Source organism: Asticcacaulis excentricus (assembly GCF_003966695.1).
Taxonomy (GTDB): Bacteria; Pseudomonadota; Alphaproteobacteria; order Caulobacterales; family Caulobacteraceae; genus Asticcacaulis; species Asticcacaulis excentricus_A.
The window spans coordinates 966458-1023604 of sequence record NZ_AP018828.1 but is presented as its reverse complement, the minus strand read 5'-3'; the positions used below and the strand labels follow the sequence as shown (position 1 = coordinate 1023604).

Below are 57147 nucleotides of genomic sequence, written 5' to 3'. Positions count from 1 at the left end.
ACCGCTGGGTGCGCCGCAGGCGACTTTGATCTCGACTCTGGCCAAGGGGGCCATTGGCGGCAGCCTGCCGTGGGGTTTGCTGGGGGCCGGTGCGGCCATCGGTGCCGGGCTTGTGGCCTTTGACCTGCTGCTGCGCAAGGTGACGAACGACAGGTACAGCCTGCCGCCGCTCGGCGTGGGGCTGGCCATCTATCTGCCGTCGGCGGTGACCGCGCCGGTGGTGGTCGGGGCCTTTGGCGGCTGGCTGTTTGAGCGGCTGGTACAGGGTAAGCCGTGGGCCGAACCCGCCTCGCGTCTGGGTGTGCTGATCGCCTCAGGCTTTATCGTCGGCGAAAGCCTGTTCAAGGTTGTGCTGGCCGGGGTGATTACCTTCACCGGCTCCAAGGCCCCGCTGGCCCTCCTGCCTATCCCCTATGGCGAAGAGACGGCGATGGTCATTGCGCTGGTGCTGGCCGTCTCCGGCGTGGTCGGGCTCTATCGCTGGTGCGCCGGGGCGGCGAAAAAAGTACAGGGCTAATCATGCCTCGGTTGTCACCCTGTCCATCAGGCGTTACGTAGGAGCATGACGCCGAGCCCGGACCTTCTCAATCGCGTACAGACCACCTTCCTCAGCCGGGGCTTCCAGAAACTGACCATGGAAGCCCTGGCCGAGGGCTGTGGGTTTACGCGCCGCACGCTCTATAACTATTTCGAGAACAAGGACGATGCCTTTCGCGCCATGTTCCGCCAGCATAATCTGGAGCTGATAGACCGGTGCTTTGCCGCGGCCCACAGCGTGCGCGAGACGGGCGGCGATGTGCTGGACATCTTTACCACGATGATCGATATTCGTTACGGGGATACCTGGCGTCTGATCCAGCCGTCGCCGCACGCGCTGGAGATCAAGGCGACGGTGTTTCGCATCTGCACCGACATTATGATCGAGCTGGCCACGGCGTTTCAGGCCGATCTGGCGGCCTTTATTGACACGCTGGCGGCGGAAGGCGCGTTGCACCTCAAAGGCGATTACAGCGCCGCCGAACTGGCGCAGATGCTGGCGGATGCGGCGCGGGGCGTCAATGCGGTCTATCCGCTGCTGCCGCTGGAGCACCTGACGTTACAGTACCGGCGCATTACCCGCGCCATCCTGTATGGCTATCTTGAAGCCTGAACGCGATTATCCGAAAAATTTCACAAAGAGGTTGAAATTGTGAAATTTTTACTTGTGCCCTGAACGTGATCACGCTATCAAACCCCTCGATACGGGGCGGGGATACCTCTGCATCAGTATCTGTATTTTGATCATTTCCATTACGCTTTTTATTCCCCATCAGCGCCCTGTCAGGTCCCGACAGGGCGTTTTTTTTTGTTGCTCGATCGGGCATCAAAAAAAGGTGCAGGGCTTGTCAGGGCGAGCGCAGATCATCAAAATCGCTGCATACAGTCCCGGCGGGCCTCTGCCGGGCATCACCGGAGTCCAAGCCATGAGTTTGCCTGAAATCCCCGTGAAGCCGGTCCATGCGGATGGCGTCACCTACTACATGCACCCGCACCCCCGTTCGCCCTTTTCCGAAGCGGTTCAGGTGGGCGGCGTCCTTTACCTGTCGGCCATGATCGGCCTCGATGCGCAGGGGCGGCTGGTGGATGGCTTTGAGCCACAGGTGCGTCAGATCATGTCGAATTCGCAGGCCATCCTGCGCCGCTACGGGCTGGGGCTGGAGCACGTGTTCAAGACGACCGTGATGATGAAGGACATGGCCAACTGGAGCGCCTTCAACCGCCTGTACAAGCCCTATTTCCACCCGACGCGCCTGCCGGTGCGGACCGCCTTTGGCGTCAGTGATCTGGCCTATGGCGCGGAGGTCGAACTGGAGTTTCAGGCCTACGTGCCGCACGGGGGTTAATCAGACGCGCAAACCATAAAAAAGGCCGGTGCGAACACCGGCCTTTTCTCTTTTATGTAGAATGTCTTAGAGTGAAATGACTTTGAGTGGAATCGTCATTTCGATCTAAATTTTTGCTTTGTCGCGATGTTTTTGCGGAAAACCGCTCACACTTTTCCGCACATCGCTCTAAAACGCCTTCTTCAGCGAGAGGCCATAGGTGCGCGGTTCCGACACCATGACCGTCAGGTTGTTGAAGTCGATCCCGCTTTCGGCCACGATATTGTCTTCGAGGTTGCGCACATAGGCGGCGATTTCCAGACCGCCCTTGGTGACGTAACCGCCACGCAGGCCCGTCTGGGTGAACGACTTGCCGGTGAACTCGGTCGCTTCGTAGAGGAAGAAGTTGATTTCCGAGCGGTAGGCCACGTCGCCATAGACGAAGAAGCGGCTGCCGTCGCCCATCGGCCAGACGTACTGAGCCGTCAGGTTGGCCACCCATTCCGGCGCCTGGGGCAGGGGGTTGCCGTCGATATAGGCATAGCGCGTGCCACCCGACACATAGGTGCGGTCCAGCGGCGTACACAGGCCCGAGCCACAGGTGGCCACGGCGGTCACCGGGTCCTGAATTTCGGTGCCGTTATAGCTGGCGCTGGCCGTCAGCAGCAGGTTGTCCGTCGGCTTAAACGACAGGTCGGCTTCGATGCCGCGACCGATGGCTTCCTTGGCATTGATCAGCTTGGCCGAGTTGACCGCGCCGCCGACGGCCGTGATCTGAAGGTCCTTGGTCTTGAAATAATAGGCCGAGACGTCGTAGCGCAGCATCTTGTCAAAGGCATAGCCCTTGAAGCCGGTTTCGTAAGACGTCGTGGTCTGCTCACCGGCCGTGGTCGGTACGCCGCCAAAGTTGACGCGGTCCTGAATCGCCGGGGCCAGATAGCCGGTGGCAAACCGGGCGTACCAGTTGAGCGTCGGCGTGATCACATAGGTGGCGCTGAGGTCGCCGGAGACATTGTCGCCATCGACCTTGGTCGTGATGGGCAGGGCCTTACCCGGGAAAACGGCGCGGCCCCAGACGATGTCCTTCTTCTCGTCCGAGGTGTAGCGCAGGCCGGCGCGCAGGGTCAGGGCCTCGGTGGCCTTGTATTCCGCCGAACCGAAGACGGCGAAGCTGGTGCCGTGGTTCTTGTGGCGCACGTCGCCATTGTTGAGGTAGTCCAGCTCGTTATACTTCAGGACCTGATCGAAGTAGTAGAGGCCGAACTGACCGCGCCACTTGCCGAACTGCTCGGTTTCAAAGCGCAGTTCCTGCGAAAACTCTTCCGGCTCGGTCGTGCCGCCGGTGGCGACGGGGAAGAAGGTACCGTAGAGGGTGGGGGCGACGATGGTCGAGACGCCGCCGTCGATATCGCCGGAGCTTTCGGTCTTGGCGCGCTCGTAGGCGGTGATCGAGTGCAGCGTGCCCATGCCGTCGAAGGTGTAGCTCAGTTGCAGGTTGGTGCCGAACGAATCGAGCGACTGGCTGATGAAGGGGCTGTCGAGGCGGACCTTTTCGACATCGAAGCCGGTGTTGAAATCGTTGGTTCCCGGCTTGATGGCGCTGGCGCGGAACAGACGCGGCGTGCCGTCCAGCGTGCGGCCATGCACGTTGAGCAGGGCCTCGAAGTTACCGCTGACGTAGCGCAGTTGGCCGCGCAGTGCGATGTCTTCGTAGCCTTCCAGCTTCTTGCCGTTGGCGAGGTTGGTCACCCAGTCGTCGCGGCGCTGAATGATGCCCGACAGGCGGCCGGAGAAGCCGTTACCCAGCCCACCGGTGACGGCGCCTTCGGCATTGACGGTGCCGAGGTTACCGGCGGCGACGCTGTAATAGCCACCAAACACCTCCGACGGCCTGGCCGAGCTGAGCTTGACGACGCCCGACGGCGTGTTGCGCCCGAACAGCGTGCCTTGCGGGCCGCGCAGCACTTCGACGGCGGCAAGGTCGAAGATCGGGAAGGATTTCAGCATCGGGTTTTCCAGCGCCACATCGTCATAGACGACGGAAACCGGCTGCGAGGCATTGGGATCGAAGTCGGTATTGCCCAGACCGCGGATGTAGAAGCGCGGGAAGGTGCGGCCAAACGACGACTCGACGTTCAGCGACGGCGTGCGCGACGCCAGCACGCGGATGTCGAGGCCCGACGAATTGATGACATCAAGCTTGGTGCCCGCCAGCGACGACACGGCGACCGGCACGTCTCTGGCCTTTTCCAGACGGCGCGACGCGGTGACGACGACTTCGGTCGTGGCGCTATCCTCGGCCTTGGGCGGGGTGTCTTCGGCGTGGGCCGCGCCGACCAGCGCGGTCAGGGCAAGCAAAGAGACGCCGCCCAGACGGGCGGAAAAACGGCGCGCGGTGCGCGATTGGATGGGGTGCATGACGGTCCTCGGAGCAATAACTTGCCCCTTCCGCAGCGTTTATGTCCCTGTAGCCCCGTGTTCCCCCGGAGTCTTGGTTAACGCTAGCATAGCATGTCGCTTTTGCAACGAAGCTATGTCGACTTTGTAACATTGATTTCCAACTATGGCTTTTTGGCCATGCCCTAGTATCGTGAATTTGAAGTTCGCTTCATTTTGATATCGAGAGCAAGGCGAACTTCAAATTCGAAAACGATACTCGTTACAATAAGTTGCGAGTGTCCTGTTGAATCTGAAATTCGCCAGAGGGCGATATCAAGCGCATGCGAATTTCAGGTTCAGGACACTAGGGTCAAGTTGGCCTTATCGGCTTTCTTATGGGGCGATGGCGAGCGCGCATCGAAACCTTAGAGCCGGCGCGCCACTCTCACCGCGGAAAGTGAGGTGCATCATGAACGGATCGCTTAAATATACCTTTGGCGCGCTGCTGGCAGCGGCCACCCTCGGTCTGGCCTTGCCTGCCGCCGCGCAAAGCTATGACGGCTGGTGCTATCAGAAGGGCAGTTCGGCCCGCACCAAGGGCACTGTGATCGGGGCCGCCGCCGGTGGCGTGCTCGGCAACGTCGTCGCCGGTAAGGGCAACAAGACGGAAGGCACGATTCTGGGGGCCGTGGTCGGTGGTGTCATCGGCAATCAGGTCGCCAGGAAAAACAAGGAAAAGGAAACGGCTTCGGCCAACTGCCTCAATAGCCGCTATTACGTCTATGACCGCGGCTATTATGAGCCGCCTTCGCCGCCCGACGGCTATCGCATCGCCTATTTCACCCAGCGTCCCTATTACAACTCGTACTGGGTGAAGCGCGACGGTGAGGATTATCGTTATCGTCGCTGACAATACCTCAGTTTTTGATCGAGAAACCCGGCCGCAGCGCCGGGTTTTTTGTGTGTCGTCGCCCTTTGACGTAATTGCGTCACAGCTCTGTTCAATATTCCGGGAAGTTTTTTGAACGCACCTGAACACCGCTGTTCAGTCCCGGTTCAGCCGGGCGGTGACAATGTGCAGATCACAACGCATCATCCAAAGGAGTATTTTCCATGTCCCATATGTCCGCAAAACTGATCGCCGGTGGCTTTGCCGCCGCCCTGGCTCTCGGCGCTGTGGCCGCCACCCCGGCCGCCGCGCAAAACTATGACGGTTTCTGCTATCACAAGCAGCAAAATACCAAGACCAAGGGCACCATCATTGGGGCTGTGGCCGGGGCTGCCGTCGGCAATGTCGTGGCCGGCAAGGGCAACAAGACCGAAGGCACCGTTCTTGGGGCCGTGGTTGGCGGCGCGATCGGCAATCAGGTCGGCGAAGAAGTGAAGGAAAACAAGGTTCAGCAGTGCCTGAACAACCAGTACTTCGTGTTTGACCGCCGTGAATACGCGCCGCCGCCCGCGCCGAAGGGCTATGCGGTTGCCTACTATACGCAACGTCCGTACTACAGCACCTACTACACGCACCGTAACGGTCGCGTTGTGGAATGGACGCCGCGTCGTCGTTAAGACAAACGCAAAACGCCCGGCTTTGGCCGGGCGTTTTTTTAAGCAGAACCGCGAGTATAACTTAATAAAAAAGGAGCCGGTGGGGTCACCGGCCCACTGAAGAATAGGGGCAAATTGAAACGAGAATAACTCAAACGCCATCCAAATAGATTGCGCGGTGACCCATCTTCCGGAAGAGCCACGATAAATAGAGAAACACGGACAATTCCGCCTGGCTATACCGTCGATATGGGAGGGGCTCCCATAAACCGGTGACCCCGATTGTGAGGAGGGGGGGCGCATGTTACACCTGATATCAAGGTCATTTAAAAACCCGCAGGTACAGTTCGTTTACATGCCCGAGTCCCGTCTGGTCCTTATCGAGGACGATCCCTTTGTTCGCCGCCACATCGCCACGCTGATCGAGGCGGCGCCGGACATGCGACTGACCGGAGAAGCGGGGAGCGTGGCGGAGGGGCTGAGCCTGCTCGATACCGCCCCCGATCTGATCGTTCTCGATCTGGGGCTCAGCGACGGCAGCGGCCTTGAGATCATCAAGGCGGCGCGTCAGCGGGGCTTGCCCACCCGCATCCTTATCCTGACGGTGTTCGGGGATGAAACCTCGGTCATTTCGGCCCTGACGGCCGGGGCCGACGGCTATGTGCTGAAGGACAGTGCCGAGAGCGAACTGATCGGCAGCATTCGCCACACCCTGAACGGCGGCTCGCCCATTTCGGCCCCGGTGGCGGCCTATCTGCTGCGCCATATCCGCAAGGACGCCTCGCTGGCCGTCGTCGCCGAACCGGAACTGGCCGAAGATGCACCGGGCATCACACCGCGCGAGATCGAGCTTCTGTCGCTGTTGGCCAAGGGGCTGAGCTATAAGGAAGCGGCCAGTGTGCTTGATATTTCGCACCACACGGTCGGCACGCACGTCAAGGCCATCTATCGCAAACTGGCGGTCAATTCGCGCTCGGAAGCCGTGTTTGAAGCGGTGCGCAGCGGCCTGATCCGCATGTAGTTTCGCCCGGCGGCTTGTGATCCCTGCAAACCTGCGGTTATGGTGAGGCATGTTTCGCCTTCCGACCGCTGCGCCCTGGACCCATCTGTGCCGCGCCCTGTGCTGGGCGCTGGTGGCGCAGATCGTGTTCTGGAGCCTGTTGTTCACCTTTGCCCGCAAGCCGTTGCCATCGGAGACCACCGAAGCCTATCGCGTGCGCGAAGTCTATATGCGGGCCGTGGACGGCCTGACGCCGCAGGCCTTTCCGCTGAGCCAGATGACGCTTCTGCCGGACGGCATGACCCCGATGCCGGAGGACTTCGCCAATGTCTGTGTGCGTGGGGCGACCTTTCCGGCCTATCAGATTTCCTTTCTGCTGAATCCGCAGTCGGACCGCGGCTTTGAGGCCCTGTTCCTGCCGGTGATCCGGGATAATTACGTCGTCTATCTCAATGGCCACCTGCTGGCGCCGCCGCGCGGGCAGTTCGGCTTTCCGTCCAGTCATGACGGTTTGCGGCCGCAACTCCTGAGCCTGACGCCGGACAGGCTGCGCTCAGGTGAAAACCGGGTCGATATCGTTGCGGTGGCCAATGGCTGTCACCCGCATATGAAGGGCGTTTTGTTTGGCCCGGAGACGGATTTGCGTCAGCTTCAGGATCATCGCCTGATGACCACCCTCGGTATGCCGCTGATCACGGTGATCGCGGCCACCCTGCTGAGCATGATCGCCGCCGCCCTGTTGCCGATCAGCGGTTATAACCGTCTGTTCCTCAGCGTGACCCTGTTCATGGCGGCGCTGGCGGTTAGGGGGGCCAGCTTCATGTGGCACGGCAGCGCCCTGCCGGATGCCCTGCATGACACGCTGTTGTCGATCATTTCCGGGCTGACCATGGGGGCGACGGCCTATTTTCTCAAAAACTGGACCTCGGCCCCGGATGGTCATACGCCCATCATTGTGGGCGTCACGCTGGCGGATGTGGCGCTGCTGCTGATTGGGTGGGCCGCGAAGCAGAGCTGGTTGCCGACGGTGACCGAGACCCTGCTTATCCTTGTCTGTTCCGCCTATTTCCTGCATCGCATGTGGGCGCTGGCGCAGTCTCAGCCGCAACTGCTGTTGCGTTCCTTCCCCTTTCTGTCGATCGGGCTGGTGACGACCCTTTATGATCTCTACCACGGTCTGTTCGGTCTGGCGCGGCCGCTGACGGCGGGGCTCTACTTCCCCTTCGTCATCATTGCCGGGATCGCCATTGACCTGGTGACGCGGGGGTTTGAGCTGTACCGCACGGCCGAAGAACAGCGCGATGATCTGGCGCGGCAGGTGCGCGACCGTGAAGCCGAAATCCGCGCCTCCTATGCCCGGCTTCAGGAGCAGGAGCAGCTCAACGCCGTCAATGCCGAGCGTCAGCGCCTGATCCGCGACATGCACGACGGGGTGGGCGGTCATCTGGTCAGCCTGCTGATGCAGCTCAAGCTGGGGGCTGTGCCGGCAGAGACGATGCGCGTCAATATTCAGGCCGCCGTGGATGACCTGCGCCTGATCATCGACTCGATGGATTCAATGGGTGATTCGCTGGAGGTAGGGCTCGCCATCTTCCGCGAACGGATGCGCCCGCGCCTTCAGGTGGTGGGGGTGGAACTGAACTGGCGCAACGCGCTGGAAGTGGAGCCGCGCGGCTATCGGCCCAACGAAATTCTCAATATTTACCGTATTTTGCAGGAAGGGGTTACCAATGCGCTCAAACACGCGCAGCCGAAAACCATCGACCTCAGCCTGCGCGCCGACCCGGACCAGCCGGGCTGGCTGATCCTGACGCTCAGTGATGACGGGGTGGGCTTTGCCACTGATGAGCGCGCCTCGGCCGGGCGAGGCTTGAGCCACCTGCGCCGCCGCGCCCAGATGATCGGGGGCCGCATCGACATCGTGTCGGCGCCGGGCAGCGGGACGACGATCCGTCTCTACGTGCCGCCGCCGTCACCCGCGTCTTGATATTAAGGTCGCAATAAACTAAACTAACCAGACTTAGTTTAATGAGGCGGCCATGACCACGGTCAATATACACGAGGCCAAAACCCACCTGTCGCGGCTGGTGGAACAGGCGGCCAAAGGCGAAAGCTTCATCATCGCCAAGGCGGGTAAGCCGGTGGCGCGGGTAAGCGCCATTGACGCGCCTGATCGGGCACAGGTGCGCCGTCTGGGGTTCCTGAGTGGTCATATCCGCACCCCGGACGATTTTGACCGTCTGGGCGAAGAGGAGGTCGCGCGCCTGTTCGGTGGCGCATGAAGCTGCTGCTCGATACGCATATTCTGCTGTGGGCGGCGGGTGAGCCGGAAAAACTGCCGCCAGAGATAAGGCGTCAACTCGAAGACCCGGAAAACACGCTGCTGTTCAGCGCCGCCAGCCTGTGGGAGGTCGCTATCAAGCGTGGGCTGGGGCGTGAGGATTTTCAGGCCGATCCGCGTCTGTTGCGCCGCGGACTTCTGGATAATGGCTATGTCGAACTGCCGATCCTGAGCGCCCATACGGTGATGGTCGATACCCTGCCACCTATCCACAAAGACCCGTTCGATCGCCTGCTGGTGGCGCAGGTGCTGTATGAAGGTGTGAAGCTGATCAGCGTCGATCCGCAGGTATTGCGCTATTTCGAGGCGTCTGCCTCTTCCCTGTGAAAGCCGGCCCCGCTATAGGGTAAATATGACCGACTCTGCCTCCAGATATATCCAGGGCCGCACCGGCCCGTGGGAACTCGTTATCGGCCTTGAGATTCACGCTCAGGTCGCCTCGACCTCCAAACTGTTTTCGGGTGCCGCCGTAGGCTTCGGCGCGGGCCCCAATGAACAGGTGAGCCTTGTGGATGCGGGCTTCCCCGGCATGTTGCCGGTGCTGAACCGCTTTTGCGTCGAGCAGGCGGTGAAGACGGGTCTGGGCCTGAAGGCGCAGATCAACCCGCATTCGCGCTTTGACCGCAAGAACTACTTCTATCCCGACCTGCCGCAGGGCTATCAGATTTCGCAGCTCTTTTACCCCATCGTGGGTGAGGGTGAGGTGCTGATCGACCTGTCGGACGGCACGCAGAAGACGGTGCGGATCGAACGTCTGCATCTGGAACAGGATGCGGGTAAGTCGATCCACGACCTCGATCCCAATAACACCTATGTCGATCTGAACCGGGCGGGTACGGCGCTGATGGAGATCGTCTCCAAGCCGGATATCCGCTCGGCCGAAGAGGCTGTGGCCTATTTCAAGAAGATCCGCACCATCCTCGTCTATCTCGGCACGTCCGATGGCGACATGGAAAAGGGCAATATGCGCGCCGACGTCAACGTGTCGGTGCGTAAGCCCGGCGCGGAGTTTGGCACGCGCTGCGAAATCAAGAACGTCAACTCGTTCCGCTTCATGCAGCAGGCGATTGAATACGAAGCGCGGCGTCAGATCGAGATTATCGAAGACGGCGGCACCATCACGCAGGAAACCCGCCTGTTTGACTCGGTGAAGGTCGAGACGCGCTCCTTACGTTCCAAGGAAGAGGCGCACGATTATCGCTACTTCCCTGACCCGGACCTGCTGCCGCTGGAGCTGGAGCTGGCCTGGATCGAAGACATCAAGAAGTCCCTGCCGGAACTGCCCGACGACAAGCGTCAGCGTCTGATGACGCAATATGGCCTCAGCCAGTACGATGCCACCGTGCTGGTCACCGAGCAGGCGCGCGCCGACTATTACGAGGCCGCCGCGAAGGGCCGTGACGCCAAGCTGGTCGCCAACTGGGTGACGAACGAGCTTCTGGCGCGTCTGACAAAGGACGGGCTGGAGATCGAACAGAGCCCGCTGCCGCCGGCGCACATTGCCGGTCTGGTCGAGCTGATCGAAACCAATGTGATCTCCTCGAAGATCGCCAAGACGGTGTTCGAGCACATGTGGGAAGGCAAGGGCACCCTCACCCCGGCCGAGATCGTCGAAACACACGGTCTCAAGCAGGTGACGGATACCGGCGCGATTGAAAAGGCCATTGACGAGATCATCGCGGCCAACCCCGACAAGGCCGAGGCGGCGAAGGAAAAGCCGCAGGCCATCGGCTGGTTCGTCGGTCAGGTCATGAAGGCCACCGGCGGCAAGGCCAATCCGGCGGCGGTCAATGACCTGCTGAAAAGCAAGCTGGGTCTGTGATCTTTTAAAGGGTGGGGCCTGCGCGACCTTGCGTGGGGCGTCTGCGCGTGAGACTGTGGTCTTCAAGTGAAAAGGGGGACCGCATGGCGTCCGACTATGCCCTCAGTCTTGAGGGGGTGAGTAAATTTTACGGCGACTTCGCCGCGGTGCAGGATCTGAGCTTCCGCGTGCCGCGCGGCTCGATCTGCGGCTTTCTGGGGCCGAATGGCGCGGGCAAGACGTCGAGCGTGCGCATGATGCTGGGCCTGTCGCAGCCGAGCGCCGGCACCATCAGCGTGCTGGGCGGTGAGGGGGCCAAGGTGCTCGACCGCATCGGCTTCCTGCCCGAAGAACGCGGCCTGTATCGCAAGATGTCGCCGGTGGACATGATCGTCTTTCTGGGCGGGCTGAAGGGCATGAAGGCCTCGGCAGCGCGCAAGCGGGCCATTGAGCTTCTGACGGCGCAGGGCCTCGGCGAATTTATGTACAAGCCGATCAAGTCCCTGTCGAAGGGCATGTCGCAAAAGGTGCAACTGATCGGTTGTCTGGTCCATGAACCGGAGCTGGTCATTCTCGATGAACCCTTTTCGGGGCTCGATCCGGTCAATCAGCAGGGGCTGGAGGACATGATACGCGACCTGGCCAAGCGGGGCGCGACCGTGCTGTTTTCCACCCACGTCATGGCCCATGCCGAGCGCCTGTGCGAAAACGTCGTCATGCTGACCAAGGGGCGCAAGGTGTTCGAAGGCACCCTGCGTCAGGCGCGCGAACGCGCACCGCGCTATCTGGAGCTGGAAGGCGTGCTGAACCGTGAGCAGGTCACGGGTCTGCCCGGCGTGTCCGAAGTGATCGACGGCGGGGCGGGCGAAGAGGGCACGCATCGCTGGCGTCTGCGCTTCCTGCCCGGCGTGACGCCCAATGAGGCGCTGAAGACGGTGCTGGTCGGGGGGCTGGACGTGCGCCGCTTCGAAGCGCATGAGCCGACCCTGCACGACGCCTTTATCGTTCTGACCAATGGCGGAGAACCGGCATGAAGACGCTTTTGATCGCGCGCCGCGAATATCTCGCCTTCGTCAAGACGGTCGGCTTCTGGCTGTCTCTGCTGGTCCTGCCGGTACTGATGGCCGGATCGGTGTTTATCCCCATACTGATGAGCCGCAGCGGTGGCGAAGAGGCCAGCCGCGTCGCCATCCTCGACCTCAGCGGCGAAAACCTGACCCCGTCCTTGCGGGCCCTGCTTGACAAGCCGGACCCCGCCGTCGCCGCCCTGCACGAGGCGGCCCCCAGCGTTTCGGCGCGTCAGGCCCTGCGCCAGATGGCCAGTCGCCGTGACTATCAGGCCGTCCCGTTGCCGGAGGGGCTGACGCCGGACATGACGCTGGCGGCGGCCGAGGCGCGCCTGTCGCAACTGATGCAGGCGGAAAAACGCAGCGTCGATCAGGTGATTGTCGCCTATGTCGAAAAGACGCCCGAACCGCATCTGGCCTTCCACCTGTGGTCGTCGCAGACCAAGGGCAAGTCGCTGGAAGACTATCTGCGCTGGGACCTGCACGCCCTGCAATCGGCCTATCTGGCCAAGCAGAAGGGCGTGGACCCGCAGGTCGCCACCGCCTTGCGTGAGGCGCGGGCCGAGATAAGCAGCCTAACCCCGGCCATTGCCGCCGCGGGCGCCGATGACAAGGCGTCCTTCACCGAGTCGCTGAAAGAAAACGGCCCGCACTTTGTCGGGATCGTCCTCAGCTACCTCACCTGGATGTCGATCTTCTCGTCTTCGGTCATCCTGCTGTCGGGGGTGATCGAAGAAAAATCGTCGCGTGTGCTGGAGGTGCTTCTGACCTCGGCCCCGGCCAGTAGCCTGCTGGTCGGTAAGGTGCTGGGCGTGTTCATGGTCCTGCTGACGGTGGCCGGGCTGTGGAGCGCGGTGGCCGGCGGTATTATGGGCTACGGACTGGCCTTTATGCCGCCGGATATGATGAACAATGTGCACGTGCTGGCCGGAGCCATCCTCAAGGTCGAGACGATCGTGCCCATGCTGCTGTTCTTTGTCGGTGGCTATCTGATGTACGGCATCACCTTTATCGCCATAGGTTCCTTCTGTGAGACGCAGAAGGAGGCGCAGGCGATCATGGGGCCGATCGTGGTGGTGCTGATGATCCCGATGATGAGCCTTCAGGCGGCGCTGATGTCGCCCGACCTGCCGCTGATCCGCTACCTGTCGTGGGTGCCGCTGTTTACGCCCTTCCTGATGCCGCTGCGGGTTCTGGGTGGTGCGCCGTGGTGGGAGATTCTGGCGACACTGGCCGGCATGGGGGCCATGGCTTGGCTGATGATCCGGCTGGGGGCCCGCGCCTTCAAGCAAGGCGCGCTGGGCGGCGGCAAGTTTAGCTGGAAGGCGCTGATGGGGCTGTCGCGCGGATAGGACTAAAGTTTACGACCAGAGGTACGGACGCTTTTTACAAACCGACCCCATCGGATCAAAAGATGATCTGAACCTCTATGCTTACACAGGCGGTGATCCGGTTAACCTTACAGACCCAACAGGGCTTTGTCCTTGGTGCCGTGTCGGTCAGGCTATAGCTCAAAGGTTAGCACCAGTTGCTGCTAGAGTTGGGAATGCGGCAAACAGATTTGGAAATTCGGTCGCGCGTGCAATTCCCGGTACTACACAACGTGCCGAGATGGTAGCACAAAGGGCTCAGCTTGCGACACAACAAGCAAACTTAGCAACGCACCCGCAGGCATGGACTACTCTAAACACCTTCCATCAGGCGAAGCATACAGTAGGCTCTGCAACGCAACGCGGTAGTATTTTGCTTGAAGATGCGAAAGCTCTTTATGTCCAATATGGAGGACTGGGAGCACAGGTCAATCCAAAGGTCGCACGTGGTATGGCAGGGTTTAGAGAACGAATTCAAGCGGATGGCATCATAGGTTTGTGGCACAATCAGTCTACCAATGCTATGGTATACACGGATCGCGCTATCATTTATTATTCAAACAAGGGATATCATCTAGTTCCCGCTCAGCCTTCTGCGAATGTACTTACTTATCTTCCCCCTCCTTCCGCAATTCCTTAAAATGTGGTGCGATACATGATGAACAATGAAGCAAGAATCGCAATTATTCTCACATTCGTAGAAACATGTTATGAATTTCAATGCATAAGTGGCAGTTTAATAAGGTACACGGTGGAAATTTCAAATGATTTGGTGCGGGCTCAAATCGTTGTGAAATCTGATATATCCGATGATGAGCAAGACAACCTTCGCCTTGTAATGACTTACATAGCCGCGCAGTTTGGTGAAATTACAATTGATGAGGATTTCATCAAAATATCACATATTAGCGAATTGCAAAAAATAGATCCTCTACCAGTTGGGCTATATCGAGCGAGCGATCATGCAAGATAAAAGCAATGCCTCCAGGTGAGGGCTAAGTGTTTGTCTGCACATCGTTTTTTGTGCCTCCGGGGTGTGAAAAAAGGCCGGAATCTGGAGGCTCCCGCCCTTTTTTATGGTGCCATGTGGGCGTCAAAGCCTTTGTTTATAAGGCTTTGCGATGGAGCCATTGGAGCCTCCAACAACTTAGATCCTGCCTTCGATCCTTCGATGGCGACGGGGACGTTTTCGGTGTTTGGATACCGTTCATACGCAGGCAGGATAAAAGGCGGAGAGGCTCTGGGGCCTGGTTCTGCGTGATAGTCTATATTTTACAGATATTTATGCGAAGCCGACGAGAGGTGCGCGCTGCATGTGGTGAGGCGCGAAGCCGGTATCCCGTTGTACTTTATGGCTATTTTGTGAGGTTTGCGGGATTTAAGCGCTCTGTGGCGACGGCGGCGACGGTGTCCTGCAAGAGCTTTACGCGCTCGGTGAGCCCGTCGCGTTCTTCATCGGTGACGGTGTAGTCGGCAGAGTATGGCCTCGACATTTGCGTTGCCGCGACCCTGAAAGCAAAAAGCCGCTCCTGCCGACGAATGTGTCGGAGGGGCGGCCACCCTATCAGAACACGTCGTAAAAGACGTCGATGATACGGCCGGTGCGCAGATCGACCAGAACAATGTCGCTGCCGACGAAATAGTATTCGCAGCCATAGGGCTTGCGCGGCAGGAAGTAGAAGTCCGGGTCATAGACGCGATAGCTGTAGAAGTAGCGCGGCAGGTAGTCGCCATAGTCGTAGCGATAGCCGTAATACTCGCTCGGCACGCGGTAATAGCCGTAACGCGGGGCGAAATAGAAGCCTATGCGCACCCCCGTGTAGGACCGGAAATCGCGATGCGTGCGCCAGTTATAGGCGTGGCGCGACGACCAGCCGTTGCGGTCAGAGTCATGACCGTCCCAGCCGCCATTATACCGGCTGTCATTATTGCGGCCCCGGTTGTCCCAGCCGCCACGGTCACGGTCATTGCGGTCATTACGGCCCCAATCGCGCTCATTACGATCATTTCGACCTGTGTTTCCGCCGCGATTGTCCCAACCGCCCCGGTTGTCGTTACCGCGATTGCCGGTCCAGCCGCCGGGCGTGGTGTCGCGCCCGCCGTTCCAGCGCCCATCATTGCCGGGCCGGGTTTCCGGACGTGTTTCAGGGCGTGTCTCAGGTCGCGTCTCCGGACGGTTGTCATTGCGATCCGGGCGACCTTGCCAGCCGCCGGTGTTGCCACCGGTATTGGCTCCGGGGGTACGATCCGGGCGTCCGGCCGTATTGTCCTGACCCGGCTGACGGTTCCAGCCGCTGCCCGGATTGGTGTTGCGCGGGGTATCGCCGCGGTTCCAGCCACCGCCGGTGTCGCCGCGTGGCTCTGCGCCGCGCGGGCCGCGTTCGCCACCCCGGTCACCGCCCCGATCACCGCCCCGATCACCGCCTTCCGCACGCGGCTCACTCACTTGCGGGCGCGGCTGCGGTGCCGGCGGGGCCTCGCTACGCTGATCCAGATTGCGTTGCGCCGGTTGATAGGTGCCGGCAAAGGCCGGGGCCGACGACAGGGGAAGAGACAGGGCGATGACCGCGCTCAGGGCTGTGGCGCTCAGTCTCAGGGATTTGGAAGACCGGTGGGTCATGGTTTCCTCGATGGCGGCGATTTTTTTTGCCGCCCTACGCATGGACGGAGACGCTTTTCTCCGATTGATTTCACTATGCACCGCTCTGGCTGAACTGAAACTGAACGAAACCGCGCAGGTATCGGTCAGGTGGTCCCACTGACGGCACCAAGCTGAGCCAAGGGCTTCATTGATTCTAAATTCAGGTGTTAACGTACGAAGCGGAATGGAAATTTGTAATTATCGGGAAATTTATCAAATTTTATCAAATTAAACTCAAATATTTTGAAATAAGTAATAATAATTAATTTAATAGTTAACGCAATAATTAATATTAATTCAATTTTTACATAAAAAATTCACAGTAAATATCGTCGTTAACTTTAATTTCACTTGGCGGTGGAAAACTCAGCTCATCGACCACTTGATTTCGGGGGCCGCGCAAAAGGCGCGGAGACGAAGATGACGAACGAGACCCTGCCTCTGCCGACACCGGATATGAACGGTGATGACCTGTTCAAGCTCGGCATGATGTATTCTACCGGTCAGAACGGTGCACCCGTGGACCTGATTTCGGCGCACATGATGTTCAACCTCGCGTCGATGCGCGGTTCGATGGAAGCGACGATTTACCGCCGCGAACTGTCGAAGGAAATGGAACGCGAAGACGTTGCCGAAGCCCAGAAGGCGGCCCGCCGCTGGCTGGATCAGGGCCACACCCGCTACGCGGCCTAGAGCCTTCGTTGGCTCAGGTGAGCCGCCGAATGGCTCTAAGTTTTTGTGTGGACGCGCAATTTTTCCGAAAACCGTTGCACACTTTTCGGATTGCGCTCTAATTCTGGCTATAGAGCAGCCAGTTCATGATCCCCGCCGGGATGATGTTGTTGATGTTCTGTTCGACCCAGACGCCGGCCTTGGCGATTCGGGTTTTGGGCACAAAAACGATGTCGTGACGGCGAAGGGCGACGGCCACCGAGGCCTTGCCATTCAGCGGGCTCCTGAGGTCGATCAGCCTTTGCATGATCGTCCCGTCCAGACCGCGACGCAGGATCAGCACCTGCTGCGACTTGGCGGCATTGGTAAAGCCGCCCGCCGCCAGCGCCGCCGACAGGGCGTCAAAATCGCCCGGCATCTCGACCCAACCGGGATTGCGCACCTCACCGCCGACCAGCACGCGCGTATTGCCCGTGTCGCCGGGGAAGACCGTCACTTCGGGGTGGCGCAGATAGGGGCGGTACAGTTCGGTGATTTCCGTTTGTAAGTCCGGCACACTTTTATAGGCGGCCATGACCTGCCCCACGAGAGGCAGGGTGATGCGGCCATCCTGACCGACCTGCGTCGTCCGACTGAGTTCCGGCGCACCCGGCACCTGAATCTCCAGCTTGTCCGCCGGATAGAACAGATAGGGCGGGTCTTCGTCCGTCCACTGCGAAAAGCGTATGGGGGTCGCTTCGGGGGCGCGCGCCGCCTGTGCCGCAGGGCCAGCCATCAGGGCGCTGAGGCCCAGTCCGGTCAGTCCCAACATCAAGGCGCGTTTGCTGAGCATGGCGGCGTCCACAAAATTCAGTCCGTCTTAACCTTCGTTTAAAATGGGTAACGGTTGGTTAATGCCTCGGATAGAAACTCCCCACAGATAGATCGGGGGCGTCGCGTCCGAATCATGGTTTTCCCTGGCATAGTAAAGAACCAGGTGATGTGAAGGGGTTTAGGGCTGAATGCGCGCGCAGGGCGTTTACAGCGAAGAGATGGAGACCACAGGCGGCGAGCGCCGGGCCGCCCGCGCACCCGTGCGGCGGCGCTACGCCTACGATGTCGATGACATGCTGCGCCTGCTGCTGCGCGAATGGTGGCTGATGCTGTTGGTCTTTGCCATTATCTTCGGCGTCGGCGCCGGTTTTGCCATGACCCTGAAAAAGAGCTACACAGCCGATGCGTCGCTGCTGATGCAACTGGGGCAGGACTATGTGTATGTGCCTGCGGCCGGGGATGCGGCGCGCGGGGCCATCGCCACCATCGACGAAGTGGTGCAGTCAGAAGTCGAAATCCTTAACTCTGCCGAACTGAAGCACCGCGTCATTGAAAAGCTGGGCTACCACGCTATCGATTCGAGCTTCCCCAAGACCTTCACGCCGCGCACCGAAACCGAGCGCGCGCAGGCCGATACGCGGGTAATGAAGACGCTGAGCGGCCTGAAGACTGAAACGGCACCTCAAAGCAACATTGTGCGCCTTAGCTTTACGCACAAGGACCCGCTGGCTGCGGCTCTGATCCTCAATACCTTTATCGACCTCTATCAGAGCTATCGCCACGAAGTGTTCATGGACGTCACCGCGCCCCTGCTGGAAAACCAGAAGGCGGCCTTTGACCGGCGTCTGCGTCAGGCGGACCAGACCTATGAGGACTTCCTGCTGCGCAACGGGGTGGGGGATTTTCAGGCGGCCAAGGCCACCTATACCAAGCTCTATGATACGGTGATGTCGGAAATCTATGTGGCCGATGCGGGGCTGGCTACGGCGCGGGCGCGTCTGTCGGCCATTACGGCGCGGCTGGGGCAACAGGCGCCGGAAATGAGCACCGAGCGGCAACTGGATCTCAGCGTGCCGTCGAAGATTCTGGCCCTGAAACAGCAGCGGGCCGAGCTTCTGACTCGCTATACGCCGGCGGCCCCGGCGGTGCGCGACCTTGATGAGCAGATTCGGGCGCTGGAGACGATGCAGGCGTCGGGCCGCGCCATTGGTGAGAAGGAACACCGTATCGGCGTCAACCCCATCTATCAGCAACTCCTGACCGACAAGCTGACGCTGGAGGCGGAAATCGCCGCGACCTCTGGCCGCCGCACGCAACTTCAGGCGCAGGCCGATCAGGTGACGCAAAAGCTTCAGTCGCTGGTCGGCATGGAGGCCGAATACAACAGCCTGGCGACGGAACGTAACGCCCTGCAGACCAATATCGCCACCTTTACCCAGCGGATTCAGGAAACGCAGGCGGCGCGTGAAATCTCCGAAAAGGCGCAGGACACGGTACGGGTCGTCAACCGCGCCCGTCCGCCGGACAAGGCCAAGAGCCTGCAAAAGCCGGTCTTCATTCTGGCCTTCCTGTTCGGGGGCTTCACGGCCCTGTGTGCCGGGCTGGCGCGCGTCTTCCTGCGCAAGGGCTTCCTGAGCGCCGACATGGCCTCAAAGACGCTGGGCCTGCCGATACTGGCGCAAGCCAGAGCCAAATAAACCCTCGCGAAACAGGCCCCCGAAACAGACCTTTGTCAGAAAAGGGTCGCGTTCAGCCCATAGGTTTCTGATCCAAAACGGCTTATGGTATCAGCAGGCGCGTAAAGGCGCGATTCGCATACATTGCATATTGAGTTCTATGGTCGATCTGACGCGGGAAATGGCCGATCTGATGGCGGCGCTCAGGGGCGGTTCGCAGGCTGCCGAGAGCGGCCGCGGGCGCGCCCTCCTGTTCGTGTCGGCCTGCGGCGGCGAAGGCGTCTCGACCGTAGCGCGCGAATATGCGCGTTGCGAAGCGGCCTTTGCCAAACGCCCGGTGTGGCTGGTCGATGCCGACTTGCGGCAGCAGACGCAGCTTGAGGCCGTACTGGAGGAGCCCACGCGCTTTGGCCCGCCGGGGCCGGTATCCTCGGCCTCTCCTGATGGCTCGGTCTTCTTTGCCCTGTCGCCCAAGGCGCTGGACCCGCAGGGTCAGCCTGTGCCCGACAGCCACTACCTGATCGCACGGCCCTTTCTGGACAAACGCCTGTGGGTGACGCGCCTGCGCGACCACCTGCTGCTGCCGGGGCAGAAGGCGCGGTTGTTTGAGCAATCCTCCTACTGGCAGGCCCTGCGCACCCATGCTCAGGCCATTGTGGTCGATGCCCCGGCCTTTGACCGTTCGGATGCCGTGCTGAAACTGGCGCCGCTGATGGACGGGGTGGTGCTGGTGGTCAGCGAAGGCGAGGGCGAAATCGACGCCCGCGTGGCGCTGAAAACCGAGATCGAACAGGTGGGCGGCCGTCTGCTGGGCATGGTCTATAACAAGAGCCGCACCGCCGCCCCGCAGGCGAGGCGCAAGGTCGCGCGCGGTTGATGGTTGGCGATATCCTCCGTGGCATCCGGGAGGACTGGGACGGGCAGTGGCTGTCTTTCGGTCTGGCGGTGTTTATCCTGTTCATGTTTTCGCAGGGCTGGGTGTCGCCCATTTTCGGCTATTCGACCGAACAGTCGCCCATGGCCGGGGCCATCATCCGCAATATCTATTATCCGGTTTACCTGTGCGCGCTGGTGCTTCTGGCCCTGACGTGGAAGTCGGTGCTGGCGGGGGTGATCCGTACGCCGCTGCTGGTCACGCTGATCCTGCTGTGCGCGGCGTCCTACCTGTGGTCGATTGACCCGTCGGCCACCTTGCGCCGCTTTGTGGCCTTCGCCATGACCTGTCTGGCCGGCTATGTGATCGCCGCCCGCTTTTCATGGCGCAAGCTGATCGAGGTGATCGCGGTTACCTATCTGATCCTGATTGCCGGGTCGTTTGTCATGGCCATTGTGTTCCCGGACAAGGGGCGCATGACCGAGCTGTTCGTCGGGGCGTGGCGCGGGGTCTTTGCCGAAAAGAACAATCTGGGTGCCGTGATGGATGTCGGCTTTCTGGCCTGTCTGGCCGCCGGGATTCAGGTGCCCAAACGCCGCTGGCTGTGGTTTGCCGCAGCGGGCGGGGCGGCGTTTCTGGTGCTGATGTCCACCTCCAAGACCTCGCTGCTGGCGCTGATTCTGGGGGCCGGGATGATGGCCTTTGTCTGGCTGTCGCGGCGCGGGCCGCTTCTGGGGGTGTTCCTGATCTGGGTCGCGGTGTGCGTGCTGCTGGCGGTGGGCAGCTTTGTCATTCTGATGCCGGATCAGTTGTTTCACCTGCTGGGCAAGGACGCGACGCTCACCGGGCGCACCAATATCTGGGCCGGGATCGACTTTGTGATGCACAAACAACCGGTCACCGGCTATGGCTACGGCGTCGTATGGTCCACCGAAGGGGAGTGGACCCCGCTGCGCTGGATCACCGAGGTGGCGGGTTTTCGCGCCTATCACGCCCATTCGTGCTGGTACGAGGTGTGGCTGGCGCTGGGTTATGTCGGGCTCACCGTGTGGGCGCTGGTGTTTATCGAGACGTGGCTGAAGGCCTTTTACCGCACCTATCGCGGCGACGGCGGTTATTTCGCCCTGCCGTTTATCACCGTCTATTCGCTGATGAGCCTGACCGAAAGTATCGCCATCGGCTGGAACGACATCCGCTGGTGCCTGATCGTGCTGATTCTCGTCAAGCTGGCCCTGCCGGGCGATGGGCCGGTGATTGCGGCCCCCGTTGCGCCTGTGCGGCCAAGGCGCGGGCTGTACGATTAAGATACCCCCACAAACCGGGTGTGTTTGTGCGGTGAGCGTTTGAAAAGAAACCACAGATTACACAGATTTCACAGATTTTGCGCTTCGCGCCCGTGAGTTTGCGCCCGCGAAGGTGGGTGAACTGACCCTATAATCTGTGAAATCTGTGTAGTATGTGGTTTCCAAAACTGAGCATCAAAGGATGCCGCCTTGGAATGCCTCAGCCCCCGGCGCGGCGGGCCCCTTCGGCGTAGGTGACGACCTCAAAGCCGAGCGTCTGGGCGGCGGTGGCCAGCGTCTCCAACGTCTCCGGCGTGCAGCCCCATGGCGACGGGTTTTCGCGCACATCGTGGGTGTAGAGGACCACCCAGCTTTGCGGAGTTTTGAGCGCCTGCGCCATCCACTCCAGCGCCAGCCGTTCGCCGCTGTCGCCTTCGATACCGATGGCCGGGGCCTGATTGAGGTCGCTGCCGGAGCGGATCAGGCCGTGGTGCAGGGCGCGCGATGAGCGATAGCGGTCGCCCAAAACCGCCTTGGCCTGCGGCGACACATCGCCATAGGGGTAGGCAAAGGTGGTTGAAGAGGGCACGCCAAGCGATTGAATGAGCTTCTGATTTTCGTCCACGCTTAAAGCAATGTCAGCCCCCTTCGCCCGACCGCAGTCCATGTGCATCAGGGTGTGGCAGGCGATCTCATGGCCGCGCGCGTTGAGGGCGGCGATCTGGGCGGCGGTGGTGTAGGGGCCGAAATGGCTGTCCTGCCCCATCAGACCTGCGGAGATGAAATAGGTGGCGCGATAGCCGTGGCGCTCCAGTATGCCCGCCCCGGCAATGGCCGCCGATTGCGGGGCGTCATCGAACGAAAAGGTCAGCAGGGGCTTCGCGAGCCCTTTCAACTGCGCCGGTTTGCGGAACAGCAGCTTCGAGGCGCGGCGGCGCAGCTTGCCATACAGCGAACGGTCGGCGGCGTAGGCTTCGGCATAACTCATCAGACGACCTCGGAATAAAGGGCGGCGCGGTACAGACGCAGGCCAAAGGCGCGGGCCTTCAGCGGCAGGGCTTCGTTGCGGATCACGCCACGCAAGGTGGCGCGCAGAGCCCCGCGCAGGGGCAGTTTGCGGATCAGGCGCGCCGCGCGGTAGCTGGCATAGGTGGCGACGACCTGCGGGTGTTTGTCTATGACGCGGGCGAAGTTACCGACCGATTGCTCGTATTTGCGCATTAAGGTCTCCGCCGTGTCGAGCCCCAGATGGGTGGCGGGGTTGTCGATATGCGTCACGCCAAACTGCTGCGCCACGCGCATGGCCCATTCGACGTCTTCCCAGCCCCAGCCGGTGAAGCGGTTGTCGAAATCCTGTGCGGCGAAAACGTCGCGGCGGATCAGCAGGTTCGAGGTGAAGACGTATTTTTCCGGCATCAGGGCGCGGGTGGCGGCATCGAGGCAGTCGCTTTTGGTCGCCATCAGGCGGTGGATGGCAAAGCGTTTGTCCATCGGGGCCTGAAGCAGCGAAAAGCCGCCAAATACCACAGCAGGATTGTCGTTCATCACCTCCAGCCAGCGCGTCAGGAAGTCTGGCGCATCGGGCAGCATGTCGGAGTCGAGGCATAGGAAATAGTCGCCGCGCGCGGCCTGCGTCAGGCGATTGCGCCCGCGCGCCCGGCCTTCATTGTGCGTCAGGCTGAGGAAGGTGACGGGCAGGGCGATCTCATCAATCGTTGATATCACCTCTTGCGTCAGCTCGGCCTGCCCGGACCCGTCATCCAGCAGCACGATCTCCACTCCCGGCGTCGGCGTCAGGGCGCGCAGCAGGGTGGTCGGGCTTTCCTTATAGAAGGGGATCAGCACCGACAGGCGCGGCGGCGGGGCGGATTCACGGGCGGCATTGGTGACGACGGTGGCGGTCATGCGGCTGACCCTAACCCAAAGCGTTTAAGGAAGCGTTGGCTGTGGGCGCGGACGTCGTTGAGGTTCAGGGCCAGGGCCAGCACGGCATAGACCACGACGCCGGTCACGCCCTTTAGTACCAGTTCAACAATACCGCCAAAGGCCGGGATCAGCCGCACGCACAGGACCATCACCAAAGTGGCGGCGGCGGTCAGCATCAGGTCACGCCACGGCACGGGCAGGGCGATGGCGCGGCGTCCCAGAGCCCACGAGCCGATCAGCCCAATGGCAAAGCTCAGCGCCGTCGCCAGACCGGCCCCCCACAGGCCATAAAGCGGGATCAGCCACAGGTTCAGTCCGACATTGGCGATGGCCGGAATGGCCATGGCCACGGTCAACAGCTTCGTCTTCTTCGACAGGGTAAAGGCCTGAAGGAAATAATAGGTGTTAAAGCCCGACAGCAGGGCGCCCACGCTGATCAGGGCGGTGACGCTGAGGGCCTGCGCGCGCAGGCCTTCGCCAATCAACAGTTGAGCCAGCGGCGCTTCGACGGCGATCAGGCCGCCGACTGCCGGAAACAGCACCAGCGCCATGACGCGGAACTGATCGCGGGCGTGGGCTTTCAGCGCCTCAGGACCGCCGCTTTCCAGCGCGTGCACCAGCGCCGGGCCACCGGCGGCGCCAAACCACAAAAACAGCACGTCGAGGATGCGCGAGGCGAGGCTATAGCCCGCGTGATAGGCCCCGGCCTCGGCTTCGGACAGGAAGCCGGCGATCAGAAAGCGGTCCACCGTATAAAGCGCCAGGGTGAGGATCAGGCTGGCCGAAACGGGCAGGCCGTAATGGGCGTACTGTCGGGCGCGGGCGGCATCGAAGGCCCCCTTGCGCGCGCGGCCCCAGTCTTCGCGGGCGACAAACGGCAGGCAGGCGGCGGCCACGATCCCGGCGGCCAGCAGCGGCGCGCCGCCGCCTAAACCGGCCCACGCCAGCAGCGCGCCCAGAGCAAACCCGCCGGCGGTCTGGATCATATCCAGCGTTGAGGCGGTGCCGACGCGCCCTTCCGAGCGGCGCTGCTCCTGCACCATCTTGATCAGGCTGCGGAAGACGACGACGCCCAGCCCGCAGCCGATGGCCAGCTTAAGCGCCTGCGTGTGCGCCTCCGGGGCGGGCCATAGCCACAGACCGGCGGCGCAGACGACGGCAAACACCACAGTCACCCCCGAAAACAGACGGTAAAGCGTGCCATACAGCGCCGGAGCTTCGGGGTTTTCGCGCGACTCCGACGGGTAAAAGCGCGCCATGGCCGCTTCGATCCACGTAAAGCACAGGGTCTGAGCCAGACTCGATACGCCAAAGGCCAGCGCATAGCGGCCATAGTCATCGGGCGACAAAAGGCGGGTAAAGGTGATCAGGGTGGCAAACCCGATCAACCCCTGCAACAGATTGGCGGGAAGGTATCCCCACAGGCCTTTCCAGAACATCGGCCTTACCGGACGGCGTGGCGGTCGCCAAGGATGCAGGGCACCGTCATGGCCATGATGTACAGGTCAAACCAGAAGGACTGGCGTTCGATATAGTCGATATCGAGTTGCACGCGGCGGCGCACGTCTTCGGCGTTTTCCAGCGCGCCGCGCGAACCCTTGATGGCGGCCCAGCCGGTCATGCCGGGCTTTATGCGGTGCCGCCAGGCGTATTCGGCCACCAGCTTGGCAGAATCGGCGTCACCGGTCTTCATGCCGATGGCGTGCGGACGCGGCCCGACCAGTGACATATCGCCCCGCAAAACGTTGAACAGTTGCGGCAATTCATCGAGGCTGGTCTTGCGGATAAAGCGCCCGACGCGGGTGACGCGGTCATCGTCGCGCGACACCTGACGCGCGGCGGTCGGGTCGGCCGCTTCGATGCGCATGGAACGGAACTTCCACACATTGATGACTTCGTTGTTCATGCCGTGGCGGCGCTGACGGAAGAAGACCGGGCCGGGGCTGTCCAGCTTGATCAGCACGGCGACCACGACCATCACCGGGGCGAAGATCAGCAGGGCGAGGGTGCCGATCACGACGTCCTGAAGCCGTTTGTGCAGGGTGCGGTGGGCGTCTGAAGGTCCGACACCATTGGCGCTCAGGCTTTGTTCCGACAAACGGTCCAGAGCGGTTTTGCGTCCGGCCTCGCTATCGACATCGACCAGCAGCGACACGGCATTGGGCAGGAGGCTCAGGCGACGGATCAGGCCTTCGACGCGGGCGCGCGCCGACGGATCGACGGCAACGACCACCCGATCGACATAGGGCGTGATCTTGTGCGACAGCAGCGCTTCGGTATCGCCCAGCACTGGCACGCCACAGACGTCGCCGGGCGCCCGCGACAGGCGGTCGTCGAAAATGCCCAGAATATTAACATCGCGCCGTTCCAGCGCCGCTTCGATCAGGATTTTGGCGTCGCGCGTGGCGCCCACAATGACGATATTGGGCGTCAGGAAGCCTTTGCGCCGCCAGCGGGCCACCAGCCCAAACGACGCACCGTGCAGCGCCCCCAGACCCAGCCACACCCCAACGGCCCACAGGCCAAAGACAGGGATCAGCAGATCGACGCGACCGCTGAGACCAGCCGCCCCAAAGCCGGCGATCAGGCTGAGCGTCACGGCGGCCAGCACGCGCAGCAGGTGCCCGCTCAGGCGCTCCTGACGGCGATAGACGTAGAGATCGAAGCTCTTGAGGCTCCAGCACAGGCTGACGGCGGCGACCAGCAGCGGCAGGATGTCACCCGCCAGCGCCCCTTGCCAGCCGCGCGACGACAGGCCCTGCGCCACAAACAGGCTGACGCCCGCGATCAGCAGCAGGTCGCTGAAACGGAAGAGGTAGGCATAGGCTTCATTGGCGCGGCGCTCACGCAGCGGCACCAGACGCTCAGGGCGAAACGGTCCGCGGCGGTGATCGGCCGGGGCTTCGGCCTTACGGCTCTGGCTCAAACCCTGAACGCGCAAGGCCTTTTCGCCCGTCGCCCGGTCAGGGGCGGCGAGGGGCGTAAGCGTTTCGGCGGGGGCGCCTGTGCGTGCGTCTGTCATGACCGTTTGGAGTGTCCTTTGGGGATCATCTGAGGCGGTTTCGCCGACACCCTGCCACACGGCGTTTAGATAACCGTTAACGCAAGCCCTTTTTCCATAAGGCAAATCGTGTTTTTCGGCCGATGCGACGATGTTCACACTTTTCCGGAGGGGGGCTTGGATTGCCCGTTGCCATTTGGGACAAGTCAGGCTAAGTGAACCCTTAGTGCGGAGACGTGGCCGAGAGGCTGAAGGCACTCGTTTGCTAAATGAGCGTACCCCTAAAAGGGTACCATGGGTTCGAATCCCATCGTCTCCGCCACTAAAAAAGCCAGCCCCATAGGGCTGGCTTTTTTAGTGGCCGGTGTCCGGGACTTCGAACCCTGGGTTCGAAAACGCCGCCGTCAGGCGACGTTTCGGCGGAGCGCAGCGCAGCCAATCCCATCGTCTCGACACTTTCTGTTAATCGCCGATCTAAGCTAGTCTGGCGATGCCAGCACAATGTCAGCCTTTTTTGCACAGTAGACCCGTTCTCTGGCCTGCTCTACAACACGCCGATTATACCTAGCCAACATTTTGGGATCGTTCTTGGTCACTGTCACATTAACAGAGGCTTGAGGCCGTTGCTGCCAAGCGGCAAGGGCTTCCTTTACAAACTCAGGTGCGGCGCGACCTTCGAGCAAGGTCGCGGCATCGGTGAAAATATAGTCTACGAATGCAGTAGAACACAGATTGAAGGACATCGCCATGTGCGCACCGTCTGGAATGGGTTGGCAGTAGCTTCGATCTGATAGTAGGCAGACATCTCTATCATAGGTCCAAACAAAGGCTGCGGCCTTTGTGTCGCGCGCCTCAAATAACGACTTGATCATGCCTTCGAACAGATTCGGCTGGCCGTCCAGTGTTCGTATCAAAAGGACGAATATTAGTCTAAGCCACTGGACATATGTCTCCCCCGATATTCCAAGTTCTCGGCACATGTGTGTTTGATGCGGCTTATTTCCGCTTACGATCCGTCTATATATATCAAGCAGTTCTGTGTCAGTTGGTTCATAAAATCCAACGCCAGAAAAGGTGTTTAAAGTCTTTTGAATGCAGAAAGGATTGCGGATAAAGTTCAGCAGTTTCGCTGCGAATAAGTCGATGAGTTCAGTTTTGATGTCCGCGCTGCCCGTCTCCAGTTTCTCCAGTAAGCTCTTGGTATGGACCGCGACGCTCTCTTCGTACTTTTGAAACAGAGTTTCAAGGTTCATGCGCAGTTGCCCACCTCCAGGCACGTCGAAACTAAAGAGGTCCAGCATGGATAGGGTTGAAGCTATCGCGCGTCCGCGCGGGTTTTCCAACTCAATTTGGTACGCTTCTCGATCCACAATTCGAAACGAGTAAATTCGGAAATTACCGCTTCTGTTGTCGGGAGTGCACGTGTTCAGCCTCTGTTCAATCTGGGACACAAAGTGTTGATTGCGTGTTGTGTTCGCGCGCATCCCTTACCATCCTCTACCTGATTAATATGGAATCATATTCGTTCCGTCATTGTTTCAATAATGAGAATTGATTAATTTATTATATGATAAAAAAATCAACTTTATATTTATTTGAAATGAAAACGTATAGATTTATAATGACGTTTTGTACAGGTGTATTTTTTTAATTGAATAATCATTTATATAATTTTGCCCGATATATAGTAATCTGAAAAATTTGAATATTTTATGCTGTAAATTATGTCGCCCTCTCCCCAAACACCAATTCACCCGACGTCAGATGACGCCGGGTGAACAGGTTGGTTTTGTTAGAGAGGGTTATGCCGGGGCAAATTCTGATAACTGACGCCCATGTCAATTATGTCCCCAGAATTCACTGGCGATGACCGAGAAGACGACGGCTGCGCCGTAAAGGCCGATGCCGGCCACGATGAGAGTTATCATTACGCTTTCCACTTACCTGTACTTTCTTATTATTTTGACAGTGTTGTCATAAGTTGCGTGGGCCGTCCAGAGGGCTCGCCTCAGCGGGTAGTCATTTTTTTGTTACACGGCGCAGGCGTTTTATGTCGCCTGCGACATACGACTCACTATCGCCGCCTCTGGTAATCGTAACCGGATCGCCTACATAAGCCCTCAGCATACTTCGTGAGGTATTATATGATCCCCTTTTCCATTCTGGATTTGTCGCAGGTCGGGGAGGGGAGCCGCGTCGCCGACGCCTTTGCCAATACGGCGCGTATGGCGCGTCAAGCTGAGGCGCTGGGCTATCATCGCTACTGGCTGGCCGAGCATCACGGGATGCCGGGCGTCGCGTCTTCGGCGACGGCGGTGGCGATTGCGCATGTCGGGCACCATACCTCGACCATTCGCATCGGTTCGGGCGGTATCATGCTGCCAAATCATGCGCCGCTGGTGATTGCCGAGCAGTTTGGTACGCTGGAGGCGCTGTTTCCGGGGCGGGTCGATCTGGGGCTGGGGCGCGCGCCGGGTACGGATATGCGCACGGTGCGGGCGCTGCGGCGAAACATGGACAGTGGGGTGGACAGCTTCCCCCATGATGTGGCGGAGCTGCGCCGGCTGATGGACGATCCGGACGGCTCAGAGCCAATACTGGCCGTGCCGGGCTTTGGCGCCAAGGTGCCGATCTGGGTCCTGGGGTCGAGCACCTATGGCGCGCAACTGGCGGCGCAGATGGGCCTGCCCTATGCCTTTGCCTCGCACTTTGCGCCGGATTTGCTGCATCAGGCGCTGCGTCTTTATCGTCAGCAGTACCGGCCCTCGGCCGATCATCCGCAGCCAAAGGCCATGGTCGGCATTATGGGCGTGGCGGCCGATACGGACGAAGAGGCGCACTATCTATTCACCTCGATGCGGCAGGCCTTCGCGGCGCTGCGGCGCAATGAGCGCAAGCCGTTTCCGGCACCGGTGCGCGGGCTCCAGCTCAGCCCCGAAGAGACGCAGATGGTCGATCATATGCTGCAATATGCGGTGGTCGGCTCACCGCAGACCATAGAGCGCAAGCTGGAGAACTTTCTGGCAGCGACCGAAGCGGATGAACTGATCATCTCCATGCCCATCCACGATGTCGAGGCGCGCCTGCGCTCGGTCGAGATCTTCAGCCAGTCGTCGCTGATGCAGCGTGCGGCTTAGCTTGTGCACAGCCTGACGGCCTGATACGCCTTAACCCATAGACAGGAGGTAGCTATGGGTGTGACGGGAATCGGCGGTTTCTTCTTCCGGGCCAAAGACCCGAAGGCCCTGGCGGCGTGGTATGCCGAGCATCTGGGCGTAGGGGCCGGGCCCTATGGCCATTGGGATACGCAGGCCGGGCCGAGCGTCTTTTCGCCCTTTGCGGCGGATACCGACTATTTCGCGGCGGATCGTCAGTGGATGCTCAATCTGCGGGTCGAAGGGCTGGATGATCTGTGTGCGGCCCTTCGCGCGGCGGGGATCGAGGTGATCACTCAGCCGGACTGGGATATGCCGGGGGTGGGGCGCTTTGCGCGTATCCACGATCCGGAGGGTAATGCGATCGAGTTGTGGGAACCGGCAGCGTGAGGGGGGGGCAGGGGCATACCCCTCCTTCAGTTCGCTTGCGCTCACTGCCACCTCCCCATGGAATGGGGAGGAGAATAGAGCGCAGCCGGAACCTTCTGCTCCCCGTTACGGGTGCAGGGCCTGTGGCCCTGCTAGCCTACACGGATAGTGCTGAGCGAGCCCAGCAGACCGAATACCTGAAGCAGCCAGATCACCACGCCGATCACCACCACGGCGTTGAGGATGTTTTTGATCTTGGGGTCCATCGGGATGTAGGTGTTGACCAGCCACAACAGCACACCGACGACGATCAGGATGGCGACCAGAGACAGAAGGGACATGCGGGTTTCCTTTTCAGCGTGAGGGTTAGTTCCCTCGGTATGGAAACATCATGTCCGGGTGCGGCTCAGGTTTGAATGTCCGCTTGGCTTCTTAAAAATAAAGACGTTATACCAGCGGCCGAAGATGCTGAAGCGCATCCGGCCGTTGAAAGTCGAGACGGTCTCTTATGTATCAGAGACACGAGACCGTCTCGAAAGGCGCGCGCTCAGGCCACCTTCACGGCGGCATAGGCTTCGATGGCGGCGGCGGGGCGGCCGATCAGATAGCCCTGCGCCTCGCGGCAGTTCATGGCTTTCAGCGCTTCCATCTGGGCTTCGGTTTCGACCCCTTCGGCGGTGATGTGTACGCCTAACGCCTCGGCCATGTCGGAGATGGCGCGGATGATCGACAGGGCGTTCTGATCGTGCGGCAGGTCGCGCACGAAGGACTGATCAATCTTGATCTTGTCGAAGGGGAAGGCGCGCAGATAGCTGAGCGAGGAATAGCCGGTGCCGAAATCGTCCATGGCGATACGCACGCCCATATCGCGCACCGTATTGAGGATTTTGAGATTGTGCTTTTCGTCGGCCAGCAGCACGCTTTCGGTGATTTCCAGCTCCAGACGACGCGGGTCGAGGCCTGAGGCTTTCAGGGCGTCCCTGACCAGCCGCGGCAAAGACCCATCGCGGAATTGCAGCGGTGAGATATTGACGGCGATGCGCCACGGCGTGGGCCACTGGGCCGCCTGACGGCAGGCTTCGCGCAGCACCCAGTCACCGATGGGGCCGATCAGGCCGCTGTCTTCGGCCACCGGTATGAACTCACCCGGCGAAACCATGCCGCGGTGGGGGTGATGCCAGCGCAGGAGCGCCTCGAACGACACCACCTCGCCGCTGTCGAGATTGAGCAGGGGCTGGAAGTGCAACTGGAATTGCTGCTCGCTCAGGGCCGTGCGCAGTTCGTGCTCCATTTCGAGGCGCTGCTGCACTACGGCGTCCATTTCGGCGTGATAGAAGCACCAGCCGTTGCGGCCTTCGGACTTGACGCGATAAAGGGCCAGATCGGCGCGCGACAAAAGGTTATTGGCGTCGGCGGCGTCTTCGGGGGCGAGCGCGATACCGACGCTGACCCCGGCTTCGAGGCGGATGCCGTTGATATCGAACGGCGATTTCATGACCTCAATGACGCGCTCGGCCAGGCAGCGCGCGTCTTCGGGGCGCTCGATATTCTGGATAATGGCAAATTCGTCGCCACCCATGCGCGCGATGAAGTCGCCCTTGCGCACGCACAGTCGCAGGCGTTCGCCCACCTGACGCAACAGGGCGTCGCCCGCCAAATGGCCAAAGGAATCGTTGACCGTCTTGAAGCGGTCGAGGTCCAGACAATGCAGCGCGAGGTGGTGGCCGTGGCGCTGCACACGGCTGAGGGCCTGCTCGATCTCATGGGTATAGAGGGTGCGGTTGCCCAGACCGGTCAGCGGATCATAGTGCGCCAGTTGCGCGATGCGCGCCTCGGCGGCCTTCTGCTCGGTCAGGTCGATGCCCAGCGTCAGTATGCTGTCCGGGGCGCCATCCGGGCCGCGCAGGATGGTCTTTTTGAGCTGCACCGTGCGCTGGCGCTCGCCATTATAGATGGCTTCCTCTTCGATCATCACCGTTTCGCCGCTGGCCAGAACGCGGCGGTCGGAGCGCGTGAGGGTGTCGGCCTGCTCGGCCGGGAAGATGTCGTGGCTGGTCTTGCCGACCACGTCGCTGCGCTTGACGCCCAGCATGTCCTCGCCGGCGGGATTGATCAGCCTGACGCGCGAATGGGCGTCCTTGACCAGCACCATGGCCGGAATATTGTCGATAATGGTGTTGAGGAAGGACTGATGACGCTGCGACTCGGCGCTGAGGCGGATCAGATCGGTCACCATTTCGCGCTGTTGCAGCAGACTGTCCTGAAGGTCGTCATTCATCGCCTTCAGGATCGACAGGGTGGTGCCGACCCCGGCATAGGCCCCGTCGCGCGTGACGATAAAGCCGCGCAGCAGCTCCGAGGCGCGTTCGGCCAGGGTTGCCTGCATGAAGTCGCGCAGCGGGGTCTCGGCTTCGACGGTCAGCGGGCGGGTGTCCATCATGGTGGTCACCGACTTGTTGCCGAACAGGGCGCGACCGTATTCGGAAGCCATTTTGAGATTGAAGCTGTGGCGTTCGATCAGGCCCAGGACGCGCCCGCAGGTATCGATTACGGCCAGCACCAGCAGTTCAGAATTGTCGCGGAAGGTATCGTAGATTTGCGAATTGGTCGTCTGCGGAAATACGGGGTCTACGGTGTCCGTAATATCCGAAACGTTTGCTGCTTTCTGCATAACCGAGGTCCAGTTTGTCATAAAACCTTCACAAAACCCAACATTCGCGCCGTCTGTGCGCCTTTTGTCAGATAATAGACAAGGTGTCTGAATTTCGGTTTAACAGGTGAAAAAATATACTTGATATATACTTTTGTCCGTTCACAGATGAAACGCGATTATTGTGACAATGCTGCTAACATTGTTACGAATAATGTCAGATGCGGCCCATGGTCGTCGGGCCTTTGAAGAAGGCGCCGTGCAACGGCTGATTGTCGGGGTCGAGGCCGGTCATGGTCCATGCGTCGCCCTGACGCGCATAGCGCACCGGGCAGGCATTGGGGCTGGAATACATTTCCCCCAGATAGACGCGGGCGATGGCGCGGAACGGAATGCCGTGGCAGACGAAGAGGGGGATGGCCTCGCCCGAGGCGTGATCTTCGATCGAGGCGCGCACGCGCTCGATAACGGCGGGTAAGCGCTCGGCATTGTGCGGATAGTGCTTGCCATCGATATCGAGGTCGGGGTTCATGTGCGCCCGCATCTCGCGTCGGTGGTCTTCGACCTCATCAATCGTCAGGCCCTCAAAGATGCCGAAATGCCGCTCGGTCAGCCGCCCGTCGGTGATGACGGGCAGATCCAGCGCCCGCCCGACGATATTGGCGGTCTCATGGGCGCGGATCAGCGGGCTGGCGACAATGCGCGTAATGCCCTGATCGGCCAGAAAGCGGGCGGCGACGCGCGCCTGCTCACGCCCGGTGTCGTTGAGCGGGATGTCGGTCGAGCCCTGAAGCCGCATCTGGGCGTTCCAGTCGGTTTGGCCATGGCGAAGAACGAAGAACATCAGGGTGCGTATCCGTTTCTTTAGTTTTTGTCCCGTTGCTGCGCGGCCGGGACGGGCTGACCGTGGCGAAGTCCGAAGACCATCACAGCTTCGCCTTGATACGCGCGGCCATGTCCTGAAGATCTTTCAGATCGGCCATCTGACCCGACGCATGATGCTTGATCGCGCCGTTGGCGTAGCAGGGGATGATGTGAAAATGCAGGTGGAACACCGTCTGGCCGCCCACCTCGCCGTTGAACTGTGCGATGCGCAGGCCCTCCGGCTCCAGCGCGTCGCGCACAGCGCGGCCGATGCGCTGCGTGTGGTGGATGAGGTTTTGCAGATGCTCGGACGAAATATCGAACAGGTTGCGCGCCGCCACCTTGGGGATGACCAGCGTATGGCCCCTCGTCTGCGGGAAGGCGTCCATGAAGCTTAAGACCCGCGCGTCCTCATAGACCTTGGCGCAGGGGATATCTCCGGCCAGAATCTTGGCGAAGATGTTCTTGGGATCGTAGTCCCCGTACAGGCTCATGGCGTAGTCCCTTGCTGGTATTTGTCTGCTCCCCTCCTTAAAACACTATGATTTGAGGGCCAAGAGGGGTATGAGGCCTGACATGTCTAATTTGTTACTGGTCATGATCGGTGGAGCCCTCGGTTCGGCGGCGCGCTATGGACTGGCCCGTCTGTGGCCGGCGGCGGCCATGCCCTTTGGCTGGCCCATCGGCACCTTTGTGGCCAATCTGATGGGGGGGCTCCTGATGGGGCTTCTGGCCGGTTGGTTGCTGGCCAGGGGGGGCGATGAGCGCCTGAGGCTTCTGCTGGGCGTCGGCGTTTTGGGCGGGTTTACGACCTTTTCCACCTATTCGCTGGAAGTGGTGCATATGCTGGAGCGGCGAGACTACGGGCTGGCGGGGCTTTATGCCGTGTCCTCGGCTGCGCTGGCGATTTTGGCCGTCATGATCGGTCTGTTTGTGTTTCGGAAAGTGGCCGGATGAGTAGGGAAGTGAAGATCCTGTATGTCGCCGAGGGCGAAGACGGGGTGCGTATCGACAAGTTTTTCAAGCGGCGCTGGCCGCACCTCAACCATATTCAGCTCAACAAGCTGCTGCGGTCGGGGCAGGTGCGCGTCGATGGCGCGCGCGCCAAGGCCGATACCCGGCTGAGCACCGGTCAGAGCGTGCGCGTGCCGCCGCTGCCCGACGCGCCGTCCGAGGAACAGCAAAAGCGCGAGCGCGCCGAGTTGAGCCCGCAGGAGGTGCGCTACGCCAAGTCGCTGGTCCTCTATGAGGACGAGGACGTCATTGCCATCAACAAGCCCTCAGGTCTGGCCGTGCAGGGCGGCACCAAGACGAAAAACCATATCGACCGGCTGTTGTCGGCCTGGGGCGAGGGGCTGGAGCGGCCGCGTCTGGTCCACCGTCTCGACCGCGACACGTCGGGTGTGCTGCTGCTGGGTAAGTCGCCGTCGGCGGCGGCGCGTCTGGCCGGGGCCTTTGCCAAGCGCAAGGCCTATAAGACCTACTGGGCGCTGGTCGCCGGAACGCCCGACCCCAAGGAGGGCGTGATCGACGTGCCTCTGGTCAAAAAGGGCATCAATGACCGCGAAATGGTCATGCCGGCGGACCCCAAGGAGCCGGGCGCCGAGGCGGCGGAAACCGAGTATGTGACCATATCCCGTGCCGCGCATCGTCTGGCGTGGATGGCGCTGCGCCCGCATACGGGCCGCACGCACCAGCTACGCGCCCACATGCAGGCTATCGGGCACTGCATCCTGGGTGATCCCAAGTACAAGGATGAAAAATCCGTAGCCCTGTCAGAGGGTTTGGGGCTTCAGTTGCACCACAGGCGCATCGAAATCCCGCACCCGACGCACGGCACGCTGATCGTCGAAGCGCCGCTCGACCCGGTCATTCAGGCCGGGTTCGACCGCTATGGTTTCGATGAGCACGAGGCCAGCCCCGAACCCTTCCGCAAAGCCACCCGCGCCTCCCGACGGTAAGATGAGACTCGCTGTATTCGATGTCGATGGCACCCTGATCGACAGCCGCGCCTCGATCCATCGCGCGGCGGTCGAGGCGGCCAAGGTGCTGAACCTCACCCCGCCCACCTATGATGAGGTGCGCGCCATTGTCGGTATGTCGCTGTTCGAAGCGTTGCAGGCTATGCGCCCGGACCTCGATCCGGAAACCGTGGCCGCCTATACGCGCGAGTTTCAGAACGCCTTTCTGACCTTTCATGCCGATCCGGACTTTAGCGAGGCCCTGTATCTGGGGGCGCAGGAAACGCTGGAGCGGCTGAAAAACGACAACTGGCTGATCGGTATGGCGACGGGCAATTCGCGGCGGGGCGTGACGCGCATCGTCGAAAAGCACGGCTGGGGGGAGCTGTTTGACGTCACCTTCTGCGCCGATGATGGCCCGTCCAAACCGCACCCGCATATGCTTCAGTGCAATCTGACGGCGCTGGGTGTTGGTACGCATCAGGCGGTGATGATTGGTGACGCGACGCACGACATGCGCATGGCGCGTTCGGCACAGGTGCAGGCCATCGGCGTGTCGTGGGGCTTCCACACGGTCGATGAGCTTGAGGCCGCCGGCGCGCACCACATTGTCCACGATTTCAGCGAACTGGGGGCGGTTCTTGACCGGTTCGTACCGGAGCTAACGTAAACTAGAGAGGGATGATTTTGAATGGAAGCATCATCTCACTCTAAATTTTTGTTTTGTCGCGATATTGTTGTCGAAAACCGCTCACACTTTTCGACATATCGCTCTGGTTCTACTCTCCCGACGTGTCGGGGGAGGTGGATTTGACGCCGCTCAGGCGTCAAAGACGGAGGGGGGCTTTGCGCGCGTTGAGCCAGCCGGGGAGGGATAAAGGAGAGCTATTCATGACCTACAAGGCCGAAGCGCCATCAAAGCGCAGTGATCAGATCGGCTCAAAGCCGAAACGCTTCTGGAAGACCGTCGAGATCAAGGCCGACGGACCGGGCTACGGCGTGACGCTGGATGGCCGTGCGGTGAAAACGCCAAAGGGCGCTACGCTGGTGCTGCCCAATTTCGCGCTGGCGGCGTTGGTCGGGCGTGAATGGGAAGCGGTCGAAGAGACGGTTGATTTCACAGCCATGCCCCTGACACGGCTGGGGTTTGCGGCGCTCGACCACATGGACAGTGGCCTAGACGCCGCGCTGGCCGAAGCGGCGCGTTTTGCGGAAACCGATCTCGTCTGCTACCCGTCCGACTATCCGCAGGCCCTGATTGCCCGCGAACAGGCGGCCTGGGGGCCGGTTATCGACTGGCTGAAAAGCGAACTGGCGCTTGAATTTGTGCCGCAGACCTCGATCATGGCACGCGGTCAGCCGGTGGCGACGATCGAAGGCGTGAAAACGCTCCTCAGCACAGCGTCGGTCTATGCGCGCGCCGGTCTGATGGCGGCCATTCCGCTGCTGGGTTCGGTGGCCTTGGCTCTGGCGCTGTACAAGGGCCGTCTCAGCGCCGAAGAGGCCTTTGCCGCGTCGCGTGTTGGCGAAACCTTCCAGAAAGAAACCTGGGGCGAAGACGCCGAGGCGCTGAAGCGTGAGGCGGCCATGCGTCATGATCTGACGCATCTGGAGGCGTGGTTCAGGGGGTTGTAAGGCCCATTTTTCGCCCCTCACACGAAGCGTTACAGATCTTAATTTCAAATGTGACGACAAGGGCCTTGTTCGCAGGTGCAAAAAGTGCTATTGACAGCGCTGTCATAACTTTTTGTGTGTGAGGACTGACAATGGAAAAGCTGATCGAACGCTTTATGAATGCGCTTCTGGCCCTGGGTTTTGCCCCCGGCTCGGCGTCGAACTAATAGAAAGTATTACTATGAAATTCCTGGTAAATTTTGCGTCGCAACTGGTTGTCGCCTGGGCGCGTGCCCACCGCCTGCCGATCGCCTGATCGTCGGCGACACGCCTGTCTAAAAAAACACCGCCGGTCTCCCCACCGGCGGTTTTTTCATGCCTGATCGCGTTTGCGGAATGGCGACAGTTCCGCTTCGTACTCGGCCATCTGCGCTGAGACGGCCGCACGCTCCTGCGTCAGATAACGGGCCACGGGCTCACGCAGGTCGCGGTCGCGGATATGGTGCGCCGAATAGACGGGGTGGGGCAGGTAGCCGCGTGAAATCTTGTGCTCACCCTGCGTTCCGGCCTCGACGCGGCTCAGCCCGTGCGCGATGGCGTAGTCGATGGCCTGATAATAGCAGACTTCGAAATGCAGGAAGGGCACATCGACGCGCGCCCCCCACTGACGGCCATAGAGGGTGTCACCGCCGCGGTAATTGATGGCCCCGGCCACCGGCTGATCGCCGTCATAGGCAAACACCAAAACGATCTGATCACGCATCCGCTCGGTGATCACCGAAAAGAACGCGCGCGTCAGATAGGGTGAGCCCCATTTGCGATCGTAAGTATCCTCGATAAAGGCGTGCAGGTGATCGAGATGCGCTTCGGTGATTTCGTGACCGCTATGGATTTTCAGGCTCAGCGCCGCCTGCACGTCGCGGCGTTCGCGGCGGATAACCTTGCGCCGATTGGCCGACAGGGCGGCGAGGAAATCGTCAAAGCTCTGATAGCCGGCATTGCTCCACCAGAATTGTTGATCCTGCCGCAAAAGCAGGCCTTCTGCGCCCATCAGCGTCCATTCGTCTGATGTGGGGAAATTGACGTGAAACGACGACAGGCCGTTGGTATCGCAGAGCTGCACCGCCGTGCGGATCAAAGCCGCGCGCACCTCAGGGTCTGGCGACAACAGCCGCGTCCCCGTCACCGGCGTGAAGGGCGACGCAGACAGCAGTTTGGGATAGTAGCGCCCGCCCGCGCGCTCATAGGCCTGTGCCCAGCTATGGTCGAAGACGTATTCGCCCATCGAATGATATTTGAGATAGAGCGGCATCACGCCGCGGATCGTACCCGCCTCATCGCTCAGGCTGAGGTGATGCGGCACCCAGCCGCTGTCTTCGCCGACGCAGCCCGTCTGTTCGAGCGTTTCGAGAAAGGCGTGGCTGTTGAAGGGGTTATCGTCGCCCTTTAATCCATCCCAGACGGCGGGGTCGATCTCGCTGATCGAGCGGTGCAGGGCAGCGGTCAGGGCGGGCACGGGCATGGCCTTAATCTAGGCGGTGCGTACGAGGATACAAGACAGGAATTGGCCACGAAAAACACGAAAATCTGGAAAAAAGCAGCCGAAAAGTCCGGCGCGTAGCGCCATATCTTCCCGTCCGGAACCAGATACTCATGCCCTGCGGGCACAAAGGCTCTGTAGTCTTTTCCAGTTTTCGCGCTTTTCGGGGCTAGATCATTATGATTTCTGTTAGAAACATAATGATCTAGATTTTGTTTAGCCCCTCGCCGGGCGGTGGCTTGCGCCACCTTGGCCGCCGCCTCAATGGCGGCTTGAACGGAATGATTCCAGTAGAAATCATTCCGCTCTAAAACCTATCGACGATCCGCCACTTCGATCACCGCATCGACTTCGACGGCAAAGCCCAGCGGAATCTTGTACACGCCGACGGCCGAGCGGGCGTGCTTGCCGGCTTCGCCCAGCACCTCAACCATCAGGTTCGAGCAGCCATTGACCACCTGCGGCACGTCGTAAAAGTCTGGACCAGCCTGCACAAAGGCCCCCAGCTTGACCACCCGCACCACAGTGTCGAGGTCCCCCACGGCGGCCTTCATCTGGGCCAGCAGGTTGATGCCGCAGACGCGCGCTGCTTCGGTGGCGTCCTCCAGCGAGACATCCACGCCGACCGTGCCCTTGTAGCGGCCGGTGCCGTCGTTGGAAATCTGACCCGAAATGTGGATCAAATTACCGCTGCGCACGAAGGGCACGTAGTTGGCGACAGGGGCGGCCGGGACGGGCAGGGTGATCCCCAGTTCCTGGAGGCGGGCTTCGATCTTCGACATGGATTCGGTCTCCTGAAAAAAGATACCCCGCTTATAGGCACTCCGGGGCGAGGCGTCGATATGGGCATTTACACTTTGTTTCCATCCCCTTCACCTCGGCTTAAGACAGTTCGGGTAGGGTGTGGCTCAGTGACACGCGGTGCCGCGAATCGCGACCCCCACACGGAATACAGGCTTATGAGCGCGAAAAAGGTTCTCATTGTTGAGGACAACGAACTGAATATGAAGCTGTTTCATGATCTGCTCGATGCGCAGGGCTATGAGACGCTGCAAACCGGTGAAGGGCTGTCGGCCCTGTCGCTGGCGCGCAAGCACCGTCCGGACCTGATCCTGATGGATATTCAGTTGCCGGAAATTTCCGGCCTTGAAGTCACCAAGTGGCTCAAGGAAGACGATGAGCTGTCGCACATTCCGGTCGTGGCCGTGACCGCCTTTGCCATGAAGGGCGATGAGGAGCGCATCCGCGAAGGCGGCTGCGAGGCCTATATCTCAAAGCCTATCTCCGTTTCGCACTTCCTCGATACCGTTCGCCGCTATCTGGGGTAGGGCGCAATGACAGCCAAGGTTCTGGTCGTTGATGATATTCCGGCCAATGTCCGCCTGCTACAGGCCAAGTTGGAGGCCGACTATTACGATGTGGTGACCGCCCATTCGGGGCAGGAAGCCATCGAGACGGCCATTATTGAACAGCCCGACATCATCCTGCTCGACGTCATGATGCCGGGCGTCGATGGCTATGAGGTGACGCGCCAGCTCAAAGAACTGGCCGAAACGCGACACATCCCGATTATTCTGGTCACGGCGCTCGACGGGCGCGACGACCGCCTATCCGGGCTTGAGGCCGGGGCCGATGACTTTCTGACCAAGCCGCTGGATGACGTGATTCTGTTTGCGCGGCTGAAGGCCTTGGTGCGGCTCAAGCACCTGTCTGACGAACTGCGTCAGCGCGAACAGTCCTCGCGCCGTATGGGCCTGATCGACGCCAGCCAGTTGCACCGTCAGATGACGGCGCCCGGCAATGTACTGATCCTCGATGATCAGGTGCGTCAGGCCGAACGGCTGATGGTGGCGCTGGGCGAACAGCACCGCTGCGCCTACGAAACCGATCCGAAGGCGGCGCTGAAAATCGCTCTGGGTCGTGTGGACCTGCTGGTGCTGAACCTAGGGGCGCGTGACTTCGATCCGCTGCGCTTTGTGGCGCATCTGCGCTCATCCGAGCTGACGCGGCAGTTGCCGGTGCTGGGCCTGTTCAATCCCGATGAACGCCCAACCCTGCTCAAGGGGCTGGAACTGGGCGTCAGCGACGTCCTGCCGCGACCGGTCGATTTGCAGGAACTGCTGGCGCGGGCGCGGGGGCAGATTCGCCGCAAGCGCTATGCCGACTTCCTGCGCGCCAGTCTGGACCGCTCGCTGGAGCTGGCGGTCACCGATCCGCTGACCGGCCTGAACAATCGCCGCTTTATGGATTTGCAACTGACGCAACTGATGCGCCGGCATCTGAAAACCGATGACCCGGTGTCGCTGCTTCTGCTCGATATCGACCATTTCAAGCGCGTCAATGACGGCTTTGGCCACGATGCCGGTGATGAGGTGCTGAAGGAATTTGCCCGCCGCGTCAGTCAGAATGTGCGGGCGATCGACATGCCCTGCCGTCTGGGGGGCGAAGAGTTCGTGGTGCTGATGCCCGACACGCCCGCAGACGCGGCGCAGACCATTGCCGAGCGCGTGCGTCAGGCCGTGGCCGAAGCGCCGTTTAGCCTGCCCGACGGCCGCACCCTGAATGTCACGGTGTCGGTCGGGGTGTCGTCCCTTCTGGGGCTTGGCGACACGCTGGAAGCCTTTATCAAGCGCGCGGATGAGGCCGTCTATGAGGCCAAGCAATCGGGCCGCAACCGCGTGATCCTGCGCGCGGCCTGAGGCGCGGTCGTCGCTATTTGCGCAATCTCGTGGATAAATTTCAGCTTTAGGCTTGCCATCGTCCCCCAAGCCTTGCTATAGGCCGCCTCCTCGCTGGTGAAACATTCCTCGGTAGCTCAGCGGTAGAGCAATCGACTGTTAATCGATTGGTCGCAGGTTCGAATCCTGCCCGGGGAGCCAGCTACAAAGACAAGGCCCTGCCGCCCCGCGCGCAGGGCCTTCTTTATGCCTCGCGCCCTGTTCAACCCAAAGAAAAACCCGGCCAGAAGGCCGGGTTGAAAAGTTTGGTGATGGTGGGTGTCTTCAAAAAAGCAAAGACAGACTGAGTTGACCCGATTTGCCTTAATGAAGGGTTAATATAAAGACTCGCGTTACGCCGATTTCGTTGGTTTTTGCGTCCGTTGCAACGGCTTGTTAACCGCTATCCGGTTGCATGGCGGCATCTCTCTTTTCCGTTGAAAGATGCTGCCGTGACCCTGCCGCCCATCAAGGCCCGTATCCGGGGCCTCTTTGCCCTGTTCCTTCTTCTGCTGGCTTCGCTGACCGCTGTGGCTCTGGGACATGAGGGGGCGGTGATCAGCGGGCTTAAGGCGACGCTTGAAACGGCCCCGCAAAGCGAGGCGCAATTGCGTCCGCTGCTGGTGGCGGCAGAGACTTTCCGGGCCGGTATCTGGGTTGTGGCGATCGGGGTCGGTCTGGCCGGGTTGGTGGCCATCGTCTATTTTGACCGTGAAGTGTTCAGCGCCCTGGAGCGCATGAGTCGCCTGATGTCGCGCTTTGCCGAACGCGACTTTGAAGCCGAGGTCGAGGGGGCGCAGCGTTCGGACGAAATCGGTGCCATGGCGCGGGCCTTGCAAATCTTCCGGGGCAATGGCCGTTCCCTGATCGCGCTGGAGGCCGAAAACGCCCGCCGCGCCGAGGTGCTGGCGCAGGCGCGTCAAAAGGCGCTTCAGGAAATGGGGGAGCGTCTGCACGCGCAGGTCTCGACCCTGATCGTGGGGTTGAGCCGCTCATCCGAAGCCATGACCGATTCGGCCGAAACCATGAGCGAACAGGCCAAGGGCGCCGTTTCGCGCATTGAGAACGTCACCGCCACGGCCGAGGCGACCTCGCGGCAGGCGCACCACGTCGCCGAAACCGTGCAGGGCCTGTCGAGCAGTGCCTCCGACATTGCTCAGGCCGCCGTCGCCTCGTCCGAAGTGTCGGCGCAGGCCGTGGGCCAAAGCGAGGCGACGTCCGAAATCATGGGCCGTCTGAACCGCAGCGCCGAGGAAATCAGCGCCGTCGTGGACATTATTTCCGGGATCGCGCGTCAGACCAATCTGCTGGCGCTCAACGCCACTATCGAAGCGGCGCGCGCCGGGGAGGCGGGCGCAGGCTTTGCCGTCGTGGCCTCGGAGGTCAAGACGCTGGCGCAACAGACCGAAAAGGCGACGCGCGACATCACGGACAAGGTGACGCACATCCAGTCGGACACCACTCAGGCCGTCGAGGCCATCGGCCACATCGTCGGCGTCATTCAGGAACTGCGCGCTTCGGCTGACGGCATTGCCGAGGCGGTCAGTGCCCAGCAATCGGCGACGCGCGACATCGCCAGTACCGTCGATGCTTTGGCCTCAGGGGCCCAGAGCGTAGGTCGCGACATCGACGCGGTGCGTCACGTTGCCGCCGCTACGGATCAGGCGGCGGGCACCGTTTCGCTCGAATCCCGCTCGGTGCAGGCCGTGGCGGGTGATCTGAAAGGCCAGATCGAGGCCTTCATTCAGTCCCTGCGCGCGGCTTAGTTCGATTTTTTGGGGAGATTTGGAGGCCTGACCCGGAGTCGAACCGGGCTACACGGATTTGCAATCCGCTGCGTAACCGCTCCGCCATCAGGCCTCACTACATTAGCGGTAGGCTCAGCTATCAGATCGGCCCTGCGGCTGCAATGGGATTGTCACGGTTTATATACAGAATTTTTGAATTTGGGATCGCATGGGTTGCGCCGGGCTTGCGGTCAGCGTGCCCTGACCGTGAACGCTGTCACTTTTCCTGAAAAATGCAAAAGCGGGGTGTGCGGTGCATTGAAGCGCGCCTTGCAAACGCCTATAAGCGCAGGATAAGGACACGACTCCTGTCGTCTATATGCTTCGAGGCTCAGATGGATTACTTCGCCGCCCGTCAGAACATGGTTGAATCTCAGGTGCGGGTGAACGACGTCACCGACCCCGCGCTGCAAAAGGCCATGCGTCACATTGAGCGCGAGCGTCTGGTCGCGCCGGGGCAGGGCTTTGCCGCCTATGGTGATGTCGAGCCGCAGATCGCGCCGGGCCGCGCCCTGATGCTGCCGCGCGACCTCGCCAAGCTGCTGCACGCGCTCAAGCCCGTCGCCGGTCAGAAGGTGCTGGCCATCGGCGCGCCCTATGCCGCCGCTGTGCTCAAGCACGCCGGTCTCGACGTCACGGTGCAGGAAGCCGATGCCCGCGTCCAGACCGTGGTCGAGCCCTATCTCAAGACGCTGGGTATTTCGCTGGTCGTGCAGGACCTCAAGACGCCGATCGCCGGTGAATACGACATCATCGTCAGCGAAGGCGCGGTCGAGGACGTGCCCGCCGAGTGGTTTGCCGCGCTGAAACTGCATGGCCGCCTGGGGGTGGTGGTGCGCAGCGGCGCATTGGGTGAAGCCCGTGTCTATACCCGCCTTCAGGCCGGTGTGTCCGAAGCCTTTGTGTTCAATGCGGCGACCGCCGTGCTGCCGGGCTTTACCAAGGCCCCGGCCTTCGTCTTTTAAGCCGAAACGGCGATCTGATCAGCGATCCAAAGGGGCTGCGGCATCACACCGCGGCCCTTTTTTGGGTCCGTACCGCAAAGAAATGCCTCGAGCCTCATGCCGAAAAGTGGACACCACTTTTCGGAAGAAACATGAGGCGTTAGAAATAATTAGAGCATTCGTCGGCTCAACTTAGCCGACGAATGCTCTAGGTGAAAAAACCGTAACTCGCCAAAGCCTCCGGCTTCTGGCAGTGTGTTGGCCAGTTCAAAGGCAGCAACGCATCGCAATGCGGGGTCGAAAGGCCGCCGGGCGGGGGGTGGCGCTGCCCTTACTTTAAGGGAATCATTTTGATGCTAAAGCTTTCGTCCAAGCCTGCCGGTGGCCGTAAGGGATTGCGTGCGTACCTGCTGGCCGGTTTGACGGTGTCGGCTCTGGCGCTGGGGGCGGGTTCGGCCTTCGCGGAATCGCTCACCGACGCCATTACTCTGGCCTATGCCAATAACCCCACCCTGCAACGCGCCCGCGCCCAGCAACGCGCCACGGATGAAACCTATGTGCAGGCGCGCTCCGGGCTCGGCCCGACGCTCAGCGCCGGGGCCAGCGTGGACTATAGCGACGTGACCAGCTTCGGCGCGCCCAAGTCCAACAGCGCCCTGAACCTGTCGGCCAACCAGACCCTGTTCGCCTCCGGCGGCCTGTCGTCGGGCGTCAAGGCGGCGGAGGCCGATGTCAATGCCGGTCGCGAAGACCTGCGCGCGGTTGAGGCTCAGGTGCTGAGCGACGTCATCAGCGTCTACACCGCTGTGCGCCGCGATCAGGAGGCCCTGCGCATCGGCGAGGAAAACTATAACGTTCTCAAGCGTCAGCTTGATGAAACCAAGGCCCGTTTCGAAGCCGGGGAACTGACGCGCACCGATGTGGCACAATCCGAAGCCCGTCTGGCGGCCTCTTCCGCCTCTCTGGCGCAGGCCCGCGCCCAACTCGACAGCAGCCGCGCGCAATACGTGGCCATTGTCGGTCAGACCCCCACGGCGCTCGATCCCGTGCCCGGCCTGCCCAACCTGCCCGTCACGTTTGACGCCGCGTTGGATCGCGCCGAAGCCAACAACCCGTCTTTGAGCGCCGCCAAATGGGCCGAAGCCGCCGCCCGCGCCCGCGTGTCGCAGGCCAAGTCGGGTCTGGGGCCGCGTGTGACCCTGGGGGCTGGTTACGCCACCAGCGCGCCGACCGATGATTTCAAGGATCTGGACAAGCGCGACGCGGCCACGGCCACCCTGCGCTTCACCATGCCGCTGTTCAGCGCCGGCTATAATTCGTCGCGCGTGCGTCAAGCCACCGAAGGCTATACGGCGCAGAAGATCAGCGTCGAGCTGGCGCGCCGCAATGTGGTGCAGAACGTTTCGACCGCCTGGGCCAATATGGCGGCCGCCCGCACGGCGACTCAGGCCAATCAGGAGCAGGTGCGCGCCGCCACCGTCGCCGCCGAAGGCGTCAAGTACGAGCAGCAAGTGGGCTTACGCACCAATATCGAAGTGCTGAACGCCGAGCAGGAACTGCGTCAGGCGCAACTGGCGCTGATCAACGCGCAGCGCGCCGAATACGTCGCCGCCTCTCAGGTGCTGGCGGTCATGGGCGACCTCGAAGCGCGTACCCTGACGCCGCAGGCCGAAATCTACGATCCGGCCAAGAATTTTGACGCGATCAAGAACAAGGGCGCGACGCCTCTGGAGCCGGTGGCGCGTGTGCTGGACGGGCTTGCCGATTCGTCGGGTGAAATCGTAAAAACGCGCTAAGAACTGTACAGGTACAGAGCCAATGCGGGCGGAGAGGTTCAGGCCTTTCCGCCCTTTCTTTTGCCGGTCGGCTTCAAATTTTGTTAACCCTGTTGGTCGCACACTTATCGTGATGATTCCGACAGGTGGGGAATGAGCCTGTCAGGCGAAAATAGGGCGCATAAAGATCGCTTAACAGTTGCCAAAAACCCCTGAGCCGTGTCTTTATGGCACAGACTATCCTTTTCGAGTGATTCACCGACATGTCCGAAACCGCCCACGAACCCACGATGGAGGAAATCCTCGCCTCGATCCGCCGGATCATTTCCGAGGACGATGCCCCGGAAGAAAAGGCCAAGCCTGAGCCTGAGCCCGAAGTCGTTGCGGCTGAGCCCGAACCCGAAGTCGCCTTTGACGAACCGGAAGATGAGCCGGAAGTCGAAGAAGAGGACGTGCTGGAACTGACGACACCGGTGGCGACGCCGAAGCCCGCCGTGTCGATCGGCGATATCGACGCCTTTGATCCGGAACCGGTGGCTGTGGCCCCCAAGCCCGCGCCGAAACCCGCTCCGCGCGTCGATTACGAAACCACTTCGCACCTCGTGTCAGAGCGCACGGTACAGAGCGCGGTCTCGGCTTTTGGCCAACTGACCAGCGCCAGCCTGCTGCCGCGCGAAGGCCGCTCGATCGAAGACCTGCTGACCGAAATCCTGCGCCCGATGCTGCAAGACTGGCTGGACGGCAATCTGCCGGCCATCGTCGAAACGGCGGTGCGTGAGGAAGTGGAACGTCTGGCCCGCCAGGCGCGCCGTTAAGCGCAAAACGCTTTTTTACCTGTTACCGGAGCGGCGTCCTGTGTTAAGGACGCCGCTCTTTCTGTTTCATGCTTACACGCGAAAAGACCATGCTGGAAAAGACCTTCGACCCCAAAACCGTTGAACCGCGCCTCTATGAGATGTGGGAAACGTCCGGTGCGTTCAAGCCGAGCGAGGACGAAGGCGCCGTACCCTTTTCCATCGTCATCCCGCCGCCCAATGTGACGGGCAGCCTGCATATCGGCCACGCCCTGAACAACACGCTTCAGGACGTGCTGACGCGCTTTGAGCGGATGCGTGGCAAGGCGGCCCTGTGGCTGCCCGGCACGGACCACGCGGGCATCGCCACGCAGATGGTGGTCGAACGTCAACTGGCCGCCGCCGGCAATGTCGGTCGCCGCGATATGGGCCGCGAGGCCTTTGTCGAAAAGGTGTGGCAGTGGAAGGCCGAGAGCAGCGGCACCATTCAGGGCCAGTTGCGCCGTCTGGGGGCGTCGTGTGACTGGTCGCGCGAACGCTTCACGCTGGATGAAGGTCTGTCGGCCGCCGTGCGCAAGGTCTTCGTGCAACTGTATAAAGAAGGCCTGATCTACCGCGACAAGCGTCTGGTCAACTGGGACCCGCATTTCCAGACCGCCATCTCCGACCTTGAGGTCGAGCAAAAGGAGGTCGATGGCCATTATTGGCACTTTGCCTATAAGCTGGCTGACGGCGTGACCTTCGACTATCCGGTTAAGGACGAAGAGGGCCATGAAACGCTGGAAACGCGCGACTATATCGTCGTGGCGACCACCCGCCCGGAGACGATGCTGGGCGACACCGCCGTGGCCGTGCATCCGGACGATGAGCGTTATAAAGCACTGATCGGCAAGCACGTTATTCTGCCGATCACCGGGCGTCGCATCCCCATCGTCGGCGACGACTATGCCGACCCGACCAAGGGCTCCGGCGCGGTGAAGATCACCCCGGCGCACGATTTCAACGATTTTCAGGTCGGCAAACGGCATAACCTGCCGCTGATCAATATTCTGACGCCGTTCGCCACCCTCAACGACGAGGTGCCCGAGGCCTATCGCGGTCAGGACCGTTTCGCGGCGCGCAAGGCGATCATCGCCCGCGCCGAGGAAGAGGGCTGGCTGAAAGCCATAGAAAAGACCAAACACATGGTGCCGCACGGCGACCGGTCGGGTGTGGTGATCGAGCCCTTCCTGACCGATCAGTGGTACGTCAATGCCGGTGAGCTGGCCAAGGAGGCGCTGGCCGCCGTCGAAGACGGCCGCACGGTGTTTGAGCCGAAGAACTGGGAAAAGACGTACTTTGAGTGGCTGCGCAATATCGAGCCGTGGTGCATTTCACGCCAGCTCTGGTGGGGCCACCGCATCCCGGCGTGGTTTGGCTTTGAGAAGGATAATTCTCAAACACCGGCTATTTTCGTCGAAGAGTCCGAGCAAAAAGCCATTACTGCTGCGGAAAAACTCTATGCGGAGAAAGTAGTTGTGGTCGGTAGCTACACCGAAGCGGTTATGCTAGCGGCGGAGACTAACGAGGGTGAAAAAGTCTGGCCTATCTGGCAAGATGAAGACGTTCTCGACACCTGGTTCTCGTCGGCCCTGTGGCCGTTTTCGACCATGGGCTGGCCGGAACAGACGCGCGATCTGGAGCGCTTCTACCCCACCCACACGCTGGTCACCGGGTTCGACATCATCTTCTTCTGGGTCGCCCGCATGATGATGATGGGCCTGCACTTTACCGGTAAGGCCCCGTTCCAGCGCGTCTTTATCAACGCCCTTGTCCGCGACGAGAAGGGCCAGAAGATGTCGAAGTCGAAGGGCAATGTCATGGACCCGCTGGTCCTGATCGACGAATTCGGTGCCGACGCTCTGCGCTTTACCCTGACCGCCATGTCGGGGCAGGGCCGGGACATCAAGTTGGCCAAACAACGCATTGAAGGCTATCGCAATTTCGGCACCAAGCTGTGGAACGCCCACCGCTTTGCCCAGATGAACGAGTGTGCGGCGGTGGCCGGCTTCGACCCGTCGGCGGTCAAGTTGACGCTCAGCCGCTGGATTCGTGGCGAGACGCACAAGACGGTGAAGATCGTCACCGAAGCGCTGGAAGCCTGCGCCTTCGATGACGCAGCCAATGCCCTGTATAAGTTCGTGTGGAACGTCGTTTGCGACTGGTACGTCGAACTGTCGAAGCCGATCCTCAACGGCGAAGATGCCGAGGCCAAGGCCGAAATCCGCGCTATGACGGCGTGGGTGCTGGATCAGTGCCTGATCCTGCTGCATCCGGTCATGCCCTTCATCACCGAAGAACTATGGGCGGCAACCGATGGCCGCGCCAATGCGCTGATCGTCGAACAGTGGCCGGTCTATGACGCGGCGGCGATTGATGCCGCGGCGGATACCGAGATCAACTGGCTGATCGAGCTGATTTCCGAAGTGCGCAGCGTGCGTTCGGAAATGAATGTGCCGGGCTCTGCCAAGGTGCCGCTGACCCTCACCGGGGCCGGGGCGCAGACGCAGGGCTGGCTGAGCACGCACCGCGACCTGATCCTCTTCCTGGGGCGTCTGGGCGAGGTCGGCGTGGCCGAAACGGCCCCTGTCGGCTCTGTGCCCTTCGTGATCGCCGAGGCGACCGGCAACCTCAGCGTGGCCGAGTTTATCGACCTCAAGGCCGAGGCGGCGCGATTGGCCAAGGACATCGCCGCCTTTGACAAGACGATCGAAGGGACCAGGCGCAAACTCGATAACCCGGAGTTTGTTAAAAAGGCCCCGGAAGAGGTGATCACCGAGAATCAGGAGCGCCTGAAAGACGCCGAAGACGGCAAGGCCCGCCTGTCAGCGGCGCTGGAACGGCTGAAAGCGGCCCTTTAGAGCGTTTTTCGCTCAAGTGGATACCGGTTGAGCGTAAAAAAACGCGACAAAACAAAAATTTAGAGCGACATTTCGATTCAGAATGAACGAAATGTCGCTCTAACCCAAAGCCCCGGCGCACACCGGGGCTTTTTTTCATTCCGCTGCGGGCAGGGGCGGCAGCCGTCTGCCCCGCAGTGGCAGGAGACCCGTCATGGTACGCACCACCTGTGCCCGCTGTTGAAAGGCCAGCGTGCCGGCCAGCGCGACGGTTACAAGGCTCATCAGGTGCAAGCTCAGGGGCACGGGCAGGATGGCGCGCTGCTCGATCTCGTTCAGCACCAATATGCTCCCGGTCAGGCCGATCAGCCCCCACGTGCTGACGCTGGGCCAGCGGCCGCCCTGCCGCGCGACCAGATGCGCCAGCAGTGCGCCAAAGGGCACCACCAGCAGCAGGTCGTAATCCATCAGGCGCGGGTTGAGCAACTGCGCCAGCCCCAGCCCCAGAACCAGCCGTTCATTTCTGCTGAGCTGCCCCAGTTCCGCCAGAGCCAGCCCCGACAGGGCCAGCGTCCCCATCACCACAGGCAGAAGCGACAGGGCCACAGGCGAGGTGCTGTCTATGCCCCAACTGTGCAGCCAGCCAAAATAGCTGATGCCCGTCTGGTCGCTGAGCACCACCTGCGACAGGGTGTCCTTCCACAGCGGGGTAAGCGGCGAAGGGCTGTGCAGCACCCATAGGCTGAGGCTCAGGCCCGCCACGACGCCCGCTGCTGTCCTCCCCATGCGCCAGCGTAGGGGCCGGTCCATATAAGCCAGAACGATCAGATAGGTCAGAAGGACGGGCTTGATCAGGCTGACGACGGTGACGGTCAGCACAAACGGCCACACCCGTCGCGGCAGGCTGAACGCCCCCAACAGCACCCCGCCATGCAGCAGGATGGCGATATTGCCGCAGGCGATGCACCCACCGGTAAACAGGGCCAGCAGGGGCAGTTTCAGCCGGATATCGACCTCCGGCAGGGCGAATTTGACGGCATAGGCGCTCAGCCCGCAAAGCGCCAGCAGCCACAGACCGCCAAACAGCAGCCGGTATCCGTCGGCCCCCAGATGCGCGATGACAAAGGCCACGCCTTCGGCGACCGGCGGCGCATAGACAAAGGTTGCACTTTTCAACCCTGCACAGGCCGGGGTGAGGTCGTAAGGATTGCCGCCTTTCAGCAGGGTCACACCCGCGCAGGTGACGGCATCGAAGTCCTCAAAACCCGGCGTCTGGCGGATAAAGCGCCCTATCAGCCCGCTCACGACCGGAAGCGAACATAGAATACCCCACCACAAAGGCGGCAGGTGCGTCAGGCGGGGACTGGGGGCCATCTCTTTTCTCTCTGTATCGAAAGAAAAGACAGGTCGCCGCTCATGTGGATGAAACTAAGGAGACTCTGTGTCCGGCGGTTCGCAGTCGTGGCAAAACCGGGGCAATGATGTCGGTTACTGTGTGTTTTGGTGTCTGGGCCTACAGGCGTCCCTGTATAATATCACCCAGGAAAGGCTTAGGATTTTTCAGGGCCTGCTGGATAATATCCTTGTTTTGCCGGATCACGATCAGGCTGACCCACAGGACAAGGGCGACAAAGGCCGGGGACATGATGTCGGCGGGCTTGAAGTCCTTGATGGGTAAGACAGCCATGAAAAAGCCCGCAACACCGATCCACAAAAACGTCCACGATACCTGAGAAAAGGTGCGCTCACCGTAATCGCGCGCCACCATAACGACCGCCGCCAGCATGGTTGGCAGGAACAGCATGTCGTAGGACATCATGCGCGGATTGATCAGTTGTGCCATGCCGAGCCCGATCAGGAGGCGCGTATCGAGACTGAGCTTGCCCAGATCACAGAGCAGAAGCCCGGCCAGCGCCATGATCGGGAAATAGACGGCAAAGGCGATCAGGGTGGCGGGATGATCTATGGTCAGGCCGACCCATTCGGCCCAGGCGAGCAGGGTATAGCCCGGCTGTTCGATCAGGGTGATGTCGTAGATGGTCTTTTGCCACACCTCATACAGCGGCCCGGCGGTGCGGCTGATCCACACATAGAGGCCGATGCCGATGACGGCCCCGGCGGCGGACCACAATAGCCGCGAGCGCAGGGGCCGCACGTCATACATCAGCACGATCAGATAGGTCAGGAAGACCGGCTTGATGATCGACGACACCAGCACGACCAGCAGGAAGGGCAAGCGGGTGCGGCGGATCATCAGGGCTGTGCCGATGGCGGCGGCGTGACAGATGACGGCGATATTGCCGCACGATACCGCTGAGCCAGAGACGATGGTATAGCCCAGCAGGCGGATATGCAGCGGCAGGTTGGGGAAGCTGCGTTTCAGCCCGTACCACGCTATCACCAGCAGAGCGGCGATCAGAAACGGCGCATAGAGCCAGCGCGCCCCGGTCAGCCCCGTCACCTCGATAATCGGGCGCAGGAATTCACCGATCTGCGGCGCATAGACGTAGGGCGCGGCCTTGAGGCCTTCGCAGGCCGGTTCGTAGGCATAGGGCGACAGGCCGCGCCGCATATAGTCGGCCCCGCATATCAGGGCGTCAAAATCGTTCATCCACCACTTGCCCTTGACCAGACGCCCCAGCAGGTGGCTGACCACCGAAAAGCTGATCAGGAAGAGAAACCAGAAGCGCGTGGATTTTTTCTGCGTGTGCGCCTGCAACCACGTCAGGGCGTCGGGACGGGGTTTGCGGAAAAATTCAGTCAGGGACACGGGCAGACTTTCGGAACAGGAGAGCGGTGAGGATGGTGTCGCGGCGCTGGGCAAAGGTCAGGGCCCCTACAGCCAGAACGTAAAGACTTAAAAGTAACGTACTGATGCGCGTGGTGAAATCGCCCAGTTCGGCGGCCCCGCCGATCAGGCAAAAGACGCAGATGACGGTCAGAATCGTACGGCCGCGATCCTTCAGGACGCTCAAGGGTTTGGAAGCCGAGCTAAGCGACGGGCTATAGAGCGCGATATAGGCCAGACCGACGCCGATCAGAAACACGTCCTGCGACATCAGGCGCGGAATGGTCAGGACGCCAAGGCTGAGGCCCAGCCAGATGCGGGCGCGGGTGTCGAGTTTCAACCCTTCGGCGATGGCAAGCCCGCTCAAAGCCATTAGACCTGCAAAGACCAGCCAGCCCAGATTGGCCCCCACACTGTCGCCCCGCAGGCCCAACAGGCCCAGCCAGCCGTAAAAACTTTCGCCCGGCGTGGTCGTATAGACAAACCCCGACAGGGTGGCGCGCCAGCTTTGCGACAGGGCCGAGCCGTCGGTGGCAAACAGGACGGTGGGCAAAAGCCCGGCGATGGCGGCGAGGGCCGCCCAACCGAGCCGCTTGCCCAGCGGCAGGTCGATAAACAGCAGCACCAGCAGATAGGTGAGGAAGACCGGCTTGATGACGCCGCACAGGGCGACCACGGCCGCGAACAGCCACGGATAGCGTTTGGCCACCAGCGCTGAGGCCAGCACCGCCGCGTGGCACAGGACGGCGATATTGCCCCACACCACGGCGCTGCCGGTCAGGAAGGCGGCAAAGGGGATTTTATCTAGCCGGGCGGGCTCAGGTCCTGCGCCCGTTTTGCGCGAAAGGACGTATGTGCCCCCCAGCAAGACCGCCAGACTGAGAACATAGAGCGCGCCATAGAGCCAGATCAGGCCGTCCTGACCGATCAGGCGAATCACGCCGGCAAAGGCTTCGGCGACGACGGGCAGATAGACATAGACTGCCGTCGTGCCCTCCATCGCCGCGCATTTGAGGTTGAGATCGTACAGCGCGCCGCCGTCAATGACCTTCTGCGCGCCGCAGGCCACGGCACGATAATCACCGAACCAGGCGTGGGATTTGGCGATCTTACCCAACACACCGGAGAGCAGCGGCAGGAAAAAGACGAAGACAATCAGTCCAATACGCACCGCCGGGGGAAACCGTTTCATCCACACCTCAAAAAGCCCGCTGACCTCCGCTTAAGGCCGCGTTGGCGGAGCGCCATTTTGATGCCGCTATGCCAAATCAAAAGTTTGTTATATACCGCGACCCACACGGCCACAGGCCCGCACCATAAGTTTCAGGAGTTGTTTTTGCCAGACGCAAATTTTGCCGCTGACAAAGCCCCGGACGCCGCCGCGCCCGATCTCAGCCTTATCATCTGCACGCTGAACGAAGGCGCGGCCATCCGCAGCGTGATCACCGAGATCGCCGGGCACCTGAGCGGCCTCAACTATGAAATCCTCGTGGTCGATGACGATTCGAAGGACAATACCGCCGCCGAAGTGAGCGATCTGGGTAAGAGCGATCCGCGCGTGCGCCTGTATGTACGCAAGGGTGAGCGTGGTCTGTCGTCAGCGGCTATCCGCGGCTGGGACATGGCGCGCGGTCGCGTGCTGGGGATCATGGACGGCGACGGTCAGCACGATCCCGTGGCCATCCGCGCCCTGGCCGACATGATCCTCAACGGCGACAAGGACCTCGTCTGCGCCTCACGCTATATCGGCAAGACGGATACGGGCCTGAGCTTTATCCGTGATCTGGGCTCCAAGGCGGCGACGCTGGCCACCGGTCTGGTGCTGAAAGCGCCCCTGACCGATCCCATGAGCGGCTGCTTCATGATGACGCGCGACTGGTACGAAACCGCGCGTCCCAACCTGACGGGCGTAGGGTTCAAGATTCTGGTCGATCTGGTCGCTTCGACCAAGGTGCGCCCGCGCTTCGGCGAGGTGAAGGCCTCTCTGCGTCAGCGTCAGGGCGGCGAATCCAAGCTCGATATCCGCGTCGTGCTCGACCTCGGCGCGCTGCTGATCGAAAAGGCCACCAACGGCATCATCTCGGCGCGCTTTGTGCTGTTCGGGCTGGTCGGTGTCTCGGGTGCGTTCGTCTATGCGATTATTCTGGCGCTCAGCCATTCGCTGCTGCGCGTCGATGGTGGCCTGCCGCTCTATCGCTATCAGGTGCGCTATGACGACATTATCAACTACGGTCTGGCCATCTGGCTGTCGATGACGTGGAACTTCTACATCAATAACGTCCTGACCTTCCGCGACAAGCGCCTGAAGGGCTGGCCGATGCTTACCGGCCTGCTGGGCTTCTACTTCGCCTGTTCCATCGGGGCGCTGCTCAGCCTCGGGGTGGCGATCCTGCTGAAGGACTATTTCGGTATCCACTGGTTCGCGGCCGGCATTTCGGCGGCGCTGCTCAGCGGCGTGTGGAACTACTGGGGGGCCAAGGCCTTCGCCTGGAACCAGAAGAAGGGTACGAATTAATGATCGAGGAAAAGTTGCCCGGCAAGCCGGGTACTTTTCCTCGGACCATATCGAGAAAAATCTCTTGGGGCGGCCCAGCGAGATTTTTCAGTTTTTGCTTATCAGAATAAAAAAAGCGCCCTGCACCAAGGGGGGGAAGGTGCAGGGCGTCAGTGGACCCGGATATCCTCTTAAATCAGAGAATTGGGAGGGGTTCTCGAATCGGTTAGTAACGATCGCGGCGGTCGTAACGGTCATAGCGGTCGTAATGATCGCGGCGATCGTAACGGTCGTCATAGCGGTCACGACGGTCATAACGGTCATCGTAACGGTCGCGGCTGCCGTAGTACTGGCACTGGGTGTTGTCCGAGCCGACCTTGGCCCCGATCAGGCCGCCGACGACGGCGCCCAGAATAGTCCCTTCGGTGCGGGCGTTGCGGGCCGAGACGCCGTTACCGACGGCGGCACCGGCAACGGCCCCCAGAACCGCGCCATTGGTCTTGTTATTCGTCTTGCGCTCGGCGCAGGCTTCCGAATAACTGCGGCGCTCATAGCGGTCGTAACGGTCATAGGCCGAAGCGGTGCCGGCCAGACCGGCGCTCAGAACCATGGCCGAGGCCACGGCCGACAGGACGATCTTTTTCGTGGTGTTGAACTTGGTCATGGTGGGGTTCCTTTCGGGTTTATTTCCATTCCGCGGCGGGTCAGCCCGTCGTTGATGAAGACCTTTATAGGCCCCCCAACCTGAACGGTTTTTGAGAACCCTGTTCATCTTCGTTCATCTTGGCATTTTCTTTTGCAGGCTGAACGGGCTGAAATTTTCCGAAAATATTTGAAATATCAATGCATAATGGCCCCTGTTGTGCCGGAAGTCGGGAGGGCGGCCTGTCTGGACGCAGAACTTTTTTCAAAATTTTTGTTCAGCTTTGAACCCCAACTCCTTTATTAGCCGCCCATGAGTGATGTGACCCTTACCATCGAAAAAGTCGGCTTTCAGGGCGACGGTGTGACGACGGACGGCGTGTTCGTGCCCCTGACCCTGCCCGGGGAGACCGTGCGGGCTTCCGCGCCAAAGGACGGCCATGCGCGCCTGATCGAGGTGGTGACGCCGTCCGCTGAGCGCGTCGCCCCCGTCTGCCCGCATTTCAGCCAGTGCGGCGGGTGCAGCCTGCAACACTGGGAGATGGCGGCCTATAGCGACTGGAAGCGCGCCAACGTCGAAACCGTGCTGCGTCGGGCGGGGCTGGAAACCGAGGTCGCGCCCATTCGGACCACGCCGCCCGCCACGCGCCGTCGGGTTGGCCTGCACGCCAAACAATACCGTCAGGGCAAGACCGTGCGCACCGAGCTGGGTTATAAGCGGCGGCGCTCGTGGGATCAGGTGAAGATAGAGGTCTGTCCGGTGGCCGATCCGGCCCTGATCGCGGCCATACCTGTGCTGACGGAAATCGCCTCTCACCTGTTTGAGCATCCGAAATCCGCTCCCATCCTGTCGGTGACCGTCTCGGATACCGGGCTCGACGTCGATGTGCGCGGTATCGAGCGCAGCAAAAGCGGCGGTCTGAGCGCACAGGCGCGCATGGAGATCGCCCTGATCGCGCAGTCGTCGGATATCCGTCTGGCGCGTATTTCGATGGCCGATGACATCCTCTATCAGTCGCATCTGCCCAGCGTGCGCTTTGGCCGCGCCACGGTGGACCTGCCGACCGGTTCGTTCTTGCAGGCCTCTGCGACGTCCGAGGCCGATATGGTGGCGCTGGTCAAGGACGCGGTGGCGGGGGCCAGGCGTGTGGCGGACCTGTTCTGCGGGGCGGGTACATTCACCTTTCCGCTGGCCGAAACGGCTTCGGTCTATGCCGCCGACGGGGCGGGCGGGGCGGTGCGGGCGCTCAAGGCCGCCATTGGCCGCGCGCCGGGCCTGAAACCGATCACGGTCGAAGCGCGCGATCTGTTCCGCGCGCCGGTGGTGGCCGAGGAAATGGCCGGCTGGGACGCCGTGGTCTTCGATCCGCCGCGCGCCGGGGCCGAAGCGCAGGCGCAGCAGATCGCCCGCTCACAGGTGGCGCGTGTCGTCGGCGTGAGCTGTAACGTGCAGACCTTTGCCCGCGACGCCAAAATTTTGACAGAGGCGGGCTTTCAACTGGATCGGGTGACGCCTATAGATCAGTTCCTGTGGTCCGGCCATGTCGAGCTGGTCGGCGTCTTTTCGCGGTAACTGCCTTGATATCTGTCGTCATTCCCACCCTCAATGCCGAAGCCACACTGGTGCGCACCCTGGGCGCGCTGGTCCCGGCGGTGGTCGAAGGTCTGATCAAGGAAGTGATCATCGTCGATGGCGGCTCCGAAGACGCGACGCTGGAAATCGCCGAATCCACGGGCTGTACCGTGCTGCACGCGGACGCGGGGCGCGGTCTGCAACTGTGGCAGGGGTGTAAGGCGGCCAAGGGCGACTGGCTGATGATCCTGCACGCCGACTCGCTTCTGGGTGATGGCTGGATGGACCATGTGCGCGACCACATGAAGCATTTTCCGTTGCGCGCCGGCTATTTTCGGCTGGCTTTTGAT

At 61.0% G+C, this 57147-nt stretch carries 52 protein-coding genes and 3 tRNA genes (2 of these 55 only partly in view); 36 read left to right on the top strand and 19 right to left on the bottom strand.

Annotated elements, in window-relative coordinates; genetic code table 11:
* From EM6_RS15880 to EM6_RS15870, 3 genes are all read left to right on the top strand, one after another.
* Positions 1-517, top strand: partial view of an OPT family oligopeptide transporter gene (locus EM6_RS15880; RefSeq protein WP_126424086.1) — the 3' end only. The gene continues 1472 nt to the left of window position 1, outside the view; 517 of the gene's 1989 nt are visible here — the last part of the coding sequence; the start codon falls outside the window, past its left edge; its stop codon occupies positions 515-517.
* A 45-nt stretch (positions 518-562) separates the two neighbouring features.
* Positions 563-1150 (top strand): TetR/AcrR family transcriptional regulator, encoded by a 588-nt coding sequence (locus EM6_RS15875; RefSeq protein WP_126424085.1) that lies wholly within the window; start codon positions 563-565, stop codon positions 1148-1150.
* A 313-nt stretch (positions 1151-1463) separates the two neighbouring features.
* Positions 1464-1883: a RidA family protein gene (locus tag EM6_RS15870; RefSeq protein WP_126424084.1), complete on the top strand. Its 420-nt coding sequence runs from the start codon at positions 1464-1466 to the stop codon at positions 1881-1883.
* 168 nt (positions 1884-2051) lie between these two features.
* Here the strand turns inward: EM6_RS15870 and EM6_RS15865 are convergent, their stop codons facing one another.
* Complete coding sequence (locus EM6_RS15865) at positions 2052-4280, bottom strand: TonB-dependent receptor (RefSeq protein ID WP_172961281.1); 2229 nt, start codon at positions 4278-4280, stop codon at positions 2052-2054.
* Between the two features lie 430 nt (positions 4281-4710).
* Here EM6_RS15865 and EM6_RS15860 point away from each other — a divergent pair, with 430 nt between their 5' ends.
* From EM6_RS15860 to EM6_RS15805, 11 genes are all read left to right on the top strand, one after another.
* Positions 4711-5151: a glycine zipper 2TM domain-containing protein gene (locus EM6_RS15860; protein WP_126424083.1), complete on the top strand. Its 441-nt coding sequence runs from the start codon at positions 4711-4713 to the stop codon at positions 5149-5151.
* Between the two features lie 203 nt (positions 5152-5354).
* The gene (locus EM6_RS15855) at positions 5355-5807 is read left to right on the top strand and encodes a glycine zipper 2TM domain-containing protein (protein ID WP_126424082.1); all 453 of its coding nucleotides are present in this window, start codon (positions 5355-5357) and stop codon (positions 5805-5807) included.
* Positions 5808-6141: 334 nt separating this feature from the next.
* The gene (locus EM6_RS15850; protein WP_232037148.1) at positions 6142-6807 is read left to right on the top strand and encodes a response regulator; all 666 of its coding nucleotides are present in this window, start codon (positions 6142-6144) and stop codon (positions 6805-6807) included.
* A 49-nt stretch (positions 6808-6856) separates the two neighbouring features.
* Entirely contained in the window at positions 6857-8773 is a 1917-nt protein-coding gene (locus tag EM6_RS15845) for an ATP-binding protein (protein ID WP_126424080.1), read from the top strand.
* 52 nt (positions 8774-8825) lie between these two features.
* Positions 8826-9068, top strand: a complete 243-nt coding sequence (locus tag EM6_RS15840; protein WP_126424079.1) for a type II toxin-antitoxin system Phd/YefM family antitoxin — start codon at positions 8826-8828, stop codon at positions 9066-9068.
* The gene (locus EM6_RS15835) at positions 9065-9454 is read left to right on the top strand and encodes a type II toxin-antitoxin system VapC family toxin (protein WP_126424078.1); all 390 of its coding nucleotides are present in this window, start codon (positions 9065-9067) and stop codon (positions 9452-9454) included. Before EM6_RS15840 ends, EM6_RS15835 begins: the two co-directional genes overlap by 4 nt.
* Before the next feature lie 25 nt (positions 9455-9479).
* Positions 9480-10949, top strand: coding sequence for an Asp-tRNA(Asn)/Glu-tRNA(Gln) amidotransferase subunit GatB (gene gatB, locus EM6_RS15830; protein ID WP_126424077.1), 1470 nt, complete (start codon positions 9480-9482; stop codon positions 10947-10949).
* Between the two features lie 83 nt (positions 10950-11032).
* Complete coding sequence (locus tag EM6_RS15825) at positions 11033-11962, top strand: ABC transporter ATP-binding protein (RefSeq protein WP_126424076.1); 930 nt, start codon at positions 11033-11035, stop codon at positions 11960-11962.
* Positions 11959-13347 carry an ABC transporter permease gene (locus EM6_RS15820; protein WP_126424075.1) on the top strand — a complete coding sequence of 463 codons (1389 nt, stop codon included), beginning with the start codon at positions 11959-11961 and terminating at the stop codon, positions 13345-13347. The genes EM6_RS15825 and EM6_RS15820 overlap by 4 nt, the downstream gene beginning before the upstream one ends.
* Before the next feature lie 49 nt (positions 13348-13396).
* Complete coding sequence (locus tag EM6_RS15810; protein WP_232037189.1) at positions 13397-14005, top strand: polymorphic toxin type 50 domain-containing protein; 609 nt, start codon at positions 13397-13399, stop codon at positions 14003-14005.
* Between the two features lie 15 nt (positions 14006-14020).
* Complete coding sequence (locus EM6_RS15805; RefSeq protein WP_126424073.1) at positions 14021-14338, top strand: hypothetical protein; 318 nt, start codon at positions 14021-14023, stop codon at positions 14336-14338.
* A 591-nt stretch (positions 14339-14929) separates the two neighbouring features.
* Here the strand turns inward: EM6_RS15805 and EM6_RS15795 are convergent.
* On the bottom strand, positions 14930-16027 hold the full coding sequence (locus EM6_RS15795) for an RcnB family protein (protein ID WP_126424072.1): 1098 nt from the start codon (positions 16025-16027) through the stop codon (positions 14930-14932).
* 399 nt (positions 16028-16426) lie between these two features.
* Here EM6_RS15795 and EM6_RS15790 point away from each other — a divergent pair, with 399 nt between their 5' ends.
* Positions 16427-16699, top strand: coding sequence for a sel1 repeat family protein (locus EM6_RS15790; RefSeq protein ID WP_126424071.1), 273 nt, complete (start codon positions 16427-16429; stop codon positions 16697-16699).
* A gap of 97 nt (positions 16700-16796) precedes the next feature.
* On the opposite strand, the gene EM6_RS15785 is transcribed toward EM6_RS15790, so the two are convergent.
* On the bottom strand, positions 16797-17510 hold the full coding sequence (locus tag EM6_RS15785; protein WP_126424070.1) for a polysaccharide biosynthesis/export family protein: 714 nt from the start codon (positions 17508-17510) through the stop codon (positions 16797-16799).
* 169 nt (positions 17511-17679) lie between these two features.
* On the opposite strand from EM6_RS15785, the gene EM6_RS15780 reads away from it, so the two are divergent.
* The 3 genes from EM6_RS15780 to EM6_RS15770 all read left to right on the top strand — a co-directional run bounded on the left by EM6_RS15780 (position 17680) and on the right by EM6_RS15770 (position 21345).
* Complete coding sequence (locus EM6_RS15780) at positions 17680-19188, top strand: GumC family protein (RefSeq protein WP_126424069.1); 1509 nt, start codon at positions 17680-17682, stop codon at positions 19186-19188.
* A gap of 139 nt (positions 19189-19327) precedes the next feature.
* A complete protein-coding gene (locus EM6_RS15775; protein WP_126424068.1) occupies positions 19328-20044 on the top strand; it encodes a transcriptional regulator in 717 nt (238 codons plus the stop codon).
* Positions 20044-21345: an O-antigen ligase family protein gene (locus EM6_RS15770; RefSeq protein ID WP_126424067.1), complete on the top strand. Its 1302-nt coding sequence runs from the start codon at positions 20044-20046 to the stop codon at positions 21343-21345. Before EM6_RS15775 ends, EM6_RS15770 begins: the two co-directional genes overlap by 1 nt.
* A gap of 199 nt (positions 21346-21544) precedes the next feature.
* Here EM6_RS15770 and EM6_RS15765 read toward each other — a convergent pair whose 3' ends face one another.
* Genes EM6_RS15765 through EM6_RS15750 form a run of 4 tightly spaced genes read right to left on the bottom strand, consistent with a single transcriptional unit; the run spans position 21545 to position 26272 of the window.
* Complete coding sequence (locus EM6_RS15765; RefSeq protein ID WP_126424066.1) at positions 21545-22312, bottom strand: polysaccharide deacetylase family protein; 768 nt, start codon at positions 22310-22312, stop codon at positions 21545-21547.
* Positions 22312-23229, bottom strand: a complete 918-nt coding sequence (locus tag EM6_RS15760; protein ID WP_126424065.1) for a glycosyltransferase family 2 protein — start codon at positions 23227-23229, stop codon at positions 22312-22314. Before EM6_RS15760 ends, EM6_RS15765 begins: the two co-directional genes overlap by 1 nt.
* Complete coding sequence (locus EM6_RS15755; RefSeq protein ID WP_126424064.1) at positions 23226-24689, bottom strand: lipopolysaccharide biosynthesis protein; 1464 nt, start codon at positions 24687-24689, stop codon at positions 23226-23228. Before EM6_RS15755 ends, EM6_RS15760 begins: the two co-directional genes overlap by 4 nt.
* Positions 24690-24694: 5 nt before the next feature.
* Complete coding sequence (locus EM6_RS15750) at positions 24695-26272, bottom strand: exopolysaccharide biosynthesis polyprenyl glycosylphosphotransferase (RefSeq protein WP_126424063.1); 1578 nt, start codon at positions 26270-26272, stop codon at positions 24695-24697.
* A gap of 209 nt (positions 26273-26481) precedes the next feature.
* Between EM6_RS15750 and EM6_RS15745 the strand changes: the two genes are divergently transcribed.
* Positions 26482-26573 (top strand) — tRNA-Ser (locus EM6_RS15745).
* A gap of 157 nt (positions 26574-26730) precedes the next feature.
* Here the strand turns inward: EM6_RS15745 and EM6_RS15740 are convergent.
* Positions 26731-27735 carry a hypothetical protein gene (locus EM6_RS15740; protein WP_126424062.1) on the bottom strand — a complete coding sequence of 335 codons (1005 nt, stop codon included), beginning with the start codon at positions 27733-27735 and terminating at the stop codon, positions 26731-26733.
* A gap of 660 nt (positions 27736-28395) precedes the next feature.
* On the opposite strand from EM6_RS15740, the gene EM6_RS15735 reads away from it, so the two are divergent.
* A complete protein-coding gene (locus tag EM6_RS15735) occupies positions 28396-29388 on the top strand; it encodes an LLM class flavin-dependent oxidoreductase (RefSeq protein ID WP_126424061.1) in 993 nt (330 codons plus the stop codon).
* Between the two features lie 54 nt (positions 29389-29442).
* Positions 29443-29796 (top strand): VOC family protein, encoded by a 354-nt coding sequence (locus tag EM6_RS15730; RefSeq protein ID WP_126424060.1) that lies wholly within the window; start codon positions 29443-29445, stop codon positions 29794-29796.
* A 131-nt stretch (positions 29797-29927) separates the two neighbouring features.
* On the opposite strand, the gene EM6_RS15725 is transcribed toward EM6_RS15730, so the two are convergent.
* The 4 genes from EM6_RS15725 to EM6_RS15710 all read right to left on the bottom strand — a co-directional run bounded on the left by EM6_RS15725 (position 29928) and on the right by EM6_RS15710 (position 33783).
* Positions 29928-30116, bottom strand: a complete 189-nt coding sequence (locus EM6_RS15725; RefSeq protein WP_126424059.1) for a Thivi_2564 family membrane protein — start codon at positions 30114-30116, stop codon at positions 29928-29930.
* A gap of 206 nt (positions 30117-30322) precedes the next feature.
* The gene (locus tag EM6_RS15720) at positions 30323-32446 is read right to left on the bottom strand and encodes an EAL domain-containing protein (protein ID WP_126424058.1); all 2124 of its coding nucleotides are present in this window, start codon (positions 32444-32446) and stop codon (positions 30323-30325) included.
* A gap of 196 nt (positions 32447-32642) precedes the next feature.
* A complete protein-coding gene (locus EM6_RS15715; RefSeq protein ID WP_126424057.1) occupies positions 32643-33269 on the bottom strand; it encodes a histidine phosphatase family protein in 627 nt (208 codons plus the stop codon).
* Between the two features lie 82 nt (positions 33270-33351).
* On the bottom strand, positions 33352-33783 hold the full coding sequence (locus tag EM6_RS15710; RefSeq protein ID WP_126424056.1) for an HIT family protein: 432 nt from the start codon (positions 33781-33783) through the stop codon (positions 33352-33354).
* Positions 33784-33865: 82 nt separating this feature from the next.
* Here EM6_RS15710 and crcB point away from each other — a divergent pair, with 82 nt between their 5' ends.
* From crcB to EM6_RS15690, 4 genes are all read left to right on the top strand, one after another.
* The gene (gene crcB / locus EM6_RS15705) at positions 33866-34246 is read left to right on the top strand and encodes a fluoride efflux transporter CrcB (protein ID WP_126424055.1); all 381 of its coding nucleotides are present in this window, start codon (positions 33866-33868) and stop codon (positions 34244-34246) included.
* Positions 34243-35250, top strand: coding sequence for an RluA family pseudouridine synthase (locus tag EM6_RS15700; RefSeq protein WP_126424054.1), 1008 nt, complete (start codon positions 34243-34245; stop codon positions 35248-35250). Before crcB ends, EM6_RS15700 begins: the two co-directional genes overlap by 4 nt.
* A gap of 1 nt (position 35251) precedes the next feature.
* A complete protein-coding gene (locus EM6_RS15695; protein ID WP_126424053.1) occupies positions 35252-35920 on the top strand; it encodes an HAD-IA family hydrolase in 669 nt (222 codons plus the stop codon).
* A gap of 221 nt (positions 35921-36141) precedes the next feature.
* Entirely contained in the window at positions 36142-36885 is a 744-nt protein-coding gene (locus tag EM6_RS15690) for an ATP12 family chaperone protein (RefSeq protein ID WP_126424052.1), read from the top strand.
* A 352-nt stretch (positions 36886-37237) separates the two neighbouring features.
* Here the strand turns inward: EM6_RS15690 and EM6_RS15685 are convergent, their stop codons facing one another.
* Both EM6_RS15685 and EM6_RS15680 read right to left on the bottom strand, forming a co-directional pair.
* Entirely contained in the window at positions 37238-38386 is a 1149-nt protein-coding gene (locus EM6_RS15685) for a GNAT family N-acetyltransferase (protein ID WP_126424051.1), read from the bottom strand.
* A gap of 332 nt (positions 38387-38718) precedes the next feature.
* Positions 38719-39186: a RidA family protein gene (locus EM6_RS15680; RefSeq protein ID WP_126424050.1), complete on the bottom strand. Its 468-nt coding sequence runs from the start codon at positions 39184-39186 to the stop codon at positions 38719-38721.
* Positions 39187-39363: 177 nt separating this feature from the next.
* Here EM6_RS15680 and EM6_RS15675 point away from each other — a divergent pair, with 177 nt between their 5' ends.
* From EM6_RS15675 to EM6_RS15660, 4 genes are all read left to right on the top strand, one after another.
* Positions 39364-39732, top strand: coding sequence for a response regulator (locus EM6_RS15675; protein ID WP_013480598.1), 369 nt, complete (start codon positions 39364-39366; stop codon positions 39730-39732).
* A gap of 6 nt (positions 39733-39738) precedes the next feature.
* Entirely contained in the window at positions 39739-41103 is a 1365-nt protein-coding gene (locus EM6_RS15670; RefSeq protein WP_126424049.1) for a PleD family two-component system response regulator, read from the top strand.
* Positions 41104-41208: 105 nt separating this feature from the next.
* Positions 41209-41283: transfer RNA gene (locus EM6_RS15665), tRNA-Asn, on the top strand.
* A 290-nt stretch (positions 41284-41573) separates the two neighbouring features.
* Positions 41574-42887: a methyl-accepting chemotaxis protein gene (locus EM6_RS15660; protein ID WP_126424048.1), complete on the top strand. Its 1314-nt coding sequence runs from the start codon at positions 41574-41576 to the stop codon at positions 42885-42887.
* A gap of 20 nt (positions 42888-42907) precedes the next feature.
* Here EM6_RS15660 and EM6_RS15655 read toward each other — a convergent pair.
* Positions 42908-42981, bottom strand: a tRNA-Cys gene (locus EM6_RS15655).
* A gap of 262 nt (positions 42982-43243) precedes the next feature.
* Between EM6_RS15655 and EM6_RS15650 the strand changes: the two genes are divergently transcribed.
* The 4 genes from EM6_RS15650 (at position 43244) to EM6_RS15635 (ending at position 49321) form a co-directional block, all read left to right on the top strand.
* Positions 43244-43873 (top strand): protein-L-isoaspartate O-methyltransferase family protein, encoded by a 630-nt coding sequence (locus EM6_RS15650; protein WP_126424047.1) that lies wholly within the window; start codon positions 43244-43246, stop codon positions 43871-43873.
* Between the two features lie 332 nt (positions 43874-44205).
* Positions 44206-45648, top strand: a complete 1443-nt coding sequence (locus EM6_RS15645) for a TolC family outer membrane protein (protein ID WP_126424046.1) — start codon at positions 44206-44208, stop codon at positions 45646-45648.
* Positions 45649-45890: 242 nt separating this feature from the next.
* Positions 45891-46442, top strand: coding sequence for a DUF2497 domain-containing protein (locus EM6_RS15640; protein WP_126424045.1), 552 nt, complete (start codon positions 45891-45893; stop codon positions 46440-46442).
* Positions 46443-46531: 89 nt separating this feature from the next.
* Positions 46532-49321, top strand: a complete 2790-nt coding sequence (locus EM6_RS15635) for a valine--tRNA ligase (RefSeq protein ID WP_126424172.1) — start codon at positions 46532-46534, stop codon at positions 49319-49321.
* A 135-nt stretch (positions 49322-49456) separates the two neighbouring features.
* On the opposite strand, the gene EM6_RS15630 is transcribed toward EM6_RS15635, so the two are convergent.
* The 3 genes from EM6_RS15630 to EM6_RS15620 all read right to left on the bottom strand — a co-directional run bounded on the left by EM6_RS15630 (position 49457) and on the right by EM6_RS15620 (position 53280).
* The gene (locus tag EM6_RS15630; RefSeq protein WP_126424044.1) at positions 49457-50674 is read right to left on the bottom strand and encodes a hypothetical protein; all 1218 of its coding nucleotides are present in this window, start codon (positions 50672-50674) and stop codon (positions 49457-49459) included.
* A gap of 139 nt (positions 50675-50813) precedes the next feature.
* Positions 50814-52070, bottom strand: a complete 1257-nt coding sequence (locus tag EM6_RS15625) for a hypothetical protein (RefSeq protein WP_126424043.1) — start codon at positions 52068-52070, stop codon at positions 50814-50816.
* On the bottom strand, positions 52057-53280 hold the full coding sequence (locus EM6_RS15620; protein ID WP_126424042.1) for a hypothetical protein: 1224 nt from the start codon (positions 53278-53280) through the stop codon (positions 52057-52059). Before EM6_RS15620 ends, EM6_RS15625 begins: the two co-directional genes overlap by 14 nt.
* Positions 53281-53424: 144 nt before the next feature.
* Between EM6_RS15620 and EM6_RS15615 the strand changes: the two genes are divergently transcribed.
* The gene (locus tag EM6_RS15615; RefSeq protein ID WP_232037147.1) at positions 53425-54603 is read left to right on the top strand and encodes a glycosyltransferase; all 1179 of its coding nucleotides are present in this window, start codon (positions 53425-53427) and stop codon (positions 54601-54603) included.
* A gap of 205 nt (positions 54604-54808) precedes the next feature.
* On the opposite strand, the gene EM6_RS15610 is transcribed toward EM6_RS15615, so the two are convergent.
* A complete protein-coding gene (locus EM6_RS15610) occupies positions 54809-55246 on the bottom strand; it encodes a glycine zipper 2TM domain-containing protein (RefSeq protein ID WP_172961280.1) in 438 nt (145 codons plus the stop codon).
* 291 nt (positions 55247-55537) lie between these two features.
* Between EM6_RS15610 and EM6_RS15605 the strand changes: the two genes are divergently transcribed.
* Together EM6_RS15605 and EM6_RS15600 are read left to right on the top strand one after the other, a co-directional pair.
* Positions 55538-56797 carry a class I SAM-dependent RNA methyltransferase gene (locus EM6_RS15605; protein ID WP_126424039.1) on the top strand — a complete coding sequence of 420 codons (1260 nt, stop codon included), beginning with the start codon at positions 55538-55540 and terminating at the stop codon, positions 56795-56797.
* Positions 56798-56802: 5 nt separating this feature from the next.
* Positions 56803-57147, top strand: the 5' portion of a protein-coding gene (locus tag EM6_RS15600; RefSeq protein ID WP_126424038.1) for a glycosyltransferase. The gene runs 327 nt beyond the window's last position; only the first 345 of its 672 coding nucleotides appear in the window; it begins with the start codon at positions 56803-56805; its stop codon lies off the right edge, out of view.

Bases quoted from the DNA above. Each gene is read 5' to 3' on its own strand.
- EM6_RS15875 (WP_126424085.1), top strand. From the start codon at position 563: ATGACGCCGAGCCCGGACCTTCTCAATCGCGTACAGACCACCTTCCTC.
- EM6_RS15870 (WP_126424084.1), top strand. From the start codon at position 1,464: ATGAGTTTGCCTGAAATCCCCGTGAAGCCGGTCCATGCGGATGGCGTC.
- EM6_RS15865 (WP_172961281.1), bottom strand. From the start codon at position 4,280: ATGCACCCCATCCAATCGCGCACCGCGCGCCGTTTTTCCGCCCGTCTG.
- EM6_RS15860 (WP_126424083.1), top strand. From the start codon at position 4,711: ATGAACGGATCGCTTAAATATACCTTTGGCGCGCTGCTGGCAGCGGCC.
- EM6_RS15855 (WP_126424082.1), top strand. From the start codon at position 5,355: ATGTCCCATATGTCCGCAAAACTGATCGCCGGTGGCTTTGCCGCCGCC.
- EM6_RS15850 (WP_232037148.1), top strand. From the start codon at position 6,142: ATGCCCGAGTCCCGTCTGGTCCTTATCGAGGACGATCCCTTTGTTCGC.
- EM6_RS15845 (WP_126424080.1), top strand. From the start codon at position 6,857: ATGTTTCGCCTTCCGACCGCTGCGCCCTGGACCCATCTGTGCCGCGCC.
- EM6_RS15840 (WP_126424079.1), top strand. From the start codon at position 8,826: ATGACCACGGTCAATATACACGAGGCCAAAACCCACCTGTCGCGGCTG.
- EM6_RS15835 (WP_126424078.1), top strand. From the start codon at position 9,065: ATGAAGCTGCTGCTCGATACGCATATTCTGCTGTGGGCGGCGGGTGAG.
- gatB (WP_126424077.1), top strand. From the start codon at position 9,480: ATGACCGACTCTGCCTCCAGATATATCCAGGGCCGCACCGGCCCGTGG.
- EM6_RS15825 (WP_126424076.1), top strand. From the start codon at position 11,033: ATGGCGTCCGACTATGCCCTCAGTCTTGAGGGGGTGAGTAAATTTTAC.
- EM6_RS15820 (WP_126424075.1), top strand. From the start codon at position 11,959: ATGAAGACGCTTTTGATCGCGCGCCGCGAATATCTCGCCTTCGTCAAG.
- EM6_RS15805 (WP_126424073.1), top strand. From the start codon at position 14,021: ATGATGAACAATGAAGCAAGAATCGCAATTATTCTCACATTCGTAGAA.
- EM6_RS15795 (WP_126424072.1), bottom strand. From the start codon at position 16,027: ATGCGTAGGGCGGCAAAAAAAATCGCCGCCATCGAGGAAACCATGACC.
- EM6_RS15790 (WP_126424071.1), top strand. From the start codon at position 16,427: ATGACGAACGAGACCCTGCCTCTGCCGACACCGGATATGAACGGTGAT.
- EM6_RS15785 (WP_126424070.1), bottom strand. From the start codon at position 17,510: ATGCTCAGCAAACGCGCCTTGATGTTGGGACTGACCGGACTGGGCCTC.
- EM6_RS15780 (WP_126424069.1), top strand. From the start codon at position 17,680: ATGCGCGCGCAGGGCGTTTACAGCGAAGAGATGGAGACCACAGGCGGC.
- EM6_RS15775 (WP_126424068.1), top strand. From the start codon at position 19,328: ATGGTCGATCTGACGCGGGAAATGGCCGATCTGATGGCGGCGCTCAGG.
- EM6_RS15770 (WP_126424067.1), top strand. From the start codon at position 20,044: ATGGTTGGCGATATCCTCCGTGGCATCCGGGAGGACTGGGACGGGCAG.
- EM6_RS15765 (WP_126424066.1), bottom strand. From the start codon at position 22,312: ATGAGTTATGCCGAAGCCTACGCCGCCGACCGTTCGCTGTATGGCAAG.
- EM6_RS15760 (WP_126424065.1), bottom strand. From the start codon at position 23,229: ATGACCGCCACCGTCGTCACCAATGCCGCCCGTGAATCCGCCCCGCCG.
- EM6_RS15755 (WP_126424064.1), bottom strand. From the start codon at position 24,689: ATGTTCTGGAAAGGCCTGTGGGGATACCTTCCCGCCAATCTGTTGCAG.
- EM6_RS15750 (WP_126424063.1), bottom strand. From the start codon at position 26,272: ATGACAGACGCACGCACAGGCGCCCCCGCCGAAACGCTTACGCCCCTC.
- EM6_RS15740 (WP_126424062.1), bottom strand. From the start codon at position 27,735: ATGCGCGCGAACACAACACGCAATCAACACTTTGTGTCCCAGATTGAA.
- EM6_RS15735 (WP_126424061.1), top strand. From the start codon at position 28,396: ATGATCCCCTTTTCCATTCTGGATTTGTCGCAGGTCGGGGAGGGGAGC.
- EM6_RS15730 (WP_126424060.1), top strand. From the start codon at position 29,443: ATGGGTGTGACGGGAATCGGCGGTTTCTTCTTCCGGGCCAAAGACCCG.
- EM6_RS15725 (WP_126424059.1), bottom strand. From the start codon at position 30,116: ATGTCCCTTCTGTCTCTGGTCGCCATCCTGATCGTCGTCGGTGTGCTG.
- EM6_RS15720 (WP_126424058.1), bottom strand. From the start codon at position 32,446: ATGCAGAAAGCAGCAAACGTTTCGGATATTACGGACACCGTAGACCCC.
- EM6_RS15715 (WP_126424057.1), bottom strand. From the start codon at position 33,269: ATGTTCTTCGTTCTTCGCCATGGCCAAACCGACTGGAACGCCCAGATG.
- EM6_RS15710 (WP_126424056.1), bottom strand. From the start codon at position 33,783: ATGAGCCTGTACGGGGACTACGATCCCAAGAACATCTTCGCCAAGATT.
- crcB (WP_126424055.1), top strand. From the start codon at position 33,866: ATGTCTAATTTGTTACTGGTCATGATCGGTGGAGCCCTCGGTTCGGCG.
- EM6_RS15700 (WP_126424054.1), top strand. From the start codon at position 34,243: ATGAGTAGGGAAGTGAAGATCCTGTATGTCGCCGAGGGCGAAGACGGG.
- EM6_RS15695 (WP_126424053.1), top strand. From the start codon at position 35,252: ATGAGACTCGCTGTATTCGATGTCGATGGCACCCTGATCGACAGCCGC.
- EM6_RS15690 (WP_126424052.1), top strand. From the start codon at position 36,142: ATGACCTACAAGGCCGAAGCGCCATCAAAGCGCAGTGATCAGATCGGC.
- EM6_RS15685 (WP_126424051.1), bottom strand. From the start codon at position 38,386: ATGCCCGTGCCCGCCCTGACCGCTGCCCTGCACCGCTCGATCAGCGAG.
- EM6_RS15680 (WP_126424050.1), bottom strand. From the start codon at position 39,186: ATGTCGAAGATCGAAGCCCGCCTCCAGGAACTGGGGATCACCCTGCCC.
- EM6_RS15675 (WP_013480598.1), top strand. From the start codon at position 39,364: ATGAGCGCGAAAAAGGTTCTCATTGTTGAGGACAACGAACTGAATATG.
- EM6_RS15670 (WP_126424049.1), top strand. From the start codon at position 39,739: ATGACAGCCAAGGTTCTGGTCGTTGATGATATTCCGGCCAATGTCCGC.
- EM6_RS15650 (WP_126424047.1), top strand. From the start codon at position 43,244: ATGGATTACTTCGCCGCCCGTCAGAACATGGTTGAATCTCAGGTGCGG.
- EM6_RS15645 (WP_126424046.1), top strand. From the start codon at position 44,206: ATGCTAAAGCTTTCGTCCAAGCCTGCCGGTGGCCGTAAGGGATTGCGT.
- EM6_RS15640 (WP_126424045.1), top strand. From the start codon at position 45,891: ATGTCCGAAACCGCCCACGAACCCACGATGGAGGAAATCCTCGCCTCG.
- EM6_RS15635 (WP_126424172.1), top strand. From the start codon at position 46,532: ATGCTGGAAAAGACCTTCGACCCCAAAACCGTTGAACCGCGCCTCTAT.
- EM6_RS15630 (WP_126424044.1), bottom strand. From the start codon at position 50,674: ATGGCCCCCAGTCCCCGCCTGACGCACCTGCCGCCTTTGTGGTGGGGT.
- EM6_RS15620 (WP_126424042.1), bottom strand. From the start codon at position 53,280: ATGAAACGGTTTCCCCCGGCGGTGCGTATTGGACTGATTGTCTTCGTC.
- EM6_RS15610 (WP_172961280.1), bottom strand. From the start codon at position 55,246: ATGACCAAGTTCAACACCACGAAAAAGATCGTCCTGTCGGCCGTGGCC.
- EM6_RS15605 (WP_126424039.1), top strand. From the start codon at position 55,538: ATGAGTGATGTGACCCTTACCATCGAAAAAGTCGGCTTTCAGGGCGAC.